This window comes from Caballeronia udeis (assembly GCF_001544555.2).
GTDB lineage: Bacteria > Pseudomonadota > Gammaproteobacteria > Burkholderiales > Burkholderiaceae > Caballeronia > Caballeronia udeis.
Genome location: NZ_FCOK02000048.1, coordinates 1 through 57,671, shown reverse-complemented (window position 1 = coordinate 57,671; position 57,671 = coordinate 1). Strand labels below are relative to the sequence as shown.

Here is a 57,671-nt window from a genome sequence, read left to right as displayed (position 1 = left end):
TGAAAAGTCCAGAAAGTCCGGAGAAACCCCCAGGCCGGCAAGAACGCCCATGTCCCCGTCGTACATGTCTTCAAGGCCCGTGGAACCCTTTTGCGCCAACAGCGCCGCAGACAAGCCGATCTGGGCGCACCAGCCTGTATCGCAATACTTAAATGTGGGCAGCGGCTTGGCTGTCTCCGTCCATTTGCGTATGGTCCCGATCGGTGTGTTGCCGCCCGTGATGCACAGTGCATGGTAGGCCCGCTCGGCGTCCAGCCCGAGTCCCTTGATGCTGCTTCCCGCTGAAGACGCTGCGACAAGCGCGGCAGGCGAAAACCACTTTGCATATCGTCTTTTTCCATCCTCAACCACGGTGGCCGACCCGGTCGGATGTATGTCCTGGCAAACCAGGGCTGCGGCGACGACGCCTGCGATCTCGTAGCCCGCCACAAAGGACGTAATGAAGTCTTTCCCCGATCCCCCGCCATGCTCGCAAAGTGCAAGGGAGGCAGCCACCGCGCCATTGGCGAAATGCCCGGACCCCAAGTAGGTGTCGTCCATGTCCAGGGCGTTTGCGATGCGTGAATTGGCATACACGGCGTTCAGGCGTGGCAACTTTCTGCCAGTGCCGATCACAGTCGCTTCGGCTGCGCCTCTCATCTCGTTGACATACTCGAGAGCGATCCTGCCGATCTCATGATTTATGCCTCCAAGCCCACAGCCGATCACGTCGAGGATCATTCTCTTGGCTTCATGCACCACGTCGGCAGGCAAGTCCTCGAAGCGTAATGACGTGGTGAAGTCGGCAAACTTGCGTGTAACGTTGCTCATGTCTCATTCCTTTTAATGTGTGGAGCGCATTCTACTTACCCCGGTTGAGCGAACCGAAGTAACCGGAGATGGTTCCGTTGCTGGATCGACGCATCGGTTCGCGATGCCGTGTAAGCTCGCCTTCGGGCGGCTCGATTTAAGATGACGTCTGTCCCCTCCTCTGCCAGCAGCTGCCCACAGTAGGGGCCGGCGATGAGATGCGTCAGTTCGATAACCTTCACTCCTCGGAACGGAGACACGCCAGCAATGTTTGTGCACATTTCAACGTTCGTCGATGTTTGCATGGCTGGAGTTTCCGTCTCATCAAGGTCAATGTCGAGTTGGCTTTTTTGTGAGTCACGGTAACTTCGGCTAACCGTCATCCGGTCGAAAATTTCGCACCCAAAAGAGGTAACCGTTGACCGCAAACGGACTTGAAAACAATATGAAAGCCCGTACAACGCAGAGCTGACCAGCGCCACTCAGCTCTGCAGGTGATTGCCTGGCGAAGAAGTGAGCATGGAAGCCGGCCCCGGTACATATCGTCCCGCGCCGATTCGAAGCGAAGCATCATCCGGAACAAAAAACAAGGGCGCAAGGTTTGATGAGGTCAACTACGACACAGCCATTGATGTCTGACAACGACATCGGCGGCTGTGCGGCGGATGACTCAGCTTTCTGGATCTACGGTTACTTTTTAGTTCGCCCCCCTTCCGAAGCATGCGCTGCCGCCATCGCCGTCCATGCAGCGAACGCGTGCCGCAGTTTCGCTTCTGAAAGATCCGGCGGCGATACGCGTCTCGACGCTCGCACCTTGATATAGCCGGCGTCAGCCGGCGCGGGCGCAGGAGGTGAGCCAGGCGCATGAAGCCAGGGGCTACCGGTGCCCCCCGCCGCCTCCGTGAAAACCGCCTCCTCTAAAGAAGCCCTCCCCTCCGTGAAAGCCGCTGCCTCCGTGAAAACCACTCCCGCCATGAAAGCCGCCGCGGATGTCGCCGTGCGGTCCGACGTGGACGTGATCCATATGTTGGAAGTGGTGAAAACGATCGACGAAGATGAACGACGCGCCGAAGCCGAACGCCACAGGTGGCCCGTAAAACCACGGGTCGTAATAGGGGTAGTACGGATACGGGGGCGGCGGGGAAACGTCACCCATCACGCAAGGCCCGATATGTTCTGCGTGGTGCCGTCGATATCCGCCGTGCCGCTGACCATGCGGCACGTGGGCGACACGGGCGATGTGGTAGTCGTGTCGTTCAGCGAATCAGCCTCACCGGGCTGCGACGCCATCGGCGTCGCGCACGCGACACAGCTGCAAAGCACCATTCCGAGTCCAATAAAGTTTCGCATGAATCCGTCCTGCTCGACGGTCCGGTACCACGACGCGGACCGCCGCGTCGTCACCGTGAAGACCCCATCGGTTCGCCTCGCAGAGCGCGTTGCCGGAGCATGTGAATTCGCATGTGAAGATGTGCACGACGACGCGGACCTGCTGAATATGAAACGCGTCGCCGGCTGACGTTATTCCGCTTGCTGGCCACCAGTTGCGGCATCCGTTTGTTACGCCGTGTTTCGTGTCAGATCAGGCAACGCTGGACGGAATACGGCCTCTCTGCCGAAGCTCGACCAGGCCATCGGCGTGGCGTCAGCGCAATCTATCGTCCGAGTGTTCAGATTTGATAAGAGGACTTGGAACACACGGCGACCATGCGGCTCGGTCATGGACCGCAGCAAATTCGTCACTGTTGCGAGGGTAAATACGTCGCTTGGGCGTTTTAACGGACGAACTCCTTCGCTAACCTTGCTGGTCAAAGGAGTTACCGCGTGCGAAGTGAATTTTTCACTGACACAGAAAAAACCGGCAAAGTCTATCGCTCGCGCTCGTTCATGAAGACCTGCCAGGCAGGGCACCGGCGAGCTCCACCATGGTGACAACGGCCGCTTGCTTCGCGATGACAGTGTCCAGCAGCATCGCATGCACCTCTGCATCTGGGTCGGCGCAGCAATCGCGGACGACGACCAAACGGTAATCCAGATCGCCGGCGTGGCGAACGGTCGACAGCACGACCCCGCTGGTGCGGACACCGGCGAGCACCAGCGTGTCGATGTCGTTGGCGCGCAGGAGCGTCTCCAGGTCGGTGCCAACGAACGGGCTGATGCGGTGCTTGACCACGATCGGTTCCCTTTCTCGTGCCGCTGCGGCCGGATGGATCGCGGCGCCTTCGCTCCCGGCCACCAGCATTCCGTTTGCCTTCAGCACGCTAAACACGGGGTTACGGGGGCTGACCTCGGGATGACCGGGCCGGAATGCGACAACGACATGGATCACGACCATGCCCGCATTTCGCGCCGTGGCAATCAGATCAGGCACGCACGCGATCGCTTCGGCCGACTGCGCAGCCGTCATGAACCTGGTGAGGACATCGACCTGTAATCCATCACCAGCAGCGCGGAGCTCCGGGGATCGATGTGCGATAGCTCAGGCATGGGCATTCTCCTTGAATGCAAGTATTACTCGTATTTCTCAAAGAAAGAATACGACCACTACTCATATTCAGTCAAGGTGCGATTCGATTCGGTTCTGAAATACCCTTCTCGCAGAGACGGGAAGCTTACCGACCGAGTGTCTGGTGGACAACCGACTGCCAGCCTTCGCTAAGGAATGCGCGAGGCGGCCGGGCCGTTCTGACGGGCGCCTCGCCCAAGGGCCCATTCGGCGTAGGCGCGGCGGGTGAGAGGGCAAAGGGGCTCGTCGCCCCGGGAGGGCGCCATGGCGCTTGTGTGGACGGGAATCGGGTTTTTCGCGGGCATTCTGCTGATGCACTGCTTTGCCGCGACACGCATCGTGGCGGATCTGGCTGCGGGCCCGGGCGCAAAGGACGCTGGCGAACCATCTGCCAGTTGCCTCATTCGGTCAGGCCCGCGAAAAGCATCGCTCGTCGCGGCGCCCGCTGTTCGAATCGCTTTGTTGCGCGCCGCCGCGACCACCGACCCCTCAGTGCATGCGCTGCGAATGATCAGCGTTCAGGCCGACGCGCTCACTGAGGGCGAACTGCTAGGCGAAAGGCGTGGCCTTGCTCTTCTCCGTCAAGAAGCGTCGGTCGCCCAAACACCTCATGACTAGCTCGCAACGGCGGTCTTAGGAGCCCCGTTTGTCGAAGCATTCACAACCGCCTGACACCCCGAGCAAGGGTCCGCGTGAGTCCGCGCTTCCCGAGCCCATGATTGTCCCGCGCGCCCGTTGGGTGCCCTCGCTCGTCTGGCTCATCCTCCTGGTCGCCGCGTCGATCTCCATCGGGCTCGCGGTTAAATCAATCTCCAACCGCGGCCCGGCGATCACCATCAGTTTCGTCAACGCGGAGGGGTTGGAGCCTGGCAAATCCAAAGTCGAATACAAGGACGTCAACATCGGCTCGGTCGAGACGATCACGCTGTCCAAAGACCGTTTGCGCGTCCTGGTCAACGTACAGCTCCGAAGGAAGCCGAGGAATTCGCAGTCGAGGGCACGCGTTTCTGGGCCGTCCGCCCGCGCATCACCGTAAGCGGCGTGTCGGACTTGGGTACCCTGCTCTCGGGCCGGATACATGCAACAACGCCGAAAAAAGCCCCCGGCACCGATGCGGTGTCGGGGACAAGCTCAGGGGAAAGTGAGCACAACTCGCATTATAGGAAATTTACACGAGCTTTGCTCATATTCAGTGCGACGTGGCCGCGACGGAGCACATTGCGCGTTGACTGCCGATTCTGCCAATCTAATCATGACACAGTCTCATCTTATCCTTCAAGGTAGCGTTCGGACGCCGCATGGAAACACGGGCAAGGCATAAGGATTCAAGAATGAAGTACGCCAACGGAGCTGTGCTCGAGGCTCTCCACCTGGCTCAATATCGCCAGATACCGTGGCATAAGCGGCCTGCAATTTTTACGTCACTGCACTCGCTTGGCCTGATCGACACCGTCCTTCAGCAGCCACCCGTTGATCCGAAATATTTCACGCCGACGCCGATCGCCGTGCTGACAGAAAAAGGAAAGTCGGAAGCCGAGCGTCTGGAAGCCTGCAAGCGAACGCAGGACTGGGAGTATGAACAGCTCGCGGATTACCTTTGCAAGGCATCGTCGTTGTCATGACGGCGCTTTCCCATGTGGAGCAAGGCCGCGCTGTCGACCTCGCGAAGGGCGTCAAGAGCGCCGTCGATGCACAAGCCGGTATTGCGCATAAACACTACGACGCCCGCGCCTCATGAACGCGACTTTCTGACGGTCCACTACTCGCTGGCTTTGCATGAGCGTGTGCGTTATCGCGGCGGCGTTGGGGTCGTTCGGGCTCCTTGAATCGCGACGCCATGCTGTGCGAAGCGTTAGAACGGCTGGCGATACTCCGCAGAGGCGCGGATAGCGTCGGTAGGCTACAGCCGGACGACGCACCGGCCCCTGCAATCCACCGACGCGAGATCTCTCGAAAAGCCAGAGCGTGCCGTTCACAAGCGGTGTGGCCCGACGAAACGCGGACCGGGATCGGAGTCGCCCGTAATTTGCGCGATTTGGACTCAACGAACGAACTGACCCAAGCTTCGGGCCACTACTTCCGATACGCGCGCCGTCCACGGGCAGACTGACAACGTCCAATTGCATTTCTCCCGGCCTGCCGAGCAGATCACGCCCTCGACGTGCCCTTCCAAATTGGAGCAATCGTGACCCGACAGAAAGGTACCCAAAGGCGTCGTTTCCTGTGGCGAAGCAACGTCGGAGCAGACCGACCTGAGGAGTCGTCGTTGAGCGTTTCCCCCACTCGGCGCACCGCGATATTTGGACTCGCCCTCGTTCTGTTGAGCGTGCCTCTTCTCGCCTTCTGGGGAGCCTATGAAAGCTTGAGCGCCGGTTTCGCCGCGCAAGCCGCCAACGAGGCGGATAAAGCTTTCGAGGAAACCCGCTACAGCGTCGCATGGGAGGAATCGGCCGAACGCAAGTACTTCCTGGACCCACGTCCGGAGGTTCTGCGCGAGCACAGCGAGGCCGGGGAAGCACTTGACGCTTCGCTGAAAAAGGCGCTGGCACTCGAACCCGGCAGTAGCGTGATGCTGCTTAGCCTGCTCGAGAAGCATAAGAAGTATCGTTCGTTCGCAAAGACGATGTTCAAGGCGGTCGATCATCATGACATCGTGAGAGCCAATAAGATCGACGAGGATTTGGCCGATCCGCTCTTCGACGAGATCGAGCAGCAGGTTTTTGCAGCAGCGGCGCAGCACCGCGACGATGCGACGATGCAAATCGACCGGCTCGTTGCCGTGCAACGAATCGTCTTGGTATCAACGCCCGTGGTTCTGGCGATCGGGGTGGGGCTAAGGGCAACTTGCGATGACGCGTAAATGCCCTGGGATGTTCGGAATGCCGGGCTATTTGGAGAAACTCGGCCGACTGCAATCGCGCGGCAAGATCGGTAAAAAAAGCGGGAAGAGACATGGTCGCCAATGAGGAAAAAATCTCACTGCGCGACGCGCCTTTAAAGGTGTGTCAAGTGGTTTTTAATCTATTTATAATTTATGTACGGGATCCTTAACTTCGGTGGATTGATTCTGCAGGACCGACTAGTTCCGGGTCAGACGCACCACTTCCGGGGATAGATCATATTACCGCTTCAATCTGAAGAAAAGTTCAAGGGCAGGTCACTTCGATCAGAATTTGAGTCGCATACCTACTCGCACCAAAACCTGATTCCCCGTACCTGAAACTCCAGAATCCAGAGGATAAGGTGCGAACGACGCAGGACCTGCATCGCTATTCGCTCGTTGATAAGCCCCAAGAACGTAAACATCTGTTCGCTTCGACAAAAAATAATCCGCCATCAACTGCAATATCTGGAATTTCGGTTTTATATTTCCAACATTTTGAACAATATCTGTATAATAATATCCAGCACTAAGCACCGTCGCGGGCGTCACATGATAGACGCCATTGATTTGATAATTATTAACATCTTCACCGTTGTTAATGAAATTCTGTGTAGAACCCTTGAATTTGACGTGACTGTAGACGAGATTCACTGTAGCAGGACCGAACGTATAACCTCCGGCGGCGGCAAAAATCTTCTGACTGGTAACGGTTTTTAGCACGGGTGCGTTTACGGGCGCATTTGTAATAGCACCGGTACTATTTGCCCCCAAGCCGTTCATGCTTGAATAAGCAACAGCCAAATTAATCGGCCCGTGCATATATGCGGCCCCGAAATTCCATGCACGGTTGGCGGCAAAACCCGTTCCTGCAGCGTCGCTACTGGGGCTGTTGCTGAAAGCGTAGAGGCCACTAAATTTCAACCCACCATAGTCAGCACTTGTATATTTTACAGTGTTGTTCAGGCGAATCGTGTGATCGGTATTGTCATTATCGAGCGGAGCGCCTATACCTGTTTCAGTGAGAATTGAAAGAGGCGCAATGAAATCGGTGAGCAAATCATATTGACGCCCAAGCGTGATTGTACCAAATCTTTCACTACTGAAACCGGCGTATGCTTGACGCCCGAACAATGCGCCGCCTTGCCCTAGCGTTCCGTTCGTGACATCAAATCCATTCTCTAAGGTAAAAATGGCACTCAATCCACCGCCTAAATCTTCCCTTCCCTTCAGACCCCAGCGACTCCCCTGCACGACGCCACTTGTGAGCGCAATATTATAATGACCTCGAACGTTGTTGATATAATTCACGCCCACATCGATAAGGCCATATAATGTTACGCTGCTTTGCGCGTAGGCGCAACTTTCCATAGCAAAAAATGATGCTATAATAGCAATAGATGTCTTCCTCACGGTCGTCTCCTTTAGATTAAAATCATTTTTGGAAGATTACATTTAAGATTAATACCTCGAAACCTCGCTTCCTGAATTACCAGTCCACGTACTGGCTTTATCCTTTTGCCAAACCGGCGGTTTTATTCTAAAAAAATACTGAAGTCACAAAGATATCGTTAAATCGGCCCGAGCCAAGCTATGGCGATAAACTTGACATCGTCGGTTAATTTCGTCGTCTTCTCTTGTTTCGTGCCTTCCGCTCGATCAAGCAGTACCTCCGCCTCTATCACCCTCAAATTGTCAAAAATCATTACATCCGTCCGCTCCAATCAGTTGTTACGAACGGCAATCAAATGACATTTCATCCTCTACGTCGGCTATTTACGTCGCTTTAGTCTGCCCAACTGGCCGTGACCTCGTCACTCCCGGCTCCTGATAATTGCAGGCTTAATTAGTTATACTGATTATAATGATCGTAACAGTTTGGCTCCTTAGGCGGCCACATCAATGGTGGCGACATTCACTCGAAACCGATCACCTTCTTCTCATTGGCAATTTTGCGTCGATAATACATTGGAGATCGCGAACCATGCGTCCCTGGAATAGTCGCCGTTGGGCGTCCAGTCCGAATCGCCGTGGCCACGTGCGTCAAGCGCTATTACCTGATAGCCGGCAACCCCCAGCACCTTTCCTGTTCCGCCCCAAGCATGTAGCGTCTGCCCGACTCTATGCAACATCAGCACTAGCGGACCGTTCGAATCTCCCCGGGTATGCGTGTTCCTGTTTTCATAAGCATCCCTGCCACAGTATGACCGTCGCCAATATTCGCCATCGGACGGTTTCCTGATTCGACAATCTCTTTACCGAACTGACGTACTTTAACGTCCAGATCGGTCAGCCGATTACGTCTCCTAGCGGCATCCAGTCAATTTAGTTTCGATCTACGGAAGAAGTATGTCGAGTTGTCTTTTCTGGTATCAAGGGTAAGTTTTTCTTACCATATCAGATAAGGAGAAGCACGCTCGCCGACGGGGAAACAGCGCAGATGTTTATCTCCCGGCGGTCGGTCAAATTTCCCCGGGTATGGTCACTTCAAATTCCCCCGCCTGACGACCGTCGACTGAGCTGACGGGAGAAGTGTTGCAGGACGTCTATCTTCGTCTCCTTCGAACAAGAAGGAGTTCACGGAGTGAACGTCTTGAAGCCGCACCTGCAAAGCACTGTATTCACCTTACTCGAGCGTAACAAGAGCCAGCGCCAGATCCAGCGGCTCACGGGCATCCACCGCAAGACGATCCGTCGCTATCAGGCGATCTTCGAGTCGGAGAAGTCTGGGTCGGTAAACTCCCCCATGATGACCACCGGCTCTGAAACGGCCGTCACGCAAACTTCCCCACCGCCGCGACCACCGGCTACCGACGGTTCCAGCAAGACCACAACGTTCAATTTCACCCGCTCCGCAAGCGAACCGCATCGCGAATGGATCGAACAGCAGGTCCGCCTGAGACGCAACGCGCAGGCGATCTATCAGGATCTGGTCGATCAGTTCGCATTCACCGCGAGCTACGAGAGCGTCAAGCGTTTCGTGCGCGCCTTGCGCCACATTGATCCCGAGCAGTTCGACCGTCTCGCGTTCGGGCGCGCAATGCGTGCACAGTGCGCTCTAGATAGACCGTGTTCCACAGCACGATTGCCGCGGTCACCAGATTCAGGCCGCTGGCTCGGTATCGTTGCTGCTCAAAGCCACGGTCGCGGATTTCGCCAAGGCGGTAAAAGAAGACAGCGCGTGCTAGCGCGTTGTGCGCTTCGCCTTTGTTGAGTCCTGCATGCACGCGTCGGCGGAGCTCCACACTTTGAAGCCAATCCAGTATGAACAGCGTGCGTTCGATGCGCCCCAGTTCTCGCAAAGCAACCGCCAAACCGTTCTGGCGCGGATAGCTGCCCAGCTTTCGTAGCATCAACGATGCCGTCACGGTTCCTTGTTTAATCGACGTGGCCAGACGCAAAATCTCGTCCCAGTGGTTGCGGATGTGCTTTTGGTTGATGGGGCCGCCGATCATCGCGGTCAGTGCCGCATAGTCAGTGGGCTTTCCAGGAACGTATAGCTTGGTGTCGCCAAGATCGCGGATGCGCGGCGCGAAACGAAAGCCGAGTAGGTGCATGAGCGCGAAGACGTGATCGGTGAATCCGTTTGTGTCGGTGTAGTGCTCCTCAATGCGCAAATCAGATTCGTGATACAGCAGACCGTCCAGGACGTAAGTCGAATCTCGCACACCGACGTTGACGAGCTTCATGCTGAACGGTGCGTACTGGTCGGAAATGTGGGTGTAAAACATCCTTCCTGGTTCATCGCCGTATTTCGGATTTATGTGTCCGGTGCTTTCAGCACGGCCACCGACTTTGAAGCGCTGACCGTCAGAGGAAGATGTACTACCGTCACCCCAGTGGCCGGCGAAAGCTTGAGAGAACTGCGCATTGACCAATTCCGCCAGCCCTTGGGAATAAGTGTCATCGCGGACATGCCATGCCTGTAGCCACGATAATCGTGCATACGTGGCGCCAGGGCAAGACTCTGCCATCTTGGTCAAGCCAAGGTTGATTCCATCGGCAAGGATGGCCGAGAGCAGTAGCGTTTTGTCCTTGACCGTCTCGCCACTTTTGAGATGCGTGAAGTGCCGGGTGAAGTCGGTCCATTCGTCGACCTCCATCAGCAGTTCGGTTATCTTCACCCGTGGCAGCATCATTGACGTCTGGTCAATTAAAGACTGCGCAGCGTCGGGAACGAGAGCATCGAGCGGTGTGATTTTTAAGCCAGATTCCGTGATGATTGCATCGGGCAGATTATTCGCGGCCGCCATTCGATTCACGATCGCCAACTGTCGTTCCAGCTGTTCTCGCCGCTCGTTCAAGTACTGGTCACAGTCGGTCGCGACAGGCAGCGGCAAGTTGCTGAGGGACTTGAGTTCGGCGTACCTCTCCGTGGGCAGCAAATATTCGTCGAAGTCCTTGAACTGCCGCGACCCTTGTACCCAAATATCGCCCGAGCGCAGAGCGTTTCGCAACTCCGACAGCGCACACAACTCGTAAAAGCGGCGATCGATACCGTCTTCCTTGAGAATCAGAGCTTTCCATCGTTTTTTGATGAAATCGGTTGGTGCATCGGATGGAACCTTGCGTACGTTGCCAGCGTTCATGTCCCGGATCAAATCGACGGCGTCGAGCACATCTTTTGCTGCCGGCGCAGCCCTCAACTTCAGCACATCGAGGAGTTCCGGGACGTAACGGCGTAGCGTCGCATAGTGTTCGCCGAGATGATGTAAGAAGTCGAATGCCTCCGGCTGCGCAAGCTGCTGTGCTTCGTCAATGCTCTTTGTGAACGCCTCCCAAGACATGACGGACTCGATTGCTGCGAACGCATCGGTGCCGCTCTGCTTAGCTGCTAACAAGGCATTGCCCACTTTCCAGTATTGTCGTACCTTGTCGTTGATCAATTTTCCTGACTGCTGAAACTGGTTTTGATGTTTCTTCTTCGCGAAATTGAAAAGCTTCCCGATAATGCGGTCGTGTAAGTCCACGATTTCGTCGATGACTGTCGCCATTCCTTCGGTCGCCAGAGCAACGAGCGTCGCGTAACGACGCTCTGTCTCGAATTTAGCAAGATCGTTTGGAGTCATCTGTGCGCCTTCGCGAGCAATCTTGAGCAAGCGGTTTTGGTGTACCAGACGATCGATGCCAACTGGCAAATCAAGCGCTTGAAAGATCTTCAGGCGCTGGATATGAAGGACCATCTGACGAGAGTTGGCCTTGCCCGGTGACAGACGCAGCCACGCAAGCCACGTCATGCGGCTCTCGGGCTTACGTTGAAGGAGTAACTGGTCGAGCTTTTTCCGGTGATCGTCCGACAGCGACTCAGTCAGCGTCCGATAAATCCGACGGGTCGCTCGTGTGATCGCTTCAGAACATACCCGTTCGATGACGTTCGCGCTCGGAAGCAAGACGGATTCTCTTCGCAAATGTTCGATCAACTCGCCAGCGAGCACGAATCCCTTGTCGGTCTGCGAGGCCAATTCAACCACCCACTGCACGGCCGACCGGTAGTGCACCCGTGTGAACGGTTCTACACGAAGGAACACCTGCAGCTCCAGAAGGTGCTCCTGACGTGTCTGCTCACGCCGACCGTATTCGGCCCAGTGCTCCGAAGAAAGAGTGAGCTGCCGCGCGACTATATCTAATAGCGGTGAAGGTGGTGATTCGCTCGCAGCCAAGATGATGCCGGGATAGCGCATATAGCAGAGTTGCACGGCAAAGCCCAATCGGTTCGCTGCGCCTCTGCGCTGGCGAATCAATGATAGGTCGGACTCGCTGAAGGTGTAGTGGCGGATCAGGTAATCGCGACCTTCTGGGAGCGAGAGAAGGCTTTCGCGTTCGGCGTCAGACAAGATTGATCGACGGGGCATCTGCGTCCTCGGCAGTAATAGAGATGGTCTGGGAACGGGTTCACACACGGATTCTCGGATTTTGGCAACTCGGTGCAATGGTGGAAAAATCGATACTATTCAGATAATCCTTCTTATCACAATGGCATAAACTGGCGATCATGAAAACGCGTCAGTTCTCGCCCCCGCCCCACGACGTTCCGCAACCCCCGGTTTTTCCGGGTGAAGCCGCACTCGCTGCACTGCGTGGCTGGTATGCGGGCCTGTCGTCCCGCGCGGCGGTGGACCGCTACCTGCCGCACGACAGAGCTCCCGGTAAGTCCGCACGGGGCATCCTTGGCCAGATCCGGCAACAGCTGATCGCGTTCGCGCGCCATCGCCAGCGCATCGACTTGGTCGATCTGTTTCAGCATCCCATCAACGAACGGCTAAAGCACGCGAGTACTGTTGCCCACGCGATCGATGTTCTGCGCTCTTTGCGGGTGCCGCAGCCTCGGGTCACCGATGGCATCGATTCATGGCTTTCACCGCGGACCGTCCGGACACTACGCGCTTACGGCATCCATACGCTAGCGGACCTGACGGTACGTGTGCCACGTCGACGCCGCTGGTGGAGCGCGATTCCGGGGCTAGGCCAGGCTGGCGCCCGGCACATCGAAACATTTTTTCAGTCCCATCCTCAACTAACTGAACGCGCACGGGCGCTGATTGCAGTGTCCTCTTCCAGAGTTGTTGTCCCCTGGGAGAGGTTGCAGTTGCCGCATGAGGTCGACGGCTCTCGCGGCGGCTTCCGGGGACCGCAGCACGCCTGCACCCTCAATGCGACGAACGACTACGAGGCAGTGCAGGCGTGGCTCGCGCTGCACGAAACGCCTGCTACCCAGCGCGCCTATCGAAAAGAGGCAGAACGTCTGATCCTGTGGGCAATCGTCGAACGCGGCCGTGCACTGTCGTCGCTCACGACGGAAGACGCGATTGCTTACCGCAGCTTCCTGCGGCGGCCAACGCCACGCGAACGGTGGATTGGACCGCCCCGGCTGCGTCACGCGCCCGATTGGCGGCCATTCGCAAGTAGCCTTTCAGCCCGGTCCACCGCGTACGCGCTATCGGTACTCGGCGCGCTTTTCCGTTGGCTGATGGAACAGCGCTACGTGCTGGCCAATCCCTTTGCCGGGTTAAAGGTGCGTGGCCATACTCGCGTCGTGTCCCTTGACGGCTCTCGCGGCTTCACCGAAGCGGAATGGTTGCTGGTGCGCGTGATCGCCGACCGACTCGAATGGTCATATGGCTGGGAAGCACCCGCCGCACAGCGGATTCGCTTTATGCTCGACTTTGCATACGCCACGGGCCTGCGCGCAAGCGAGCTGGTCGGTGCAACGCTCGGTGACATCCGTGTTGACGAAAACTATGATCACTGGCTGCATCTGATCATCAAAGGCAGCCGGCCCGGCAAAGTGGCGTTGCCTCCGCTGGCCCGCACGGCGCTTGATCGGTATCTGTTCCAGCGCCGATTGCCAGTTACGCCGGCGCGCTGGAATTCCTCGACACCGCTCGTCGTTCGTACCGAGCAGGACAGCGTGGTCGGCATTACCGGCACACGTCTGTGGATCGTCATGCGGCGCTTCTTTGAGCAGGCCGCCGATGTCATCGGTCCCGATAATCCGGCGACCTCAGAAAAGCTACGCCGCGCCAGCCCGCACTGGATGAGACATACACACGCCACACATGCGCTCGCCCGCGGTGCCGAGCTCACCACCGTACGCGACAACTTGCGCCATGCGTCGATCGCCACTACCTCGATTTATCTACAAGGAGACGATCTCAAGCGCGCCAGGCAGATGAATCAGGCGTTTGACACGCGGTAGCGGAGTCCAACCACAATTCGCCGACAGCTTAGCGTGGTTCAAACTCCGGTTTATGAAGCCGCCTCAAGATTTGCCCTTCGAGCAGTTCGACGGAGACCTCCCGCAAACGCTGTTGGAGTTACGCGTCTCTCACTTTGATAAAATAGTCATCAGATCCCATTTGACCACCCTTGAGAGCCACTAAAAGAGGTGTACGTCCGGGCCGATATAGTTCGCAGAGCGGTGCGCCTGGAGTTATATGCACCGCGACTTTGATTGCGACCGCGCCGAGCGCCCGCGTAACGCGGCCTGAGGTGTCCCCGCCCGCAATGGCAGCCCGGTCAATTTGACGGATACTGAGCAATTCGGACAGTATTTCGCCAAGGCATTCGCCAATTCGACTTTCAAGTTCTGTGGGGTCTCCTCGGCGCGTGTCGGTCCTAGCGCCTTTCGCGGAATAGATAATCGGGTCGTTACCGCGCGCGATCGCTTCTGAAGCGGCGCGCACTGTCGTAGCGATCACGTTTTCTATTTCGGGGTCGAGCATCAGCCGGTCGACATCAAGGAGTACAGGAACGAATCCCGCTGCTACGGCTACGTCGATCTGGCTCGAAGTGGTTTTTGAGCAGCTCCCTGAAACGACGACCATGCGATTGTGTTTGTGCAAACGACATTCGCTATGACGGGCGGATGTTGACACAAGCGCACCACATTCCACCAATGCTGTCTCGACACCGCTCGATCCAACGCAAAACACGGTTCGCTTATCGGCCTCATTGTTGATCCAAGATCCGACGCTTTTTAAATCATCAACGTCTGTCGTATCGAAGACATGTGCGGAGCGAACGGTGCTTCCGTGCTGCGGCCACCGCCCGGCTCCCATGTCAGCAATTGACGTCAGGGTGACGTCAATTGCTGCCTGCATCCTCAGCACCTCGGCTAGATCCGACTCATGCATAGGTGTTATCGGGTGCTGACTCATCACGGGATGGCGATCTAATTTAGGAACGAAACGAACAACTCCTGCCGACAGTTTCACAGCCAGTCGGTTTCGAAGCTGCATGACGCGAGAGGCACACAGCCGCCTCCTGTAAGCAATACCTGCTGCTCGAGCTTCACCCCTTGAGATCCATTTTCTGCGCCGATGTAGCTCTCTACACAGAGCGTCATGCCGGCTTCAAACAGGCCGTCATAGCCCGAGCTATCCCAGTCCACCTGGTGCACTATGTTCGGATACTCGTCGACCATGCCGATGCCATGGGCTACGCAGCTATACCGGTTCTTCAGATAGATTTCCGGTATCTTCCAAGCCTTTTCAGAAAACTCTCGAAACGCCATACCCGGGCGAATCAGATCCATGTTGAAATGTACTTGCGAATAGGCAGCTTCATAGAGCTTGCGCTGCTCATCAGATGGACGAGTGTGTCCCACCGTCCATGTGCGAGATATATCCGAGCAGTAGCCATTCGGACCAACCATGTCCGTGTCGAAGGCGAGCAACTCGCCACCTTGCAATACCCGAGCGGAGCATTCGTGCATCCAGGGGTTGGTCTTGTCCCCTGAAGCGAGGAGCCGCGTTTCGATCCACTCTCCGCCATGCCGGATGTTCTCGTAGTGAAGGTTTGCCCAAAGGTCCTGCTCCGTCATCCCCGGCCGAAGCTCCTGATGCATGCGTTCTATTCCTTTTTCGCAAACGTGTAGCGACTCCCCTATGAGTACAAGTTCGTCAACCGATTTGACCGAGCGGGCAATCTCCATCATTGCCTGCCCGTCCAGGAGCGTCAGGCCATTCTTAACTAAATAAGCGGCCCCGATAGGGTCGAGCCGGTCGACCGCGAGGCGGAGTTCGCCCGCAGCACTCTCGCGCATGACGTCAACAATCTCTGCGCCCCAGACGCTGGCGCGGCGCTCGGCGTCGTTCCCAGCACTGAAAAAATTCCAGGCGACAGCACTGCGCAACTCAAAGTCTAGGGTCAGCCCGTCCCATACATGGTCACAGCTATGGAATTCCCAACCAATGACGCGACCATCGGCAAATACCATGACATAGCGAGACGGATTGCGCCCGGTCCATATCTGCATATTCGACGTGTCAGTTGCATAGCGGATGTTCACCGGGTCATAGAGCAAAATCGCGGCACAGTCATTCTTCTTCAGCACTTCAAGCACACGTGCCAATCTGTACGCCCGAACATTAAACAACGTGCTTTCTGTTCTTTTCAGATTCGCGACACTGCTCACGTCAATCATATGACTGCCGGACATGCAAACCCTCCGGAGAGGTAGCGCTTCGTTGTTGTGTGGTCTTCAGTGAGGGCGTAGCGTTTGCTTCGCGCCCATGCAGAGGAATTGGACCGGCAGAAGCAGCCTCGGCAGATACCCAGGATGTGCTGCCGCTCCTGCACGTCTGGCGGTTACAGCTCAAGGACCAAGTCCGATGTAGGGCGGCTGCAGCACAGAAGGCGGAAACCCTTCTGGACTTCGCGCTCCCGGATACCCCCGTTGTGCTTCATATCGACGGTACCCTCGAGCACCTTGGTCTTGCAGGTACCGCAGACGCCTTGAGTGCAAGAGGACGCGATCACGACACCTGCCTTTTTCGCAGCCGAGAGCACTGTTTCCGACACACCCATCGTGAATGTCTTCGACGATCGGGACAGCTTGACCGTGAACGTATCTTGAGCCCTCTCGCGCTCAGGCGCAGCAGGCTCAGGCGCTACTGCTGCCGAGATGTCGAAGCTTTCTTGATGATAGCGTGCCGGGTCATGTCCACCTTCGCGAAGCAAATCCCTTACGGCACTCATGTAGCCTGCAGGACCGCAGGTGAACACCTCGCGATCCGCGTAGTCCGGAAGCCATTCCGACAGCAGTTGGATACTCAATCGGCCCGTCGCGCCGACCCAAGTTTTTTCGTTGCCGATGCCTTCGCACACGAAGAAGACTTTGAGCCGCGGAGACAGCTTCACCAGTCTTTGCAATTCCTCGCGAAAAACAATATCGGCAGGCGTTCTCGCGCTGTGCACAAACGCGATATCGCGGTCGAGCCCGAGGTCTACACTAGCCCGGGTCATCGACATCAGCGGCGTAACACCCGAGCCAGCCGATAGGTAAAGTGACTTCGGAGCAGCAGATGCCGTAGAAGTGAAAGCGCCGGACGGGCCATATGCGTGCAACTGGTTTCCCGGTTTCATATTTTCATGAAGCCAGTTCGACATGACACCCCCCGGAACCCGCTTGACTGTAATGGACACCAGGTACGGACGCGTCGGAGGCGAGGAAATCGTGTAGCAGCGCGCAACAGACTGGCCCTGTACGGTCCCCGACACCGTCATGAACTGACCCGGCTCGAAGCGCACGGGCAAACCATCTTCCGTGCGAAACTCGAACGTCCTGACGTCGTGTGTTTCTTCAACAATGCGGCAGCAGATCAGCGTCTGCTGCTCACTACTCGGCCACTGTCTCGCACCGCTTTCCCACGTGCCCGTGCTGCTGAGTCGGTCAGCAGACTCCGGCATCCGGTCGAATAATCTTTCTACAGAATTCATGATGATTGTGCTCTGACGCCGTGCGCGTTCAGTCGGGCCGCATACCAGCGCGAGAACTGGTCGACATAGACTTCAGTGAACGGTGAAAACATGCCGGGTGCGTATGCCGGGTCTTGGGTACCCTCGTGCGTGATTTCGACGAGATGCTTGTCCTGCGTGTTAGTCGCAACCCAGACTTCCGTCAAATCCGAAATCGTGTAATCCGCACCTTCTACCGCAGCCGCGTGGACGAGCCATTTGGAGCGCACCAGCGTCTTATCTGGGGCAAGCGGGATGATGTAGGTAATCACCGCGTGATCGCTCATGACATGCGTCCACGAGTTGTGCGTCCATAGGTGCGTATCCCCGAGGTCACGTCGTGTGAGATTGCCTAACAGCTTTGTGCTGGCAACCTTTGTGCTGATAGTCTGAGATTCACCCGCGCCGGCAATAACCAGCTGCTGCGTCCGGAACTGGGTGACCGCATCCTCGTCGAGCCACTCAAAGGCTTCGGCAACGAATCCTTCACGCTCCCAGCTTGCCTGGCACTTGGCGTTGCGCGCCTTGTACTCTTCAAGCGCGCGAAGAGATTCATCACTGAGGTTTTCAGGACAGAAACCAAAATCTTCGGGCAGGAACGACGCTGTCAACTCCGGATGAGTGGCTTGGCAGTGGTAGCACTCGCGGTTATTCTCCATGACGAGCTTCCAGTTGCCGTTTTCGATGATTTCTTGCTCGAAGGCAATCTTGGTGTTCTGCAAGTCGTACGGCGCGAAGCGCGGCGCCATCGTCGCTTCCAGCTTCGAGATGTCCTCCGGCGGATTCTCGTCGAGACAAACAAAAATGTGCGTTCCGACAATCCTGGTGTGCACCGGAATGAGACTGCGACAGGTCATGTCGAAATCCTTACCCATGTGCATCGTATGGCGCAGGCTGCCGTCGAGATCGTACGTCCACTGGTGGTAAGGACACACCAGCATGCCTACGGTCGACTTCCCAGCCTCCTTGAGGCGCGCCCCGCGATGACGACAGACGTTGCGATACGTCCGGACGTTCCCGTCGTCGTCCCGGACAATGATGATTGAAGCCTTGCCGATATCGACGGTCGAAACATCCCCTGGCTCGGGAACGTCGGCAGTGACTCCAACCAGAATCCAATGCTTGTGGAAAAAGACCCCGACGTCTGTCTCAAAAACGTCCTGTCGACCAAAGAGCTCACCGGGCATACCGTGCCCGGGCTGACGGCTACGGATTAACTCACCATGAGTCTTGATCTTCACTTCAGACATCGTCCTTCTCCAACGTTCAGGGGTGTCGGGATTTCGATTGTTCCCGCTATGAAACCCAGTATTGGAGTGACGAAAAAGAGCGTCAATGCGCTTTATTTTCGTTCTGGCATTACTTTAAGTTATGCAGTCCGATATGCGTAAAACGCTTGCCAGATGGGGCTTGACGAGCGTCAACCATCAACGGAGTCTTCCCGAAGCCAGTCGATCAGGCCATCTATCGCGGGCGTGATAGTACGCCCGTGAGGCACCACGACGAAGTATGAGTCGCTTACCTTAAACGAGGCGAGGGGTAGCCTCGCGAGTTCACCCGCCGTGAGCATGTCATGGACGAGCCTACCCCAGCCAAGAGCGATGCCGTGACCGAAACGGGCGGCCTGGATTGCGTCCGTATAAAGGCTGCATCGCAGAGCAAAATTCAGCCGCTGGGGTCTGAAGCCTACTGCATGGAACCACGCCTCCCACCCCATCCATCCTTCCGAGGTCGAGTCCGATTCGATGAGCGCCGCGTTGGCGAGGGCCTGCAGGGATTCGGGCGACCCTTGCGACTCTAACCATTTTGGCGAGCAGACCGGAAACACCTCTTCGTCGAACAGCAGCGTGGCCGTGCCATCGCCCCAGCGTCCGTTCCCAAACCGTACCGCGACATCAATCTCCTTGTGCCGGAGGTCCGAGGTAAACATCTGTGTGGAGAGGCGAAGTTGAAGCTGCGGCTGAGACTTTTTCAGAGACGAAAGCCTGGGCAGGAGGCGAAAATATGAAAAAGCCGAGGTTGCGGCGAGCACAAGTTCCTGCTGGACGGGACCGCTCGCAAGCCGGTCGAACACTCCGGCAATCTTTTGCATTGACTCGGCGACGACCAGATACAGCTCTTCGCCCTCATCGGTCAGTTTGATAGCGCGGTAGAGGCGCTGGAAGAGGCGACTACCAAGGGTTTCCTCCAGGAACTTGACTTGCCTGCTTACGGCGGCCTGCGTCACCCCAAGTTCGTGCGCGGCAAGAGTGAAGCTGCTGAGGCGCGCAACCGCTTCGAACTCGACAAGCGCGTTGACTGAAGGAATAAGATGCCGATAACCTCTGGTTGCTGTCGACCCTGGTTTCATATTGCCGTTCAAAGAATGTTGGATTGCTAAGATTCTATTGTTCGTTGGGCGTGTTTTCAGCAAGGTAAGTCGGCACTAGTCAGCTCCCTGCAGATACAACCAGGATTACAGTTCTGACTCGCTATTCGTGACCACGAGCACGGTGCATCCTTCCCGTGAGTGCGACCAGTGTGACGTACCTGCCGCGTACGTCACAACCTGTCGGGCGGTGATGTCGGTGCCGTCCTGGTCGGTGTAGACCCCATCCATGATCAGCAGCAGTTCGGTAGAGGTATGAGTATGCAGGAGCGACCGAGCACCCGCGTCCAGGCGCATCCAGTAACTGGTCCATAAACCAGTCTCATCGTCGACTATCGGAATAATCCAGAACCCAGGATGACGCTTACCTTGAATCATCATGGGCTGCCAGTCACGCTCATCAAGCGCGTGGATTAGCCGACCGTCAGGTGTCGAGGCGCTGTGTTGTATTTCCAGTGCCACTTTTGAACGCTCACTTTTCATAATTTATGGGCATGGCTGAGTGAGCCCCATCTCTTCCAGGGCCTGAGTTTCCCGATATGCTACGGGTCTTACTCCAAAGCTCTTTTTGAACTCCCTGTTTAAATGGGATGCGTCGGTGAAGCCACACGAGGCAGCGATATCTGCGACCGTCCGGTCAGAACTCGTCAGCAGCCACGCTGTCATTCGCATCCGAATCTGCCGATCGTAGGCTACGGGAGACTGCCCAGTTTCCGCCTGAAACAATCTCTCAAGCTGGCGAACCGATACCTCTAGTCTTCTCGCAAGGTCGGGCAAGGTCAGACGTTTGCCGATGTGCTGCTCCATTAACAGGATTGCTCTTCGAATTTTCGGATTTGATGCCGGTTTCAGTCCTAGCGGATACGGTTGCGGTGCATTGCCTTTCTGCGCGTCATCTACCAGCAATATACGAAGTGCTTTTTGAACGATGCTCGCTTCGAAATGCCGAAGCAGGATTGCCGCCGCCACGTCAATCGACGCAGATCCTCCCGAACACGTGATGCGACGCCGATCAATCACGAACAGCCGGTCAGCAACGAGGTCTGCCTCGGCCGCCTGCGGAAATCGCTCAAGAAAGTCCCAGTAGTGAAACCAGCTCACGCAAATTCGGTAGCCGTTCATGATATCGGCTCGCATCAACGCGAATACGCCCGTGCATATTCCGACGACCGTTGCGGAACTTTCGCCTGCTGAACGGATAAAACGGATTGTCGCTTCGCTCGCTGCGGGACCGGAATGCAGCAACCCGCCGACTATGACCACGTAGTCGAATGGCTCCGCCTTGTCGAAGGTCGCCCATGGTACAACCTGAATTCCGCAACTGGCCCTGACCGGCAGGATATTCTCGCCAACTACCATCCAAGAACAGCGCACCGGCCGACTCATATCCCCTCATCGCTTGCTAGCCTCAGAAGGTCCACAAATCCTGAGAAAGCCGTCAGCGTAAAGTTTGGCAAAAGCACAATTCCAAACCTTAGGGGTTTCGACGGTTCATCGTAAATTTGTAATGTATTACTAATCATATTTCTCGCTCGACCCGCTAGTTTCTTTGGTGGGTCGATTGGTTGGCCCTTACCAGATAATGGCGGGGGCAAGCACGAACCTACAAAGCCTTGCGTTCTTCGCCGGTTTCGCGCCAGCTCGCCATCATTTCCTTTACCTCGCTGATCAGCCATTCACGGAACAACTGGTATTCGGGCCGCTCAGTGGCCTTCTTGTGTGTAATGAGGTAGTGGTGCCTATCGTGAAAGACTATCGCGTCCCGCACCGGACGCACAAGTGTGCCTTGGTCAACTTGACGATGGACCAGGTGATGCCACCCAAGAAGCGTTCCTTCGCCGCCCTCAGCCGACGAAACAAGGAGCCGGTAGTCGTTACTCTCAAAGTGCTCGCCCGGCGCATACCTGTCCGAGCCGTCACCTTGCTGGAACCAGTTGCTCCATACGCGCCAATCAACGTGCTCACAAACCTGCGCGCGTCCCAACAAGGATAAATGGAGGGTGGAATGCGCAAGTAAGTCCAGCGGCTTTAACGCTTTTCCCTGAAAGTGGCTTTCAAAGAACCCAGGGCTGCAGACTGGATAAACAACATCGTGAAACAGCGGCTCCACGTCGTATTCAAGTTCGCGCGGCGGATTCTTCGTGATGATGACATCCGGCTGCATGAGCTCGTCGAGTTCCATGAAGTGCTCGGTGACCATGACGTTAAGCTTGATTTCTGGAAATTGTGCCCGGAAACGTGGCAGCCTGGAGGACAGCCAGAGGGCCGAGAACGTATGCGAAACGCATATGCTCAATGCCTGTTTATCCGAGCGCCGCACTGCTTCAGCCGCCTCGGCGATATTCATGATCGAGAGGTAGGAAGCGTTATACAAAATGCGGCCTGAGTCCGTCAGTGCAATGTGTCGTCCTGTCCGCTCGAACAACGGGACATCCAAAGCGTCCTCAAGCTCCTTGATCTGCCTGCTCACGGCCGCCTGAGTGACACACAAGACCTCCGCCGCCAGAGTAAAACTCTCGTAACGAGCCGCGGTCACGAAACATCGCAGCGCCCGCAACGACGGCATTTGTGCTAGTAACCGATCGGCAAACAGTTGTTTCTTCTGCATTGGGTTCACCTTCAACGCGGTCAGACTCTGACAGACCGCAAACCGGCGGCAGGCGGATACTTGAACTTTACACCGACACTACAGAACTCTCGCCCCGCCTATGGCGAACCACCACGGTGTCGAGGGCTTTACTAAGCGAATTACGGGCCAAATCGCCCACGATGTGGCGCAGTGAGGTTACGGTGAGTCGCCACAGCTCCTTTTTATCGCCCCTCTATGCGCCTCAGCACGTTGTCCAGGGCCTCCGAGTAGGGTGCATACGTCCCCTTGCCGGACAACTCGCCATGAAGCTGCTCGTTGATGCCACCGGGTGTCATCGAGTCCCGAACCAACGCGGAGAACGGCTTGTCACTGAACGACATTTCGTGAGCAAGCCCGACGCTGTAGCCCGCCAGATAGGCCCGCGCCGAGTCGTAGTCGATTCCTTGCGCAACCAACCAGGCAGCCTGGGTTTCGAGGACCGCGTAGAAGCTCGCCATGGTTGCCGTAACGGCAGACAGCGCATCGAACTTACTTTCGTCTGTCACTTCAACTGGCGTGCTCACGTACGCGAAAAGTCGGCGTGTCACGTCGTCCGGTGGACAGATTGCGGTGCTTCCCTTGGCTGCGGCAACAGCCGGCAGCGGTATCGCGCGGATAATCGCATGCCCTTTTCCGATCATCTTCTCCAGGTCCGATAGGGAAACGCCGGCGATAAAGCTGATGACATGATGGCGGTCTTCGAAGTCCAGTTCTCCGAGCACCTCCGCGGCAATTTGCGGTACGACAGCCAGGCAGACGATGTCGCTGGCATCGAGTACTTCCTGGTTCATGCCGCAGACCGATATGCGTCCATCAAGCGCCGCCAGCTTCGACGCAATACCCGTGTTCTGTGGCGATAGATAAATATGCTCGAAGGGCGCGTCAACGTGCAGGAGTCCAGTCACGATCGCGCGCGTTATGGTGCCAGCTCCTACGAATCCAATTCGCATAGTCTCGAAGTAATGAAGTGAACGAAGCAGACTCGGTCTGTGCCGCAAGCATAGCTAGCCGCCTCTCAATCGAGTCGCAGCCAGGTCGTTTTAAGCTCGCAGTACTGGTCATGCGCGTACACGGATTTATCCCGACCACCAAAGCCCGATTGCTTGAAGCCACCAAACGGTGTTGCCAGGTCACCCTCGCCAAAGCAGTTCACTGTAACCGTTCCGGCGCGGATTCTGGCGGCGACCTTGTGCGCGTTATTGACGTTGTCCGTCCACAGCGAAGCGGCAAGGCCGTAGCAGGTGTCGTTCGCTATCTGCACCGCCTCGTCAATGTCGTTGTACTCAATGACGCAGAGCACCGGGCCGAAGACTTCGTCCCGGGCTATGCTCATCTGGGGCGTCACGTTGTCGAAAATAGTCGGATCGATATACCAGCCTCCCGTTTCGACGAGCACGGCATTACCGCCATGCACCAGCCGCGCACCCTCCGACTTCGCCTTCTCGATGTGACCCAATACCTTCTCATAATGTTTCTGCTCAATCAACGCACCGAGCTTCATCCCGGGGTCCAGTGGCTGCCCGGTCTTCCATCCTTCCAGCACGGCTATGATCTTCCCGAGCAAAAGGTCCTTCGTGCCGGCTGGCACCAGCAAGCGCGAGCCCGCACTACAATTTTCCCCCATGTTCCAGAACGCAGCGGCAACTGCCTGCTCGGCGACAGCGTCCAGATTCGCGACGTCCGGCAGCACGACCTGCGGATTCTTTCCTCCGCACTCCAGGATGACCCGTTTGAGGTTCGTATCAGCTGAATACTTCAAAAAGCGCTTGCCGGTCTCGGTTGAACCCGTGAAGGCGATGAGGTCCACGTCGGGGTGGAGGCCGAGCGCCTGGCCTGCGGTTTCACCAAACCCGGGTACGACATTGAATACGCCCGGAGGCACTCCGGCTTCCACGGCAAGGTCGGCGATTCGCAGCGTCGCAAGGGAAGTCTGCTCAGCCGGCTTAACGATTACGCTGTTGCCAACCGACAGCGCCGGACCGATTTTCCATGCAAGCATCAATGCGGGAAAATTCCACGGAAGGACTGCGCCTACGACCCCGATGGGCTCACGAGTAATCATGCTGACCACATTGGGTCCCGACTGGGAGAGCGCGTCGTATCGCTTGTCGGTCACTTCCGCGTGCCAGCGGATGCATGCGGCAGATTCCGGGATATCGAGTCCCAGACACTCCGAGACAGGTTTGCCTGCTTCAAGCGCTTCGAGAATGGCTAGCTCGTCGGTGTTTTCTTCAATCAACTGAGCCAATCGAAGGAGTACCGACTTTCGATGTGATGGCGCTGCCTTTGACCAGACACCCGTTTCGAACGCGTCTCTCGCCGAGGCGACAGCCAGGTCAACGTCCCTCGCGTCACACTGCGCGATATCTGCAAGGACCTTTCCGTTCGAGGGGTTCAATGTCTGGAACGTTTCATTGGACACTGCGCCACAGCGCTGGCCGCCGATGAATGCACGCCCATCCAGCGAAAGGGTATCGGCCTTGTGCTTCCATTGCTCAAATGTCGTCATTTCAAATCCTCAATCAATTAAAGTTCGGCTCCCGCCACGAATTCCTTCAGCCATATCGCGGTTGAAACGGCAACGTCTGCAATCGGGCGCATGGGAAGCGGCCGGGGATGCGCCTGGCTCAAGAGCTGCCGTGTCATGTCGTTCGACATGCCTAGCGCATACTCGGCAATCACCTTTCCGGACGCCGACCCTCTGCTAAGCCCCAACCCGTTGCATCCAATCGCCTGATACAAGCCGTCCGTCGTCATGCCGAACAACGCACCGCTGTTCGCAGACAGACAGAGAGCGCCACCCCACGTATATTCGAGCGCGACATCTTCAAGCATCGGGAACCGACGGTCGAACGAGCGTTGATGCAGGGACTTCGCCTTGCGCAAATCCGCCGGCGAAACCTCCAGCCCCGGCCGGAAAACAAAGTGATTTCGAACGCAAATGCGGTCGGTGCCTAAGCGTCGAACGGTGGTCCCCATCGGGTCTGCCGGAATCAACGCCCAGGAGTTGATTCCGCCAAGGGCCTTGACCTCGACTGGCGTCATCTTTCTACTCAGCGAGGCGAAGGTGTACACGGGCAGCAAGCCGTTTGGATGTCCGCCAAACGTTGCGGCGTATGCGTTGATGCAAAGGACAACCTTCCGGGTATTGATTGTTCCGCCCGCAAAGGTAAGCACTTTTCCCGACTCCCTGTGCTCCAACCGTTGAACCGGACTGAGTTCAAATACCTCCACGTTTGACGGCATCGTGGTGGACAGTCCTCGCATTAGTGCCGCGGGCTGAACGGTGCTGCATCCCGGCGTGAAGATCGCGCCGTGGTAGAAAGCGGTGCCGGTGACCTTGCCGATAGCCGCTTCATCGAGCCACTCGAATTGCTCGTCGATGCGCCGCAAACCCTCTGCGAAGTGCTTGAGCGAATCCTTACCTCGCTTGTTCACCGCGCCATGGTATTTACCGTCGTCTCGCCAATCGCACTCAATGCCCTGCCCTTTTACAACTGACCTCACGTAGTCAATACCATGACGCTGCATCCGAACGTCGGCCTTGTCGGCGTCAACGCTTCTGGAGTAGCTCTCGCTGCTTATGTCATGCGGCAGGTCAACAAAAAAACCCGAATTACGTCCCGCGGTCGAGCGGCCGATACGATCGGCCTCCACAAGCGCCACCGTAGCGTCCGGCGCCAGTTCGGCAAGACGCCTCGCCGCGCAAAGTCCCGTGATACCCCCGCCGACCACTACAAAGTCAAAGTCCCGGCTGCCCTGGAAACGATTCAACGCGGCTGGCGGCGGCAAACTTTCCCACCAGCCGTTTACGCCATCGGCTGCTGGTAACCGGGCGAATTCGAGTTTCGAGGCCATGCAAATCAGCGTCCGTTGCGAAGCAGCGGCTGTACGAGCTTGGCGAAATCACGTCGCTCATCCTCGGTAAGGACACCCAGCGGCGCACGGGCATTACCCACCGGCGTGCCCGCCAGCTCGCATCCGTAGCGGACATACTGAATGAATTTGCCACCACGCTCGAGCAGTTCCAGAACCGGAAGCAGTTGGGTCATCAACGCACGACCGGTGGTGAAATCGCCTTTCTTGACACAGGCCTCAAGCAACTCGACGTGGACCTCAGGCAGAAAGTTTGCCGCGCCCGCGACCCAGCTCCGCGCGCCCCACACAAAGAATTCGAGGGCCTGGTCGTCCATCCCGCAGCTGAGTACCAGCTTCTTGCCAAAGTGCGTGGCGAGGTGATGCAGGTGGGAGATATCGCCGGTGCTTTCCTTCATGGCAATGAAATTCGGGCGTTCAAGCACTTCTCCCAGCACACGGTCACTGATCTCAGTTCCCGTGCGTGCGGGGAAGTTGTACAGCATGATGGGCATGTCGAGGCTGTCGTCAATCGCGAGCAGATGCTGCAACAGCTCATCTTGCGTCGGCTGGGCGTAGTACGGCGCCGCCACCAACAGGGCCGAGAGCCCTGCGCTCTTCGCTTGCTGTCCTAAGCGAAGCACCTCACGCGTCGTGGTAGCGTTAATGCCCGCCGTGAGATACGTCTTCCCGCCCGCGGCTTCGGCGACCGTATGGAAGGTCTGAACACGCTCCTCGAAGCTAAGCGCGTAGTATTCGCCCGTTGTTCCCCCAACCCCGAGGCCGGAGAGACCGCGTCCAGCCAAATCAAGCGCGTGTTGGCCCAGCAGTTCATGGTCAATTTCACCGTCCGCTTTAAACGGTGTAACCAGAGGTGCGTGTACTCCCTCGAAGCTCATGTTCATTCTCCTTGTTCAGGCAGCCGCTGCAGACGTAAGCGCTCTTCCGAGCTGCATCGGATCTCGTGGGCTGCCGTGTTGAAAATCAATTGACTGGTGTTTAGACCAAAACATCCGTGTGTGAATAAATGGGAAAGCGGCTGCACAATTCGCGGACCCGGCTCTTCACGGAGCGCTCGACGATTTCATCGCCTGTCGGCTGCTTCTCGAGCGCGGACAGGACTTCAAGAATGAGGGTGCCAATTTCATCGAACTCCGCCGTGCCGAAACCGCGCGTCGTCCCGGCCGGTGTGCCGAGCCGAATCCCCGATGTGACGGTAGGGCTCTCGGTATCGAATGGAATACCGTTCTTGTTGCACGTAATGCCAGCTCGTTCGAGAGCCTTCTCAACCTGCGTCCCGGTCAAGCCTTTTGAACGAAGGTCGACGAGAAGCAGATGGTTATCTGTGCCGCCCGTCATGAGGTTCACCCCGCCCAGCTTCAGGACTTCCCCAAGTGCGTGGGCGTTCTTCAGAACCTGGTCGATGTAGCTTGTGAATTCCGGACGCAAGGCTTCGCCGAAAGCGACCGCCTTCCCTGCGACGACGTGCATGAGCGGACCGCCCTGCAATCCCGGGAAAACAGCGGAGTTGATTTTCTTGGCGATGTCGGCGTTGTTCGTAAGAATGAAGCCGCCTCGCGGACCGCGAAGTGTCTTGTGCGTGGTGGACGTCACCACATCAGCAAAACGCACTGGATTAGCGTGTCGGCCTGCGGCGACAATACCCGCAATGTGCGCCATATCGACCATCAGCATTGCACCAACGCTATCGGCAATTTCCCGGAACTTCGCGAAATCGAGTGCGCGCGGATAGGCTGAATAACCCGCGATGATCAGCTTGGGACGATGCGCCTCTGCCAGCCGGCGAACTTCGTCATAGTCGATCCGGAACGTCTCGGGGTCTACGCCGTATTGCACGGCATTGAACCATTTCCCGGACAAAGCCGGACGCGCACCATGGGTCAGATGTCCGCCTGCATCCAGCGACATGCCGAGAATGGTGTCGCCCGGTTTCAGAAGCGCGAGCATCACGGCTCCGTTCGCCTGCGCACCGGAGTGTGGTTGCACGTTTGCGTATTCACATTCGAATATCGCCTTCACGCGGTCTATCGCCAATGCTTCAATGCGGTCGACGTGTTCGCACCCGCCGTAATAACGCTTTGACGGATAACCCTCGGCATACTTGTTAGTCAGCACGGTCCCCTGTGCTTCCATCACGGCAGCCGACACAATGTTCTCGGATGCAATCAGTTCAATCTGGGTCTGCTGGCGACGTAGTTCCAGCACGATTTCAGACGAGATAACCGGGTCACGGTCCTGCAGGGTCTCTGAGAAAAATCGAAGGTTATCGTTCACAGACATACTCCGTGATATTCCAAAGGCAAATTCCACATCAAGCATCGAACTGCGCTGCGTCACCGCAAACGTAGAAGCACGGCTGACGTTCGACACAACGCATTCGAGCCTGTCGACTGAGCGGACGCGTCATGAGATACCAAGGCCCCATGCAGCGCCCGCAAAAAACTGTTACTGCTGCAACCAGGCTGCCAGCTTGCCCGGATGCGCTTCGACGAACTTCTTAGCTGCGGTGGCGTAGTCGTTGGTGCTATTACCTTCGAGCTCAATGGCTTCCACGTCAGCAAGCGTCAACTTGAAATGCTTCATGAACACGTCAGCCCGCGGAAATTTGGTCGCAAATTGCTTGGAGCCAAACGCATGAACTTGCTCTTCGCCACCCAACGTGCCTTTCGGGTCTTTCAGATAACGCATCGACCACTTCTGAAAGAGCCAGTGCGGGCTCCATACGGTCGCGACAATCCACTGCTTCGATTGGTAAGCTCGCTGGATCGACGCAAGCATCCCTGCTTCACTGGAAGACTGCAGGTTGTAGCCTGCCAGGTTGTATTCCTTGATGGTCTTTTCGGACGCTTGCATCAGTCCACCACCCGGTTCGATGCCTTGAATTGTGCCGTTCACTTTGCTCTTGACATCTGGCTTATTGAGGTCGGTAATCGACGAGAGCTCGGACTCTGGCACATACGTTGGAACCGCCCAGCCGTTTCTGCCGCCGGTGTAAATGATGCCGACGTCATCCATGCTGTCCTTGTACTTCGCGTAGTACGTCGCGTGCGTAACCGGAAGCCAACCGCCCACCATCAGGTCCACGTCGCCGCGGGCAACACCCTGGTACTGAATGCCGATATCAGCTTGAACAAACGTGACGGGCTGCTGGAGTTTGGTCTCCATGACGTACTTCGCGACATTTGCAACGGCCAAAACGTCAGCCCAGTTGGTGATCGTAATCTTCACCGGTTCTGCCGCCGCTGCCGCGCCGCCGTAGAAGCCGACTGCACACAGCGCAGACATGGCAATTTTCACCATGCAGGATTTTAGAATATCAGTTTTCATTTGGTACTCCTCTTTATAAAAAATGGTTTATTTTTGGTTCTGTATGCGAGTTTTGATGCTTGATGCATGCGTGACGGAAGTGCGTGTCCACCACGCAAAACAAACTATGGTTGGGGCTGCACTGCTTCACGCGGCGTTTGCTTCGGCGCCCGCGTTTTACTTCTCCGCTTGACCGATTTGATCCCGAAGCTTTCTGTCAACCTGTCAAGAATGATGGCGAGCAAAACGACGCCAAGACCGCCCTCAAATCCAATGCCGATATCGAGTCGCTGAATCCCGCTGAGAACATATTCGCCCAGCCCACCCGCTCCAATCATGGAGGCGATGACGACCATCGAGAGCGCCATCATGATGGTTTGGTTGATACCTGCCATGATGGAAGGCAGCGCGTTCGGAAGTTGAATCTTCCATAGCAATTGCGAGTCGGTGCTGCCAAACGACCTGCCGGCCTCCATGAGCTCCTCCCGAACCTGCTTGATTCCAAGAGTGGTAAGGCGAACCACCGGGGGCATGGCAAATATGACCGTTGCGATCACCGCTGGTACGCGACCGAGACCGAACAGAATCACCGCTGGAATCAGGTACACGAATGCCGGCATCGTCTGCATGAAGTCCAGGAGCGAACGCAAGACAACTTCAGCCCGGCCGTTGCGCGCGCCCCAAATTCCCAAAGGAATACCTATTATCAAGCTAAAGAGTGTCGCCGCAATCACAACCGCAAGTGTAGACACCGTTTGCGCCCAAAGCCCCATGAAGTGGATTGTCATTATCGCGAGGCCGACGAAGACCGCGAACACGACTCCTCTGCGCCACAGAGCAAGTGCCACAAACGCAACTAGCATCACGACAAACGGAATCGCTGCGAGACCGTCTTGAAGGAGCTTGACGACCGCGTCCAGGGCTGCGGAGAAGCTGTCGAATCCGCCACGGAAATGCAAGAACAGGAAGTTGACCGCGCGCTCCGCCGCCTGCCCGATAAATGACGAGTTCATACTGCCCTCCGTTCCATAACCTGTTTCAGAATCGTGCGGCACGACACGACGCCGGCAAGTTTGCCTGCGCCGTCCACGATGGGTACGTCGTGTTCCTGCCTGAGAGCAATGCTCGACAGTTCGTGCAGGTCGGCGTCCATCGACACCGCGAAGATGTCGCGAAGCAGTGCGTCCCGAATCGGCGAGCTCCCGCACTTGCGCAAAGACGCCGGCGTGACGCAGCCTTGATATCGCCCCGCCTCATCGCAGACATAACCGCATTCCACACCCGCGTCGATAAGCTCATCCGCATAGCGGGCGGCGGACACGCCGGTGTCACAGTTGATGACGCCTCGCTCAACCTTTGAAAGGAGACTTGAGGCTTTCTGGAACCGCGAGACGTCAACGTTGCGGAAGAAATTTCGAACATATTCGTCGGCTGGCGACTGGATGAGTTCAGCGGGTGTACCGACCTGCACCAATCGGCCATCCTTCATGACACCAACGCGCCCGCCAATCTTGATTGCTTCCTCAATGTCATGCGAGATGAAGACGACCGTTCGTTGCTCCTCTTTCTGCAGCCGCAGAAGTTCGTTCTGCATTTCGAAGCGGATCAGTGGGTCGAGCGCCGAGAACGCTTCATCCATTAGAAGCACGGAAGGGTTCACGGCGAGCGCACGCGCAAGACCGACGCGCTGCTGCATGCCGCCTGACAACTCCGTTGGGTACAGCTTCTCATACGAGCCGAGCCCAACTCGCTCCAGTGCCCGGCGTGCAACCTCGTGACGCTCCGTCTTTTTTTGACCGGCTACTTCGAGGCCGTACGACACGTTTTCGATCACGGTGCGGTTAGGCAAGAGGGCGAATGATTGAAAAACCATTGCCATTTTTTTACGGCGCACTTCTCGCAACTTGAGTGTCGACATCGGCGCAATGTCGCGGCCCTCAAGCACGACCTTGCCCGAGGTCGGCTCAATCAGGCGATTCAGCAGTCGGACAAGCGTTGACTTGCCGGAGCCAGAAAGTCCCATGATCACAAAAATCTCTCCCGCGCGAACACCGAGACTCACGTTGTGGACAGCGACCATGTTGCCGGTCTGCTGGAAGATTTCGTTCCTTCCGAGTCCTTGCCGGAGCATTTCAGCTGCACGTTCGGGCTTGGGGCCGAAGATCTTGGAGAGATTTTGAACAGTGAGAATTTCGTCGACGGACGCGGGCGACACGACCGAAGAAGTGATACTGGAACTGACTTCGCCCGGATATACCGACTCGTCCGATGCGAATGTTAGGTTTGGGGACATTCTGTCATTCCAACTAGCAAGTTCAAAAACCTGAAGGCGCGATTTAACATGGATATGCACGGCAAGCGCACAAGGCCACTTAATCGGTTATAGGTCAGGGATGAGCATGCGGCTGTCGGACACCTGCGCCGATAGCCATTTCGCAAGCAAAGACAGATAGCCTCGAGCAGCCGAATAAAAGGCGGTTTTTCGCACGAAACGTAGAATCTTTCATTGCCGATCTTCGGTTCGTCAATGTTTCTTGCGTTGATAAGAGAGTACCCCGCCAAATAGACTAAACCAGCTACATTTTCTATACTCTTTCCCCTACCTCTGGTAATGGGTCGGCTGTGTTAGTCGACTGGTAAAATTGTGAGCTTGCCGCAGAAGTCCGCCCGGTATGGCCTTTGGGCCCGCGTTGCACACGCCATTCGTCGTGCCAACCTGCACGTGCTCACGTCCCGCAAAGGATCGAAGGTGCGGCTCGGCGCCGTAATGGAAATTAGCGACTCCAACATGGCCAATCGTTTCTATGGACAGAAACGTATGGACGATGCCGAAGCAAACCGGTTCACCGAACGCCTTGGTTTGCCGACTGGCTGGTTGGACGTACCACGTTCAATAGCGGACGTCCCTGAGTCGGTGTCGGATTTGCTTGTTTCCCCGTCGCGTCGCCATGCATCCGATCAGCAAGCGTTGCCTCCCGCGATTGAGCCAAAGGCGACCGCAGAGAAGAAGTCTGCAGGTACGAAGGCGAAAACTGCGGGGGCTAGACTCGCCTTACCCCCTGATGCGGATGGCACAGGCGGTCCAACAGGCATCGCCGCTGAGACGAATGTGGTCACGGGGCAATTGGATCAAGCGGTCCCGTCGGCTGCCGATCCGGCCATTCGGCAAACCGTTGATAACGATGTCTCGTTCTCCACCGCCCGTCAGCAGTTTGCGCCGGCCCCCGTAACGCAGATCGTCACCTCGCACCGCTCCTGCCGGACAATCCGACCGGTAGCAAACTACATGAGGCAACAGGTCAGCGGAAGTTGCAGTTTTGGTGAGTCAATGCGCCGTTTTTGCGACAACTATGATGGCCGGTGGTGAGGTGTCGAAGGCGGCGTAGCCGCCGTAGACGACGAACCACCGGCAGCGCTGATTCGGCGGGGAATAGGATGGTCGACTGCAGCTAAAGAGCAGTTCGCCAATGTCTGGAACCCACATCACCGATCGACAGGTTCATCTCTACATGACCAAGCGCAAAGACCACACACAGGAAGTTGCCGCCGCGAAAGCAGGTATGAGCGTGCGCACGGCTCGCCGCGTAACCAAAGCGACCGAGTTGCCCTCGCAGAAGCCAGTACGCGATTGGCGGACGCGGACAAATCCCTTTGCCGACGTTTGGGACACCGAAATCGTGCCGTTGTTACGCTGTTCGCCGAAACTCAAAGCCATCACCCTTCTGCGCAAGTTGCAAGAAGACCATGCTGATCGTTTCCCCGAGAGTATGCGTCGCACGCTTGAGCGTCATATCAGCCAATGGCGCGCGCTCGAAGGACCCGGCAAAGAGGTGTTCTTCCCTCAAACCTACCAGCCGGGCGTGCGAGGATTCCTGATGCAAAAGAGGCGCGACAAGGCCTCTGCCAAACGCTTCTTCAAGCACGCCAGCGTTCAGACCCGATACGGCGCAAGATCGTCACCGATCATTTGCACAGCTATCCGGCGGCAATAGCCGAGATCCCGGAACCCGCGAACGTGAAACACCTGCTGGTCAACGCGGCTACCCACCTGAATGCCGAACCTCCACCTCGCATCCAGAGCTGCGGCGGCACAGACAATACATTACACCAATATTTTTCCACATTGAATATTTTTTTCCAATTTCAACAACCATAACATGATGTGCATGAAATCGAAATTTTTGGCATGCTATTGGTTTATGGAAAGGTTTATGCGGAAAAATCTCATTGCCCACGATCCACCCGGTCTGAACAAGCCCGGTCAAGCCGTTCGCGCCCTGCGGAACAAGCTCGGGTTAACGTTGCAGGAGGTCAGCGAACGGACCGGGCTTGCCGTCTCGACCATCTCGAAACTTGAGATGGGACGGGCCTCCATGTCCTACGAAAAGCTTTCGCTTATGAGCTCCGGGTTAGGCATCAACATGTCGGAATTGCTGGGCCTTCTCGCTGACAGCGTGGAAACCGAAGCTGCCCCGTCGGTTCCGGGCAGACGTATTGTCCAGCGACTCGGTGAAGGTCTGGTCGTGCAGACCGATTCCTATGCGCAGACGTTTCTGGCAGTGGAACTGCTCAACAAACAACTGGTACCTCTGATTGCCGAGGTCCGGGCCCGTTCCGTTCAGGAGTTTATCGCCGAATTTGGCGGCCTGATCAAGCATGCCGGCGAGGAATTTACCTATGTGCTGGAGGGGGAAATCGAGTTTCACTCGGAGTTCTATGCTCCTGTGCGGCTAAAGCCCGGTGAGTCGGTCTACATCGATAGCAGCATGGGACACGCTTACATTGCAGTATCGGACGGCCCGTGTCGCGTTCTCTGTGTCTGCACAGGAGAGGCCGATCACGTCATCGGGCAGTTTCAGAAGCAGGAATGAGTCGGCCCGTATGTAGTGACCGGGTTGTGAAACCGCGCAATTGCATTCGGCCAATACACCGCACGAGTCTCGCCTACAGGCAAATTCACGAACCCAAGCGTGACCTTGCATCCGGTCATGCATGCCTTATTCTCCCAAGGGATTGTCGGCACGCGGCCAGTAGTTGAGGTTGCGAGCGCGGTACGGGATATTGACAAAATCAAATGTCTTGGCACCCGGCGTCGATACATACAGCACTACCCGGGCGATCGGTGCAAATTGCGCGTGGAAATGTTGCGTGGATTTGACCACGATGATGCGCTTGTCCGTAAGATCAATTCCGAGACCTGTAAAAGCCGTATGTGCAAAGGTTTGTTCGCGTACCGTCATCAACACGATATCGATGTTGTCGTCCGTCGATATCCTCGCCGCCAAGCCCAGCCGGCATTCCGTGCCTTCTATGTTTTGATGGTACTCGTGCTCAAGCGCGCATCATTACCGTCAAATCTAGTGGCGTATCGGAACTCACCCCGGACTCGCCGCCGATGCGAAGCGTGAGCCGCGTGCCAACACCCGCTTCCTTGCAAGCCTGGATCGCACCGATATCGTGAACACAGCCAAGCGCCACGCCGGTTATACCGCGCTCGACGAGCCGCCGCAAAGTGAACGTACTGCCGCGTATCGCCCGATCGCCTGGATTGTCAGCGACGTCGGCAAGTACAACGGGACCCCGAGCGATCGCCAGCGCGCGATCCAGCGCCGCGTCGATCGGCAATGCCACCGGACGTGCCGCTTCACGTCACGCATTTCCCATAATTCTTGACCCAACTGCGCGGCGATACGCTGAGCGTTGACCTCGTCGTTGTCCATGATCACCCAGATCCTGGCGCCCGCCTCGGCCAAGTCGCCCCATGGAAATCCATGACCGAACGACACGGACAGCGCACCTTCTTTCCCCTCCAGCGACGGCATACGCTTGACGAACCTGATCATCGGTTCGCGGGTAGTATGCCATAAGCCCACCATGCGGCAATCGTGGACCGCGGTCTTGGGATGAGCAGCCTTCCGCAGTCGCCACGGTGAGCACGTACACTTCTCGCAGGCGCTCAATACCACGGCATCGACGGGGAGCACCGCTCGCAGATCCGCCAGAATTCCCTCGCGAAAACCTTCGTATACCTACTGCACAGTACGACCCGATGACTGTGCCATGGTCGACAGGCTTTCGACCAGTTCATGACCTTGTGCGCTCGCCAGTCTGTGCAATTCTGCCAATCCCGACTCGAGCACGCCGTCCGAATTGCTGGTGTGTTGTGGGAACGAAACGGGCTGCGCTTGAACCATACGCATCATCCACCTCAATGATCTGGCGAGGCCTGCACAACGCGGATTCCACCGTACCGCGACAGCGAATGAGTGCTCCCTTCCGCTACCGGCATGCATGAGTTCGCGCATGCCGGCAAACGCGTGGACCAGACAGGCGCTCAGTTGTCCTGCTTGCGCTCGAATGTGAGATTCCGTGTGCGCTCCGTGTTTAACCGGAAGCCGGTCATCCGCCCGTCCTGCTTTGCAAAACTCAACGCGCTGAGGCCGCCCATCAGTGGGTGCGCGACTCGCGCAACCATCTCTCCCAGGCAAATCAGCTCGTTCTCGATCTGCCCGTATGGGTCGCCGCAGCGGAGCACGAAGCGTTCGCCGTCCCGTACGACAACGGCCGTGCAGTCAGCATCAGCGCTGTAGTACTGCCCGACGGCCGCCGTCGCGAAGGCTTCAACGTCGGCGGTATCTTTCGACACCCTGCGGTAGACCGCCGATTGCCCGCCGAACCTGACCGTCAGCTCTCCGCCCCGCGCCGCCTCATCCAGCCCGATCACGATGTCGCCGGTGCTAAAGCCCGGCGAGACGACCTGGCCACCGGTGCCCCTCTCCAGCGGAAGGGTCTGCGCAGAACAGCACACTGACAGCTTCAGCACCTCCTTCTCGTCAATCAGGCTGTAGATCATTCCGGTATCCGCTGACCACCAGTCGCCAAGCAGATCCTGGTAATCCGCCGCCGCGATCGTGGGCGTTCGCTCGGCCAGATGCTCGGCCAGGATAAGGTCCAGCGCCTGCTCGGCCAGTTCGACCGGATTGCATCCGCGAGCACCGTTGGCCAGGATCACGATCTCCAGTCCATGATCGGGAGCCGTGAGCAACTGACTCGACCCGCCCACTACACCTCCAGCATGATGGACGATGCGCACGCCCCGATAGGAGTGGATCATCAGACCCAGCGCGTAGCTGCCGACGCTTCCATCCGGAAAGGTTGGCAGCTCTGTCAGCGCGGCCCAGGTCGCCGGCGAGCCGAACTTGTCCCGCGTGCGAAGATGCTCGGCCCAGCGCAGCATGTCGTCGACCGTCGAAACAATCGCGCCTTCGCCACGAATCTCCTCCGACATAAACAGACCACGCCGCCAGCCGCCGTCCGGCGCTCGCGTATGCATGGTCGCGATGCCGGGCGTGATCACATAGTCGCTCTGGATCGAGGCAGTGTTGACCATGCCAAGGGGATTGAACAGTCGCTGCTTCAACTGCTCCTCAAACGACGCGCCACCCACCCGTTCGATGGCGATCGAGACCAGATGATAGCCGCCGTTGTTATAAATCATCGCCTCGCCCGGCGCGAAGTTGCGGCCCGTCTGGCGCACCTGCGTGGCCAGTGCGGTTCCCTTCGCCGGTACCGCCAGGCCGCGGGACAGGAAGCCAACATCAAGATAGCAACGCGAGCCGCCACGGTGCTGGAGGAGTTGCCGGAGCGTAGGGTCGCCGCCCGGGCCGGTGAGTTCGGCAATATAGCTGCGAATCGACGCGTCGAGATCGAGTTTGCCGTCCTCTGCCAGCAGCAGCGCCAGCAGACCGGTGAAGTGCTTGCTGGTCGAGCCGATCCGCAAGCGGGTGGTCGGCGTATTCGCCACGGCGTGCTCCACGCTCGCGAGCCCGAAGCCCTGCCGGTACAGCACCTTGCCATGCTGAGCAATGCCAACCGTCAGGCCGGGCGCATCGCTGCGGTTGAATGGCAAAAACATTGCGTCGAGTGCGCTGACCAGTTCTGGACCCACCATTGTTCGTCTCCACAGTGTTTGGCGCCGGACGGGCGCGCAGTAGAAAGCAGTATATTGCCAAAATTATCCAATAAAGAAAATCTTTCACAATGGGATAATTTCAGATAATTCTGTTGCCGTGAGGCGTTTCGCTATGTTGCACGGAACGACACGAACGACTGAAAGCTCGATGAAGACGTTGAATCCGGCAGTGGCCCGAGTGTTGAAACGCCTACATCATCAAGTCATTGCGTGCGCAGGTACGTGCCCTGTCCGACGAGCCTTCGACAGATCAAAGACCTGATAGCGGAGATGCGGCGTCTCTGTTAGACGGTAACCATCGACAACAGAGGCGCCAATCTCATCGCGCTCGAAGCGACGAACTCGGCCCACTGTGCCCGGATCCTTGTGGCCGGCACTGAGGTTATGTACATGGTCGCCAAAGCAAAGATGAAGTGCGCTCGCGGAACCGATCAACCCGCCGCGGATCAATTCCACGATCTCACAATATAAGCAGTACTTCGCATATCGATGTTGTTCACCCCCGATCCAGATCGCGACAAAGCCCACATTACCAGGATGGAAAGATTAAAAAATATCGTCGAGCGCACTAATACGAACACTCATCTCAGGACTTGCCATTGCTCTTTTGCTCAGAACCAGGCGTCGCACTGGCGCGACTGCAGGTTGCATATATGTTGCCGATGGACCGTCTTCCAATAAGTCGAGGCCATCGGCGACATGCTCCCGATACCCGTTCAGAACGGCACGTCGACCTGCATGCCAATCGTCAGCGGCTGGATGAACAAGATCTGGCTAGGGCCGCCGAGCTGGACGAAAGAATTGCTGGCGCTTTGCATACCACGCCGGTTGAACAGGTTATGAACAAACAGGGATACGTTCGCTTTGCGAAGGTCGATGCCGGCACGAAGATCTGTCGCTACATATGCCGGCAGCTCGAAGTTCGGCGTGGACTGGCTATTGGGAAAACCTGAAGTGCGTCGTCCGACATAGCTCTCGGTTGCCCCCAAGTACGCGCGATATGAGCCGACGTTGAAGAGATAGTCGAGGTTGGCTGCGACCGAGAGCGCAGGCGTATTCGGCAAGCGGTCGCCAGACCTTGCCCCAATGCCAGTCACGTCCTGCGTCAGCCGGGCATCGGTATAAGCGAGGCCCATGCCCAGGTGCCACTGCGGGGTCGGGACCAGGGAGCCAAAGAACTCCAGGCCCTTCGACCGTGCCTTGGCGCCGTTGGTTATCAAATTAAGACCATCGACCACGTTAAAGAGTTGAATGTCCTTCCACTCGATGTCGAACGCGGAAAGGGATATCGACGCGCGTTTTTCCAGGAAATCAGCCTTGTAGCCCAACTCATAGCTGGTCAGCGTGTCGGGTTGGAATGTTGCCGACGACATTTTCCCGGTAGTGACATCAAGCACGCTCGGTTGTGGGCCACCCGGGCGATAGCCGCTGGCGACGCGTCCGTACACGCTGCTGTTCTGGGTCAGCAGATAGTCGAGCGTGAAGAGATACGTCTTGCTTGTATCGGCGGACTGGGCGGACTTGCTGGTCGCTCCTCCTGAAAACGGACCCGACACGTTCTCGGTAAATGTCTGATCGTTGTGGGCAATCCGCAAACCGGCTGTTGCCGATAACCGGGAGGTAAAGTGATAGGTCAGGTCGCCGTAGCCCGCGTATTCCCGGTAGGTCGACGGAAGCTGTGCCGAGACCAGATTGAGAAACGCCTCGGGTCCCGTGACGTTGAGAATCTGATCGTTCGTGCTACGTTCGTCCGTAAAAAAAAGTCCCGCGATCCATTCGAGCTTGCGATTGGCCGGAGAAGTCAGGCGCAATTCCTGCGTAAACTTGTCGGTTGAAAGAGCAAACTGCTCAATGCCCGACGTAAACATCGGCGCACCAACCACGGAGTTCGCCAAGGGAACAAAGGTTGACGTACCGTCGGACAGATTAGAGTTGCGTACGGTCTGATAGGCAGAGATGGAATTCAGACGCGCCCAGCCGAAATCGTACTCAATGTTCGCGGAGTACAGTTCGATCAGTTGGGAGTACGGTTCGTTGGCCTGCCGGCTCTGCGTAAGGTCGCCAAATATGGGTTGCCGCGTTGTGAAATTGTAATCGACCAGGCTCGAGCCATCGCTCTTGATCTGCTGCGTGGTCGCGGTCAGGCGTATCGTCAGGTCTCTGGTTGGCGTCACCGTCAGCGATGCCCGGCCGCCCCGCGTGGTGGTGCCGTCCACCCCTTTCTCCGGATCGCTGCCAATGCGATTGACGTATCCGGCGTCCTGCTGGTTGAACGCGCTTACCCGAAACGCAGCGACATCCTGCTTGATCGGCACGTTCACGACTGCGTCTTCGGTATGGTTGAACCCGCCATGCTCGGTGCCGGAGAACATGACACCAGCGCGGCCGCTAAGGCCTCCCTCAGTGTCCGGCTCGTTGGTCACGTACTTCAGCAGGCCTCCCATTGCTCCAGCGCCGTACAGCGTGCCCTGCGGTCCCCGCAGCAACTCGACGTGGTTCAGGTCCAGCAGGGCCATGTCCAAGGCATGTGATGCACCGCCACCATAGTTTGTGCTGGAGCCAAACGGCACCTCATCCACGTACACTCCGACCGTCGGTCCGATGTCACTGCCGGTTGTCACTCCTCGCATGCTGATATTGTTACCAGCACCATTGCCCCCCGAAACCAGTGATACACCCGGCTGCTCTTTCAGGTAATCGCGCACCGACTGATCGCCCTTACGTTGCAGTTCCTGCGCGCTCAACGCATTCACCTGCATCGGCACTTCACGCGCCGGCTCCCTGCGCCGGTTCGCCGTGATCTCGACAGTATTCAGCGTAGTGGTGTCGGATGCCACCTTGCTCTTGCGGGCCGTTTTCGGCTTGTCCGGTTCCGCCGCACCCGGGGCGCTTGCCGCGACCGGCGCTGCATCAGGCGCAGTGTTCGAGGGCGCCGTTTGCGCATGCGCGCATAGTACCGTTAGCCCAATCGCGGGCCCGACGATCAGCGATGCATAGCGCCCGCCCACCGGACGAACGATATCGTCGCCGTTGTGATGCCTTCCCCGACGGGGCCTGTTCCGATTGTTATTTGCGCCCACTGTGGGGTCTCCTTCTTGCGTTCCGGGATCCAGCGGTTAGCCGGCTGAGTGAGGTGGCCCGGCAGAATCTCGCTGCCCTTGACACCGGTGCCACAGACGCAAAGTAGCAAAAATTATCCATAAAAGAAACTTTTTCAAAAATACGGTGTATTTTTGTCACCATGGATAACCCGCAAAGACATAGCGCCTCGGATTGAAGGTCGAGCGCATCGCCAGGGCACAACTCGGTTTTGGGCGGTCAAATCAAGCGCACCCGATCGGACGACGATGTTTCAAACAGTTATTGATCGTCTACGAGGACGCAACGTCAGCCGCACGCTGTTCCTCGCAGGTTGCGACCCGGACTTGGATGGTCGGTGCACGAGGCTGAACGGTGGTGGAAAGTCTCTCTGCATGGCGGCTGAATCGGGCACCGCGCCAATCGCGACACGATGAGTTCCGGAACAGGATCATTGCGGATCTGAAACGCCCAAAACTTGGCTTTGCGCTCTTCGCGCAGCACCTGTACGTTAACGTCAGCGATGCGGGTGGCAAATGAAATTTCAACCGGAGGAGGTCGATTTCCGATGGAAACCTTTGTCACGCAAAAGCGAAATCGATGGCGCGACCGAGCACGGCGAACGGCGAAATTCCGCGGCCCTGTTTGACGAAAACCGGGGAGTCCTTAACATGATGGTCGTTCTAGCGGCGCAAGGCCTGTAGTCACGCGACGAACTCGCGCGAATTTTCAACATTTGCGCTCTTTGAACGACTGCTTCAATCGTTGCAAGGAAGTCGTCGAGTCCCGACGCGTTTCGCCCTCAACGCAACGCCGGTCATATCTGCGCAGCAAGGACATCGCCACTCATCGGCAAGCTCAGGTCATGTTTCCGTTCCATCGCGCAAGCCATGCGCCATGGCTGCCAGCCCACCCAATCCCGCTACCGGCATGCATGAGTTCGCGCATGCCGGCAAACGCGTGGACCAGACAGGCGCTCAGTTGTCCTGCTTGCGCTCGAATGTGAGATTCCGTGTGCGCCCTGAGTTGAGCCGGAAACCAGTCATCCGCCCGTCCTGCTTTGCAAAAATCAACGCGCTGAAACCACCCATCAGTGGGCGCACGGAGTACGCAACCATCTCTCCCAGGCAAATCAGCTCGTTCTCGATCTGCCCGTATGGGTCGCCGCAGCGGAGCACGAAGCGTTCGCCGTCCCGTACGACAACGGCCGTGCAGTCAGCATCAGCGCTGTAGTACTGCCCGACGGCCGCCGTCGCGAAGGCTTCAACGTCGGCGGTATCTTTCGACACCCTGCGGTAGACCGCCGATTGCCCGCCGAACCTGACCGTCAGCTCGCCACCCCGCGCCGCCTCATCCAGCCCGATCACGATGTCACCGATGGTCATGCATGGCGAGACGACCTGGCCACCGGTGCCCCTCTCCAGCGGAAGGGTCTGCGCAGAACAGCACACTGACAGCTTCAGCACCTCCTTCTCGTCAATCAGGCTGTAGATCATTCCGGTATCCGCTGACCACCAGTCGCCAAGCAGATCCTGGTAATCCGCCGCCGCGATCGTGGGCGTTCGCTCGGCCAGATGCTCGGCCAGGATAAGGTCCAGCGCCTGCTCGGCCAGTTCGACCGGATTGCATCCGCGAGCACCGTTGGCCAGGATCACGATCTCCAGTCCATGATCGGGAGCCGTGAGCAACTGACTCGACCCGCCCACTACACCTCCAGCATGATGGACGATGCGCACGCCCCGATAGGAGTGGATCATCAGACCCAGCGCGTAGCTGCCGACGCTTCCATCCGGAAAGGTTGGCAGCTCTGTCAGCGCGGCCCAGGTCGCCGGCGAGCCGAACTTGTCCCGCGTGCGAAGATGCTCGGCCCAGCGCAGCATGTCGTCGACCGTCGAAACAATCGCGCCTTCGCCACGAATCTCCTCCGACATAAACAGACCACGCCGCCAGCCGCCGTCCGGCGCTCGCGTATGCATGGTCGCGATGCCGGGCGTGATCACATAGTCGCTCTGGATCGAGGCAGTGTTGACCATGCCAAGGGGATTGAACAGTCGCTGCTTCAACTGCTCCTCAAACGACGCGCCACCCACCCGTTCGATGGCGATCGAGACCAGATGATAGCCGCCGTTGTTATAAATCATCGCCTCGCCCGGCGCGAAGTTGCGGCCCGTCTGGCGCACCTGCGTGGCCAGTGCGGTTCCCTTCGCCGGTACCGCCAGGCCGCGGGACAGGAAGCCAACATCAAGATAGCAACGCGAGCCGCCACGGTGCTGGAGGAGTTGCCGGAGCGTAGGGTCGCCGCCCGGGCCGGTGAGTTCGGCAATATAGCTGCGAATCGACGCGTCGAGATCGAGTTTGCCGTCCTCTGCCAGCAGCAGCGCCAGCAGACCGGTGAAGTGCTTGCTGGTCGAGCCGATCCGCAAGCGGGTGGTCGGCGTATTCGCCACGGCGTGCTCCACGCTCGCGAGCCCGAAGCCCTGCCGGTACAGCACCTTGCCATGCTGAGCAATGCCAACCGTCAGGCCGGGCGCATCGCTGCGGTTGAATGGCAAAAACATTGCGTCGAGTGCGCTGACCAGTTCTGGACCCACCATTGTTCGTCTCCACAGTGTTTGGCGCCGGACGGGCGCGCAGTAGAAAGCAGTATATTGCCAAAATTATCCAATAAAGAAAATCTTTCACAATGGGATAATTTAATTATCAGGGGCCACCGAAGACACACACGGCAAGGCGAGCGCGAGAGCGTGATCACGTAGCCATACGCATCGCGCTCCTTCGCGGCGCTGCGTGCTTACTGGCGCTGGAAATCGGGTGGCCGGTCAATTCCTCTTCGGCCGTCGGCGGCAACTGATAGATCGATTCGTCGGCAAGTATGTTCTGCACGAACTGCGTCTGCGGATCGGCAAGTCGAGTAGCGATAGCCGCGAAACGCTCTCGCGCAAACCCTTGCAGCGTGCCGTTCGCGGACGAAATCGATATGCAGGCGTTGCAGCAGACAGTGCTTCTATTCGCTCAGATCCAGTGTCAGCGTACTGGTGAACGGCATCGAGCCTGGCAAAGAACGTGACCTTGCTGTCGTACGCCGCCAGCAGCGGCACCATTTTGCGCGGCGCCATCTGCAAGTCGGATGGCGACTCGGGAGCACGCAGGGTTCAAAGGCCAGCCGCACACGATCCAGCCTCGCGCCGGCGGCATCGAGCCATCACGGAATTGTCGAATGTGGACGCTGAAGGATTTTTCAGCTAGGGCATCGATTTCCACCAGATGATGCTCGAAAACCGCAACGAAAGCGGGGCGGTGTGTTCGCATCGGATCTGCTCGAAAGGCGGCAGATGGTAGATGGCAGGGTGTTCGCCAGTCCTGAAACGGCGGGTTGCTGTGGTCGAACATTTTGACCTGCCCGTCGGCCAACTGTCGTAGCAGAGCGGGCACGCTATCACAGCAATCAAATAGAGAAATAGAACATTATTTTCTATATTGTAAATATTTTTCCTTTTTGGCATTATGATGGAAAATTAATCACCGTGCCCTTATCGGCCGGGCTAACAACCCGCATTCATCCGGATGCTCCACAGGAAGTCGGCATGCCATCTACTTCGCATTCCAGCCGCAGTATCGGCCCCATGCGCCTCTGTGGGTACGGCGCGGGGGGCTTCGCCAACTCGCTCGCCGTGGTCCCCGCCTCCATGCTGCTGCTGTATTTCCTCACAGAATTCGTCCGCCTCGAGCCTTGGGTGGCGGGACTCGTACTGGCGCTGCCCAAGCTATGGGACGTGTTGGTCGACATGCCGATCGGACGCTATTCGGACCAGTTGGCATTGCGCGCGCACGGTCGTCTGCGCGTCGGGATGTGGAGTGCGCTGGCGCTCGTCGTGCTTCTCCCCATGACGTTCTTTCATCCAGCGCTTACCTCGAAACCGCTGCTTGCCGCGTTCTACGTGGTGATCCAAGTCCTGCAGGCCACCGCCTTTACCGTATTCGGTGTCACTTATTTCGCGCTCGCCGGCGATCTGGCCGCCGATGCCGTCCAGCGCAACAAACTGCTCACGTTCTCGACGCTCGGCGCAAGCCTCGCGACGATTGGTTTGGTCGTTTGCATGCCGTTCATGATCCGGGTTGGCGGTAGCGGTGAGCACGGCTACCGCAACATGGCCGTGATGGTCGCGCTGGCTATGGCGCTCATGTTCGTCTGCTTTTACGGGGCCGTTCGCAACGCTCCCGCACAGCCCGCTGCATTGTCAGAAGCCCGCGCGGAAATGTCGCTGCGTCAAGGCATTGCCGCGATCGCGCGCAATTGGGCCTTCCTTGCAATCGTCGTCGTGGTGATCATGCTCGGCACAGCCGGAGGCTGTCTGAATGCACTGCTTACCTACGAAAACCGATATCTGCTTGGACGCTCTGCCGAGGACCTGTTCCTGCTCATAGGGCCGATACTGATCGGCGGCTTCGCCGGCCTTCCGCTTGCCGTTCCCGTACTACGTCGCTTAGATAGCAGTAAAACGCTGCGCATCGGTCTTCTCGGTCTCGCAGCAACCTTTGTCTTTTACTGGTCCGGACTTGTCTATGTGTCGATACCCGTGATCGTCATCTGCGGCGCAGTATTCGGCATCTTCAACACGATCGTCGGCATAGCCCTGCAGGCCGCCGCGCTCGACACCGCGAAGTCGTTTCAGGGCGGCCCCTCTCTCGGGCTTTACCTGGGCATGTTCCTGACAGCGCAAAAACTCGGAAGCTCGCTCGGAGGCGTGGTCTCGGGCGGCCTCCTGTCGATCATCGGCTATCAGGCAGATGCACCAGTCAGCCCCGCGTTACATCAAAGTATCGCCTTGTCCGGCCTGATCGGCCCTCTGGTCCCCCTGCTCATTGCCTGTCTCGGCACACATATATATGGAGTCTATGCTCCGCCTCCACTGACGACCGATGACCCCGCTGGCCCTCGCGCGGACACTATCTGAGCTATGCCGGCAGTGCCCGAAACAGCTGTCCCAGGATTGGCCCGCCGCACGCCGTCACGACCGCGGCCGAAGACCGTCAAATACATCAGTTGTCTACACCTCCCCCGCACCACTAGACACCATGTCACACGAAATCCAACGCCTTGAAACCAGCTCGCGCATGAGTCAGGTCGTAATCGCCAATGGCTCAGTGCATCTCGCTGGCCAAGTTCCCGACATCGCCGACGCGTCGATCACCGAGCAGACCATCAACATCCTGAATCGCATCGACACGCTGCTCGCCACAGCGAGCGTGGACAAAACGCGACTCGTCTCCGCCAACATCTGGTTGACCGATCCCAAGCACTTCGCCGAATTCAACGCAGTCTGGGACGCATGGATATCCGATGGCCATGCGCCTACACGCGCATGCGTCCAGTCGCTGCTGATGAAGCCGGGCTGTGACGTCGAAATTGCCGTAACGGCATTGGCGCGCGACGGGTCAATCATAAGGAACTCCCGATGAAGTTCGATACCATCGTGCTCGGCGCCGGTATCGTCGGCGTGTCGGTCGCCGCACACCTGCAAAAACGCGGCCGCTCGGTCGCGCTCGTGGATCTCAGGCAGCCGGGTTATGAGACGTCGTTCGGCAACGCGGGGCTGATCCAGCGCGAAGGCGTCTATCCCTACGCGTTTCCGCGTGGGTTACGGACGCTCTTGCGCTACGCCCGTAACCAGTCGCCCGACATTCGATACCACCCGAACGTGATGTTTAAGCTCGCGCCTTTTCTGTGGAAGTACTGGCGCAATTCGCGCCCAAGGACGCATGCGGCCATCGCCCGCACCTACGCAACGCTGATCGAACATTGCGTAACCGAGCACCGGGCGCTTGCACAGGAGGCCGGCGCGAGTGAGTTGCTGCGTCCAATCGGCTGGATGAAGGTTTTTAGAAGCGCAGCGCAACAGGACCAGGAAACGCATCTCGCTGAGCGATGGCTTCGTGAATTCGGCATTGAATTTGATGCGCTCAACGCCGCGCGCTTGCGCCAGACCGAACCGGATCTGGATTCTTCGCTACTGGGCGGCCTCCGATATGTCGCACCAGATTCGGTAAGCGATCCGAACGCGCTGGTGACCGCCTATGCAAGGTATTTCGAAAAACTAGGCGGCCGCTTTTTCTTGGGCGACGGCACTACTCTCAAGGACAAGTGGAAGGTGTACACGCATGAGGGGCAGATCGAAGGCACGTCGGTGGTTCTGGCGATGGGACCGTGGTCCGACCAGGTGACCTCACGGCTGGGTTACCGCTTTCCGCTGGCCGTCAAACGCGGCTATCACATGCACTACGAGGCCAAGCCGGACGCGCGTCTGAACCATCCGGTGCTCGACGTCGAGCACGGCTATGTGATCGCTCCGATGGCTCGCGGCATCAGGTTGACTACAGGGGCCGAACTCGCGCATCGCGATGCGCCCCGAACGCCAACGCAACTCGATGCTGTCGAACCGATTGCGCGCACGCTGTTCCCGCTTGGGGCGCGTATCGACAGTGAGCCGTGGATGGGAGGACGTCCCTGCACACCCGATATGATGCCGGTCATCGGCCCCGCAAGCCGTCACAGAGATCTCTGGTTCGCATTCGGTCACGCCCATCACGGATTTACGCTGGGCGCCGTCACCGGTCGCCTCGTTGCCGAGATGATGACGGGAGAATCGTTATTGATCGATCCCTATCCGTTTCGCGCCAGCCGGTTCAAGGCTTGAACATATCCGTCGCTTGCGAAGCTATCCAATCTCGGTATGCCGGTGTCCGTGAAAGTCTGAAAAGTAGCGAACGCCGGGGCGCTTTGCTCATAATTTTCTTTATTCAATAACGCCGTCAATTATGCCAAACACGAGATCCCACCATCTCGTCCAGGGTAGCTTGGACGGACTCATTCAATCCTTCGCCCAATCATAGATGCGCACGAGCCCTAAAACATGATGTTTTTGTATCGATGCACGATCTATTATTTAGGAATACATTTCAATATATGAGATATTGAGGAATGACGTAATAGCCGGATTAACGGGCATGTCACCGCTCGCTCATTGCTGAAACGCAACGCCGTCCGACACGGCTATTTCCATATCGGGCCACCCTAGAAGACTGTTACCGACAGTCGGGCGATTGTCGCTAAAGAATCTGGCGGATCCCGGTGTCGGACGCCTTCTGGATCACGTCAAGCAACTGATGGCGTTTGACGGCCACATCAAAGTCTGGGCTGACGGACTTTCCTTCGCGAATGCCTTCAGCCATCCGCATGTACAGTCGCGCAACGTTGAAAGGAAGCCCTGCCGGGACTGCGGGCGGAACCCAGCGATAGCGCTCCGGTATCGAGAGATCCGCCATGGGTTTACCCCCTCGCGAGCCGCGCACAGTGAACTCGGAGACCTGTATGTAAGTCTCTTGACGAGGGTCTGCCGGCACGATAGCGAGGTCGCCCTCGGTGCCGTGGATCTCGAACAGGAACCCCGTCCCTTTAACGAAGCCACCTTTGAGATGGACTGATGCGATCGCGCCACTATGGAGGACGCCGCTGAGGAGCACCTGGTTGGGAGAGTTCATCTGGATCGTCTCGCCTGTCTCAGCGATCTTAATTTGTTGGCGCTGATTGGCCACGACGCTGGACAGCTCCTTGAACTCCCCAAGGCAGAAGCACAGCGCGTCGATTGAGTGCCCCCCGACGCTGGTCAATAAAGTATTGCCATTCGAACGGTCCGCCATATATGCCCAGTCAAGCGTGAATTCGGTGCCCCACGTTGGCGTCGTTACGATCATCGTGCATGAAAGCACCTTGCCAATGTACCCCTCGGCAACCAGGTCTTTGACGCGATTGAACTCGCGGGCTCCGCGGGCTTGTAGTCCCACCATATGATGGACGCCGTTACATACGGCCAAATCACGCATCTCTTGAGCCTGCTCTGTGTTGGCCCCGAGCGGCCACTCGCAGTAGAGATGCTTGCCGGCATTCAAAGCAGCCATCCCCAACTGATGGTGAAAAGGTACCCGCACACAAATCGAGACCAGGTCTACGTCGGGATGCTGGACCATCTTGTAGGGGTCGGCAAAAGCGTGCGGAATCCCGAAATGCTTTGCCGTTTCGTCTGCGGTTTCTTGGCGGCTCGTGCTGACCGCTGTGATCTCGAACTCAGGAAGCGCGCTCAAGCCCGGGATGTGGGCGTCGCGCCCCCAGCCGTTGCGTACATTTGCTCCAATGATGCCAACACGGATTCTTTCTGTCGCCATGGTGACTTTTCCTCAAGCGTGCTCTCTACTCTCAAATGGACCCGGTCTTTGAGGCAACGATCGGGCGATTTTAAGGTGCGTCGCCCCCACGATCAGGGCAACCGGGCCGCTGCCTCGCGTAACTTCGATACCTCAGCTTGATGCGATGGCATGTACCGTTCCCGCGTGGTCGTGAATCGGCCATGGCCGCGGATAAATACCCTTAAATGGCGGCTCCATGCACCACGAGAAATCTAGAGTCTTGGTACACCTGCGTCAAGAAGGCACAATGTAGGGACGTAGTCACCATCTGGGAACCATGACGATGCCAAAATTCGAGCCGATCATACTCGACGAGGATTGCGCACCCCGCCGCGTGCTGGAGCTTTTCAGTGTCAAGTGGACGACGATGGTGCTCCACTCGCTGCACTTCAACGGCGGCAGGTGCCGAACCAGCGCCTTGGCGCGGAGCCTACCGGGGTGCTCGAAGAAGATGCTCACGCAGACGCTACGCGAGATGGAGCGAGACGGGCTGATCCATCGGAAGGTCTATCCGGTTGTCCCACCGATGGTCGAATACTCCCTGACGCCCATGGGCCGGCTCTTCATCGAGCCGATCGAGATGCTATATGCGTGGGGGGCCAAGAACGACGACGCGTTGTCGAAGCTCAGGAGGAGGCGGAAGAAGCACACGGCTTCGAAAGCCAAAGCAAGGGAGGCTCAATAATCCTCGGTCACGACCGGCCGATCAAGAACGGCGTGAATACATCCGACCGGCGGAAACGGGCTACGGCGACTGCGATCAGGACCAGGGGCGAATCCGCCAGCCAGAAGATGCGGAATAAGTTCTCGAAACGATGTGACCTGCCAAACGAAGGGGCCGAAGTAGTAGCCTCCTAGCCGGCCCAAAGCGTGATCAGGCGACGAACTACTGTCAACCGGCGGACATTTGGTCAAGTGGCCAAATTGGCCGCCTTAGAAATTTGTAAGATAGCGCCGAAAGGTTAATGTCGAGCGACCCCGGGGCGTTGCAGTAAACAGTGGTCGACGCAATAGGATCGAAAGCGGCTCGGAAATGCTGCGATGACTTTACAACCACGAGCCTCTTTGCGTGAATTTCTATCCCAAGCTCAGTGAAACAGTCCGGCGAGAATACCTGCTGCCTGATTGAATTGACGATAATTACAATTGATCCTGTCTTAAGAGCGACTGCGAGCCCAAGCGGATCGCGCACCTTGCCGCCAAGCCCACGCTGAGTAGCATTGTCGCGCACAGCCAATACCGTCGCTTCGATGTCTACGGGCATGCCAGAAAGAGGACCAGTTTTTCCGCCTATCCGGATTTGCAGCGTTGAGCCCACGCCAGCATCTGCGGCAAGTATGGCAGCTTGGGGATCCCAAATCATACCTACTGCTGCGTCTTCGACCTTCCTCTTTAACATTTCTCGAAGAATGAACGTACTGTCACAAGCAGCACCTCCGCCGGGATTATCGGAACTGTCGGCCAATATCACCGGACCATCAGGCGTCGCAAGTCGACCACAGACGTCCAGCGCGTCCGACACATCGTATCGAGTTACCGTTGCCCTCTCACGCAATTCGAACAACTCCGCTGCCAAACTACTCGCGAGTATCTGCGTGCGATCCTCCTTCGAGTCGTCGCTAACAACGATTATCGAAGCGCATGTATGTTCGGTATCAGACCAAGGGAAACCGTGCATTGCCGAAATAGACAAGATTCCATTCTTGCCTTCCAGCATTGATAACCTCTTAACAAAACCGGACATTGGCTGCTCAGTTGTTCCAAACAACCCCAACATCGGAAGCGACTGAAAATGACATGTCGGCATCACACCGCCAGCAATGACATCAAGCATTATTCCATACAGTTCTTTTGCACGCGCAGGATAGTCGATGTGAGGATATTCCTTACACGCTACAAGAATCGCTCCGCTCGCAATCATTGCATCGGAAACGTTACCATGTAGGTCAAGCAGTGCTCCGATCGGCACCGACGGCCCAACGATTTGACGTACCCGGGCAAGAAGATCGCCCTCGCAATCGTGGTAGCCTTCCGCAACCATCGCGCCATGCAAAACGAGAAGTACGCCATCAATTTCACCTGATGCACGCAGCCCATCTAATAATTCCTCACGCAAACTTTCATAACCCGCACGCGAGGTTGGACCAGAGGGCTGCGTCCAGGCAGCCAACCCACACAATAACGTGTCACCACGTTGTTTCGCTATATCAAGAATGTCGCTATACGCGGGAAAGTGAGCTACTTGATTGCCATCCAGTTCATCGCCTAGACGATAAAAAACAGCCTGTTCAAAATTTCTCCGTCCGGTGGGAACAGGCGAGAACGTGTTTGTTTCATGGGCCAACATTCCAAGGAACAGCTTTACTGGCTTTCTCGTTGTCATACCGTTACCTACTAGTGTGGTTTTTGGTTAAGTTGAAGGTGCGTCGCTCGTCCAAAAGAAAACCTGAAGCCGTCCTGCCCCCGGTCATATTTCAGATATCTGCGCAGGAACGGCATGCTCACGTTCATAGGGAATCCCTCGCCGCAACAAATGGCCCGCATTTGCAAGTGCGTATGAACTGTTTCAAGTTAAGACTACAAAACGCGACTCTACTTTGTCATCGGCTTGAACGATGTAAAACCCGGCGTTGCAATTGAGATACGACTCAAGCATTCCGTAACGAGCGGGGCCACCGGCTGTTACTCGATCAATCCATTCCGTCATACCGTAGTCGAATAAATTTGCAAACGGAGGCTCGGTTCCCTCTACCTGACGGCTTACAACCGGTGATAAGTGCACGTGCTTCCTTAACAGCTTGCGCATGAGCCGCTTGGCCACGTGCCTGTCGCGTCTGTTTTGCAAAAGCACATCAGTCATAGGTCCAGCCGGTGCACCGCAAGCCAAAGTCAGTGCTTCGACCGTTAATCGTGACGACCACTTTATCAAGGTGCCATTCGCTGCCCGATCCAACACGGTGTAGAGCGGATGCGCCGGGAGCCGCCCAGCCCAAACTTCACCGACCAAAACTACGCCGTCTCTTATATAAGCTCCATGCCGCGTGCGGCGAGCACTTCCTCGAACATGCGTAGGCCGAGCAGTAAACGGTAGTACAGCTCCACAAATAGCTGATCGCAGCGAGCGGGAAGCCGTAGCCCACCTAAGACAGCGGGCTGCAGGTGAAAGATGTGGTTTGCTGGGTCGCTCGTTTCATGCCTGACATTTCGCCGCGTCCACGCCAAGCCGACCGCGAGTTGACGGTATTCCAGCGCGCGCCCGATTTGTCTACACCGGGTTCGGCAGCAGACGTTGCGCGGAATAACGGTACTCATCCGCCGCGCACGGCGAGGTTCCATAGCCGCGCCAGTGCTGCGGCTTCGCCATCACCTGTGACAGCCCCAAATACATTCAGGGCTTTCGCCTTTTGCCCCGCAAGATAGTAGACGATGCCAAGATGCAACCTCGCTTCATTGACATCTGCAAGACCACCTTTCGCAAGACCCGTCTCCATCAAACCTATGCCTTGCAGATAGCGTCCCGAAAGAGCTTCATCGAAGCCAGCTTCGATGAGCGCGGGTCCGTTTCCCGCAGTGGCGGTGGGCAGCGGCCGCGCGGCCGTCTTGGTGGCCAGGCTCTTGAGCCGCTGCACGCGCCCGGCGTCCGCGCCTTTGCCCAACACGCCAGAATCGACCCCCTGCGTAACAACGCTCGAAGCTTCTGCTCCATGCCCCGCAAGAATCGCGAGTTGTGCCATCTGCATATAGTCGTCGGCACTATTCAGACTGCCTGTTGCCCGCCTGAGGCGATAGACATCCAGTTCGAACCGACCCGAATACTTCGGATCCGCCTGCAGACGGTCAAGGAGTTCGCCCCAATAGACAGGCGTCGGATAGTATTCGACGAGCTGCTCCAGCACAGCGATGTAGCCGTGGTTGTTTTCCTGCTTCTGATAACAACTCCCCAGCAGTTTCAGATCGTCCACGACAGGCGCACTCCCGGCGCGACCCTCTGCGTTCATTGCAGGTTGGAGGGCCTTTTCGACCGCGTCACAATTGTTCGCCATGTAGTAAGACTGGGCGAGCAATGTCCTCATATGCGGGTCGCCCGTCCCCACGCCCTGATAGCGCTGGCCCCATTGCGCGGCCTGCGCGTAATTGCCCTGCTGATAAGCCAGACTGGCCAGTGCTGCCATCATTTTCTGCTGCTCCGCGACCGGCTGACGGCCACTCTGGATCAGAAATCCGTATTCGCGCGCCGCCACGGCAAGCTCGCCGGCCGCAACAGCAGCGGCGCCTCCCATCTGCGCGATGACATCGTTTTCGTACGGCGTCTTGCCCGGCACGGCCTCTGCTTGGGCTACGCTCGCCAGCGCATCCTTGTAGCGATGATCCTGGTACAGCATGCGTGCAGCCTGCAGCGGCTTTGCCACTTCCGGCCGAAGCGTCTCGGCCGACACCACCGGTTCGCTAACCAGAACCGTGATCCCACCGATCGCGAGAAGCAGCGTGCCCAGCAACGCGAATGACATGCTTCCAGATACAAATTTACGACTCATTTTCCACCCGTCTCAGGCATTTCTACTGCATGAATTGCTCGTTGCCGACGAGCGCGATTTTGGTGGCCCCAAGGCGTTGCGCCGCCGCCATCACGGCTGCAACACTGCGGTACGGCACCAGCCGGTTGGGTCTGAGGTGAAGCTCCGGCTGATCCGCCTCGGCCGCCACATCCTTCAGGTGCTGATCAAGCACCGCCAAGTCCGCCACGGGTGCACCATTCCAGCTGATGGTGCCGTCGAAGTCCACGTCGATCTCCACGACTGTCGGCACCTTTACGACCGGGGGCGGCGTCCCCACAGGCAAGTTCATTTTTACTGCATGTGTCTGAATCGGAATCGTGATGATCAGCATGATGAGCAGCACCAGCATGACATCGATCAACGGCGTGGTGTTGATCTCGACCATTACTTCGGGATCCTGATCGCCATTCGTCGAAATATTCATTCCCATTTCTGCCTCCTCACCCGCCGCGCGCAGCCGGATTAGTAATAAAGTCCACCTTCACAATGCCTGCGCGCTCGCACGCCACCACGACCTTACCGACAAATTCGTAACGCGCATTTTCATCACCCCGGATGTGAATCTCCGGCTGTGGTTGCTGCACGGCAGCCTGCTTCAGCCGCGCGACTAGCGTCGGCATGTCAATGTGGTGCTCCGACCAGAACACGTCACCATCCCGATTAACCGCGAGCACGATGTTTTGTGGCGTCGTCTGCAATGGTTGCACCGTCTGCGTCGGCAACTTGACGTTCACGCTGTGCGTGACTACCGGAATAGTGAGCAGAAAGATGATGAGCAAAACCAGCATCACGTCCACCAGCGGCGTGGTGTTAATTGACGACATCACCTCGTCGTGCTCTTCGCTGCCTTGCCCTGCACTCATCGCCATGACCTGCTCCGTTTACGAAGTCGCTGCTTTCACGGACCGGTGCATGGCCGCGTCCGCAGACTTAGAGTGCGAAGAAACATTCGTGGCAGTGGCCGCACCGCTCAACAATACCGTATGCAGTTGCGCACCGAAGCCTCGCACACGCTCCATTACTGCCTTGTTACGGCGCACGAGGAAGTTATAGCCGAGCACCGCCGGCACAGCAACCGCAAGGCCGATCGCCGTCATGATGAGCGCCTCGCCCACAGGGCCCGCCACCTTGTCGATAGACGCTTGCCCCGCAATGCCAATTGCAGTCAGCGCGTGATAGATACCCCAGACAGTACCAAACAGACCCACAAATGGCGCCGTCGAGCCGACCGTCGCGAGAAAGGCGAGACCATCCTGCAAGCGGTTGGATACGACAGTGGTTGCTCGCTCGATCGACACGCCGATCCAGGTGTTGAGATCGACCTTTTCAAGCAGCACCCCTTCGTGATGACGACTGGCTTCGATCCCGCTACCTGCGATGTAACGAAACGGGCTGCCTTCGTCGAGTTGCTGTACCCCCGCTTCGAGCGACTCTGCATCCCACACCTTCTCATCCGCTGAGCGAGCACGACGATTTGCGCGGAATTGTTCGAAAAACTTGGTCACCATGATGTACCAACTGCCCATCGACATGATCACCAGAATGACGAGCGTGCTCCGCGCGACGATGTCACCGCCCTTCCACAGCGCATCGAGCCCGTACGGGTTCGAGACCGCCTCGGTCGCAGCCACCGCTGGCGGCGGAACGGCCAGGTCGGCCACCGCGACTGTCGCCGGTGCAGCGAGCGCAGTTGCCGCCGGGGCAGCGGTCGTATTGCCGCCAGATTGCGCATATGCCAGCCCTGCTCCGGTAAACAACGCAACCGGGGTAAAGGCAAAAATGGTGCTTGCCGCAATAGCGGCCAAACGCGGGATCTTCATGTCATAACTCCAGGGTCATCATTCCAATTCATAAACATGGCAAGCAGCGCCCGCCTGCATTACTTGGCACGACCTTCAGTTCAGGTTGAACGAGAACGGCACCTGCACACGGACGTCCTCGCCTTGCGCGACGCAGTTAAACTGTTTGACCGCATTCACAGCGGCCCGGTCGAGGACTGGATCAGCGGACTTCACGACCTGTACGTTCTCCATATTGCCGTGCGCGTCCACAACGAATTCCACCAACACCTCCCCTGTAATGTTGTCGCGCAGAGCTTCGCGCGGGTAATGCATCGACTGCCTGACCTGCTGCGAATTCGGACACACCACGCCGACTTCCGTATGCACCGTATGCGCAGGTGGTGCCGCAACGGCAGGCGCAGGCATGGGTGTGCTCTGCTGCGGAACCGGCGAACGCTGCACCACAACTGACTGCTGCGGCTGCACCGGAACCACCACTTCAGGAGGAGGAATGAACGGCGGCGGAGGTGCGAATTTCGGCGGTGGCGGCAATGCAATGGCCGGCTTGGGCGGCGGCAGTGGTTTCGCTTCTTCGATGATCCTCGTTTCGATAGGCTTTCGAATCACCTCGACCACTTTGGAGGCGAGACCATTCAACAAGATATAGACGATCAGAACGTGTAGTAGTGCGACGAATCCGATACCGATGAATCGATTTGCAGAATGCTGCTGCTGACCTGCGAATTTCATTTGTGTCTCCTGCAAGCACCCGCGCGTGTCGACGCTACCGAAGCGCTATTTCCTATGCCTGTCTCGCTCACCGATCTGCTCCCTCTGCGTTCACCGGCCAGATGCGGCAACCCTTCGAAAGCACCAGAGAAAGCTTGACTACTCGCTTGCCGAACCTTCACGCTGCAGCCAGAGCTGCGACGGCATGGACAATACATTACACCAACAATTTTCTTAATTGAATATTTTTTTCTAATTTAAATAATTTTCATCGTAATGTGGATGTAGCGATTTTTTTGGCATACTGTTTACCTATGAGGAAAAATCTCGCTACCCACGATCCACCCGGTCTGAACAAGCCCGGTCAAGCCGTTCGCGCCCTGCGGAACAAGCTCGGGCTGACGTTGCAGGAAGTCAGCGAACGGACCGGGCTTGCCGTCTCGACCATCTCGAAACTTGAGATGGGACGGGCCTCCATGTCCTACGAAAAGCTTTCGCTTATGAGCGTCGGGTTAGGCATCAACATGTCGGAATTGCTGGGCCTTCTCGCTGACAGCACGGAAACCGAAGCTGCTCCGTCGGTTCCGGGTCCGGGCAGACGTGTTGTCCAGCGACTCGGTGAGGGTCTGGTCGTGCAGACCGATTCCTATCCGCAAACGTTTCTGGCAGTGGAACTGCTCAACAAACAACTGGTACCTTTGATTACCGAGGTCCGTGCCCGCTCCGTTCAGGAGTTCGTCGCCGAATTTGGCGGCCTGATCAAGCATGCCGGCGAGGAATTTACCTATGTGCTGGAGGGGGAAATCGAGTTTCACTCGGAGTTCTATGCTCCAGTGCGGCTAAAGTCCGGTGAGTCGGTCTACATCGATAGCAGCATGGGACACGCTTACATTGCAGTATCGGACGGCCCGTGTCGCGTTCTCTGTGTCTGCACAGGAGAGGCGGATCACGTCATCGGGCAGTTTCAGAAGCAGGAATGAGTCGGCCCACATGCAGTCGTGCAACGAAGCCAAAGTAGCAGCGTCAATCCGACCTATTTCGTGCTGAGCAGATAGCACGGGGTCACGCGTGTGCGGCCTATTTAATGCGGTCTGATCGCTTCGGAATGACAATCCCGCATGCGGTCGATTGCCGAGTTTGGCGCGCTATGGCAAGGCAGTGCGGCCCCCCCCCCGAGCTGCTGGCCTTGGCCTAGCTGGGGTCGAGAGGAGGAATTGTCAGGTTATCGGGTCGGCCACGTAAGATGGTGCGATGGGCAAACCGAAATCCCTTGATCACTGTCACCGTTTTCCAACTGAAGTCATCAGTTGCTCCGTACGCTGGTATTGGTATGACTTTTATATGGACGCCTCCCTTTTTGCGAAGGTTTTTCGTGTGCATGACTTGATGGGGCGGTTGCTGCTTTATATCCGGCCTGTTGCAGCCAATCATTCGGCTGCGGGCCGATGAAATCCGCTGACCCCCACCTCATTTCCGTGTCGAGCTGAAGGCTCTTCGTCATACCCAGGTTTAGGGAGCCCCGGTCCGACCTATCTTGTCATTGCACGCGATTGCCAACGCAACCTGTCGAGGTGCCTCCTGTGAGAACAGCTCCTTTGTAACGCAAATTTTTTAAAGAGGTTTCGAGCTTACGTACTCTCTGCCGTACTGCCTGTCGTGGGCGAGAAGTGCCCAGATGGTTCTAGCGATCTTGTTCGCTAGCGCCACGATTACCACGTTGA

At 57.3% G+C, this 57,671-nt stretch carries 42 protein-coding genes and 7 pseudogenes (1 of these 49 running past the window's edge); 14 read left to right on the top strand and 35 right to left on the bottom strand.

Translation table 11 applies throughout. The annotated features are described in order from the left end of the window. Positions 1-810, bottom strand: the 5' portion of a protein-coding gene (locus AWB69_RS28415; protein WP_062090166.1) for an MmgE/PrpD family protein. Its footprint begins 666 nt before the window's first position; 810 of the gene's 1,476 nt are visible here — the first part of the coding sequence; its start codon is at positions 808-810; the stop codon falls past the left edge of the window. Between the two features lie 35 nt (positions 811-845). Further along, complete coding sequence (locus tag AWB69_RS50575) at positions 846-1,070, bottom strand: CoA transferase (protein WP_156528999.1); 225 nt, start codon at positions 1,068-1,070, stop codon at positions 846-848. A gap of 602 nt (positions 1,071-1,672) precedes the next feature. Here AWB69_RS50575 and AWB69_RS48025 point away from each other — a divergent pair. After that, complete coding sequence (locus AWB69_RS48025) at positions 1,673-2,308, top strand: hypothetical protein (RefSeq protein ID WP_156528995.1); 636 nt, start codon at positions 1,673-1,675, stop codon at positions 2,306-2,308. A gap of 366 nt (positions 2,309-2,674) precedes the next feature. Here AWB69_RS48025 and AWB69_RS28395 read toward each other — a convergent pair whose 3' ends face one another. After that, positions 2,675-3,196 (bottom strand): cysteine hydrolase family protein, encoded by a 522-nt coding sequence (locus tag AWB69_RS28395; RefSeq protein ID WP_231937267.1) that lies wholly within the window; start codon positions 3,194-3,196, stop codon positions 2,675-2,677. 814 nt (positions 3,197-4,010) lie between these two features. Here AWB69_RS28395 and AWB69_RS49675 point away from each other — a divergent pair. The 3 genes and pseudogenes from AWB69_RS49675 to AWB69_RS28375 all read left to right on the top strand — a co-directional run. Further along, positions 4,011-4,366: pseudogene (locus AWB69_RS49675) on the top strand (MlaD family protein); the annotation flags it as partial. A 260-nt stretch (positions 4,367-4,626) separates the two neighbouring features. Beyond that, a complete protein-coding gene (locus AWB69_RS28380; protein WP_062090160.1) occupies positions 4,627-4,917 on the top strand; it encodes a hypothetical protein in 291 nt (96 codons plus the stop codon). 644 nt (positions 4,918-5,561) lie between these two features. After that, positions 5,562-6,155: a hypothetical protein gene (locus AWB69_RS28375; RefSeq protein ID WP_062090159.1), complete on the top strand. Its 594-nt coding sequence runs from the start codon at positions 5,562-5,564 to the stop codon at positions 6,153-6,155. 306 nt (positions 6,156-6,461) lie between these two features. Here the strand turns inward: AWB69_RS28375 and AWB69_RS28370 are convergent, their stop codons facing one another. Together AWB69_RS28370 and AWB69_RS28360 are read right to left on the bottom strand one after the other, a co-directional pair. After that, positions 6,462-7,589 carry a porin gene (locus tag AWB69_RS28370; RefSeq protein WP_062090158.1) on the bottom strand — a complete coding sequence of 376 codons (1,128 nt, stop codon included), beginning with the start codon at positions 7,587-7,589 and terminating at the stop codon, positions 6,462-6,464. Between the two features lie 1,622 nt (positions 7,590-9,211). Beyond that, positions 9,212-12,028 (bottom strand): annotated as a pseudogene (locus tag AWB69_RS28360) (Tn3 family transposase); the annotation flags it as partial. Between the two features lie 140 nt (positions 12,029-12,168). On the opposite strand from AWB69_RS28360, the gene AWB69_RS28355 reads away from it, so the two are divergent. After that, on the top strand, positions 12,169-13,872 hold the full coding sequence (locus AWB69_RS28355; RefSeq protein WP_062090156.1) for a phage integrase family protein: 1,704 nt from the start codon (positions 12,169-12,171) through the stop codon (positions 13,870-13,872). A gap of 118 nt (positions 13,873-13,990) precedes the next feature. On the opposite strand, the gene AWB69_RS28350 is transcribed toward AWB69_RS28355, so the two are convergent. The 16 genes and pseudogenes from AWB69_RS28350 to AWB69_RS28275 all read right to left on the bottom strand — a co-directional run bounded on the left by AWB69_RS28350 (position 13,991) and on the right by AWB69_RS28275 (position 31,886). Continuing rightward, positions 13,991-14,914 carry a four-carbon acid sugar kinase family protein gene (locus tag AWB69_RS28350; protein WP_075644007.1) on the bottom strand — a complete coding sequence of 308 codons (924 nt, stop codon included), beginning with the start codon at positions 14,912-14,914 and terminating at the stop codon, positions 13,991-13,993. Beyond that, a complete protein-coding gene (locus AWB69_RS28345) occupies positions 14,887-16,116 on the bottom strand; it encodes a M24 family metallopeptidase (protein WP_062090154.1) in 1,230 nt (409 codons plus the stop codon). The genes AWB69_RS28350 and AWB69_RS28345 overlap by 28 nt, the downstream gene beginning before the upstream one ends. Positions 16,117-16,265: 149 nt before the next feature. Continuing rightward, positions 16,266-17,396 carry a hybrid-cluster NAD(P)-dependent oxidoreductase gene (locus AWB69_RS28340; RefSeq protein ID WP_062090153.1) on the bottom strand — a complete coding sequence of 377 codons (1,131 nt, stop codon included), beginning with the start codon at positions 17,394-17,396 and terminating at the stop codon, positions 16,266-16,268. Further along, entirely contained in the window at positions 17,393-18,664 is a 1,272-nt protein-coding gene (locus AWB69_RS28335; RefSeq protein ID WP_062090152.1) for an aromatic ring-hydroxylating oxygenase subunit alpha, read from the bottom strand. The genes AWB69_RS28340 and AWB69_RS28335 overlap by 4 nt, the downstream gene beginning before the upstream one ends. Positions 18,665-18,834: 170 nt before the next feature. Further along, positions 18,835-19,764, bottom strand: coding sequence for a LysR substrate-binding domain-containing protein (locus AWB69_RS28330; RefSeq protein WP_062090151.1), 930 nt, complete (start codon positions 19,762-19,764; stop codon positions 18,835-18,837). 105 nt (positions 19,765-19,869) lie between these two features. Next, positions 19,870-20,244 carry a cupin domain-containing protein gene (locus tag AWB69_RS28325; RefSeq protein WP_197500347.1) on the bottom strand — a complete coding sequence of 125 codons (375 nt, stop codon included), beginning with the start codon at positions 20,242-20,244 and terminating at the stop codon, positions 19,870-19,872. A 24-nt stretch (positions 20,245-20,268) separates the two neighbouring features. After that, positions 20,269-21,305 (bottom strand): annotated as a pseudogene (locus tag AWB69_RS28320) (GlxA family transcriptional regulator). Between the two features lie 80 nt (positions 21,306-21,385). Beyond that, a complete protein-coding gene (locus tag AWB69_RS28315) occupies positions 21,386-22,390 on the bottom strand; it encodes a LysR substrate-binding domain-containing protein (protein ID WP_062090149.1) in 1,005 nt (334 codons plus the stop codon). Positions 22,391-22,593: 203 nt separating this feature from the next. After that, positions 22,594-23,361: a pyrroline-5-carboxylate reductase gene (locus AWB69_RS28310; RefSeq protein ID WP_062090148.1), complete on the bottom strand. Its 768-nt coding sequence runs from the start codon at positions 23,359-23,361 to the stop codon at positions 22,594-22,596. A 65-nt stretch (positions 23,362-23,426) separates the two neighbouring features. Then, positions 23,427-24,920, bottom strand: a complete 1,494-nt coding sequence (locus tag AWB69_RS28305) for an aldehyde dehydrogenase (protein ID WP_062090147.1) — start codon at positions 24,918-24,920, stop codon at positions 23,427-23,429. Between the two features lie 17 nt (positions 24,921-24,937). Then, positions 24,938-26,269, bottom strand: coding sequence for an NAD(P)/FAD-dependent oxidoreductase (locus AWB69_RS28300; protein ID WP_062090146.1), 1,332 nt, complete (start codon positions 26,267-26,269; stop codon positions 24,938-24,940). Between the two features lie 5 nt (positions 26,270-26,274). Next, positions 26,275-27,165 (bottom strand): dihydrodipicolinate synthase family protein, encoded by an 891-nt coding sequence (locus AWB69_RS28295; protein WP_062090145.1) that lies wholly within the window; start codon positions 27,163-27,165, stop codon positions 26,275-26,277. Between the two features lie 100 nt (positions 27,166-27,265). Further along, positions 27,266-28,561: a serine hydroxymethyltransferase gene (glyA, locus tag AWB69_RS28290; protein ID WP_062090178.1), complete on the bottom strand. Its 1,296-nt coding sequence runs from the start codon at positions 28,559-28,561 to the stop codon at positions 27,266-27,268. Positions 28,562-28,732: 171 nt separating this feature from the next. Next, positions 28,733-29,614 carry a glycine betaine ABC transporter substrate-binding protein gene (locus AWB69_RS28285; RefSeq protein ID WP_062090144.1) on the bottom strand — a complete coding sequence of 294 codons (882 nt, stop codon included), beginning with the start codon at positions 29,612-29,614 and terminating at the stop codon, positions 28,733-28,735. A gap of 104 nt (positions 29,615-29,718) precedes the next feature. Continuing rightward, positions 29,719-30,606: an ABC transporter permease gene (locus tag AWB69_RS28280; protein WP_062090143.1), complete on the bottom strand. Its 888-nt coding sequence runs from the start codon at positions 30,604-30,606 to the stop codon at positions 29,719-29,721. Further along, positions 30,603-31,886: a quaternary amine ABC transporter ATP-binding protein gene (locus AWB69_RS28275; protein WP_062090142.1), complete on the bottom strand. Its 1,284-nt coding sequence runs from the start codon at positions 31,884-31,886 to the stop codon at positions 30,603-30,605. Before AWB69_RS28275 ends, AWB69_RS28280 begins: the two co-directional genes overlap by 4 nt. Before the next feature lie 474 nt (positions 31,887-32,360). Here AWB69_RS28275 and AWB69_RS49665 point away from each other — a divergent pair, with 474 nt between their 5' ends. From AWB69_RS49665 to AWB69_RS28260, 3 genes and pseudogenes are all read left to right on the top strand, one after another. Next, positions 32,361-32,960, top strand: coding sequence for a hypothetical protein (locus tag AWB69_RS49665; RefSeq protein ID WP_231937266.1), 600 nt, complete (start codon positions 32,361-32,363; stop codon positions 32,958-32,960). 100 nt (positions 32,961-33,060) lie between these two features. Next, positions 33,061-33,462 (top strand): annotated as a pseudogene (locus tag AWB69_RS28265) (IS21 family transposase); the annotation flags it as partial. 342 nt (positions 33,463-33,804) lie between these two features. Further along, positions 33,805-34,464, top strand: a complete 660-nt coding sequence (locus tag AWB69_RS28260) for a helix-turn-helix domain-containing protein (protein WP_062090140.1) — start codon at positions 33,805-33,807, stop codon at positions 34,462-34,464. Positions 34,465-34,590: 126 nt separating this feature from the next. Here the strand turns inward: AWB69_RS28260 and AWB69_RS50430 are convergent, their stop codons facing one another. The 4 genes and pseudogenes from AWB69_RS50430 to AWB69_RS28245 form a co-directional block, all read right to left on the bottom strand. Next, positions 34,591-34,905 (bottom strand): MlrC C-terminal domain-containing protein, encoded by a 315-nt coding sequence (locus tag AWB69_RS50430; protein ID WP_082913631.1) that lies wholly within the window; start codon positions 34,903-34,905, stop codon positions 34,591-34,593. A gap of 19 nt (positions 34,906-34,924) precedes the next feature. Next, positions 34,925-35,224, bottom strand: a complete 300-nt coding sequence (locus AWB69_RS50425) for an MlrC C-terminal domain-containing protein (protein ID WP_082913630.1) — start codon at positions 35,222-35,224, stop codon at positions 34,925-34,927. A 26-nt stretch (positions 35,225-35,250) separates the two neighbouring features. Then, positions 35,251-35,559, bottom strand: a pseudogene (locus AWB69_RS50880) (M81 family metallopeptidase); the annotation flags it as partial. 368 nt (positions 35,560-35,927) lie between these two features. Then, entirely contained in the window at positions 35,928-37,544 is a 1,617-nt protein-coding gene (locus tag AWB69_RS28245) for a serine hydrolase domain-containing protein (RefSeq protein WP_062090137.1), read from the bottom strand. A 309-nt stretch (positions 37,545-37,853) separates the two neighbouring features. Between AWB69_RS28245 and AWB69_RS50875 the strand changes: the two are divergent. After that, a pseudogene (locus tag AWB69_RS50875) lies at positions 37,854-38,036 on the top strand (IS6 family transposase); the annotation flags it as partial. A gap of 245 nt (positions 38,037-38,281) precedes the next feature. Here the strand turns inward: AWB69_RS50875 and AWB69_RS28240 are convergent. Both AWB69_RS28240 and AWB69_RS28235 read right to left on the bottom strand, forming a co-directional pair. Continuing rightward, positions 38,282-40,645 (bottom strand): TonB-dependent receptor, encoded by a 2,364-nt coding sequence (locus AWB69_RS28240; protein WP_231937265.1) that lies wholly within the window; start codon positions 40,643-40,645, stop codon positions 38,282-38,284. Positions 40,646-41,620: 975 nt separating this feature from the next. Beyond that, positions 41,621-43,237, bottom strand: coding sequence for a serine hydrolase domain-containing protein (locus tag AWB69_RS28235; RefSeq protein WP_062090136.1), 1,617 nt, complete (start codon positions 43,235-43,237; stop codon positions 41,621-41,623). A gap of 990 nt (positions 43,238-44,227) precedes the next feature. Here AWB69_RS28235 and AWB69_RS28230 point away from each other — a divergent pair. The 3 genes from AWB69_RS28230 to AWB69_RS28220 all read left to right on the top strand — a co-directional run bounded on the left by AWB69_RS28230 (position 44,228) and on the right by AWB69_RS28220 (position 47,338). Beyond that, complete coding sequence (locus AWB69_RS28230; protein WP_062090135.1) at positions 44,228-45,598, top strand: MFS transporter; 1,371 nt, start codon at positions 44,228-44,230, stop codon at positions 45,596-45,598. A gap of 121 nt (positions 45,599-45,719) precedes the next feature. Beyond that, the gene (locus AWB69_RS28225) at positions 45,720-46,103 is read left to right on the top strand and encodes a RidA family protein (RefSeq protein WP_062090134.1); all 384 of its coding nucleotides are present in this window, start codon (positions 45,720-45,722) and stop codon (positions 46,101-46,103) included. Continuing rightward, positions 46,100-47,338: an NAD(P)/FAD-dependent oxidoreductase gene (locus AWB69_RS28220; protein WP_062090133.1), complete on the top strand. Its 1,239-nt coding sequence runs from the start codon at positions 46,100-46,102 to the stop codon at positions 47,336-47,338. The genes AWB69_RS28225 and AWB69_RS28220 overlap by 4 nt, the downstream gene beginning before the upstream one ends. A 412-nt stretch (positions 47,339-47,750) precedes the next feature. Here AWB69_RS28220 and AWB69_RS28215 read toward each other — a convergent pair whose 3' ends face one another. Further along, positions 47,751-48,863, bottom strand: a complete 1,113-nt coding sequence (locus AWB69_RS28215; protein WP_062090132.1) for a Gfo/Idh/MocA family protein — start codon at positions 48,861-48,863, stop codon at positions 47,751-47,753. Positions 48,864-49,167: 304 nt separating this feature from the next. On the opposite strand from AWB69_RS28215, the gene AWB69_RS28210 reads away from it, so the two are divergent. Beyond that, positions 49,168-49,569 carry a winged helix-turn-helix transcriptional regulator gene (locus AWB69_RS28210; protein WP_197500345.1) on the top strand — a complete coding sequence of 134 codons (402 nt, stop codon included), beginning with the start codon at positions 49,168-49,170 and terminating at the stop codon, positions 49,567-49,569. A gap of 207 nt (positions 49,570-49,776) precedes the next feature. Here the strand turns inward: AWB69_RS28210 and AWB69_RS28205 are convergent, their stop codons facing one another. The 6 genes from AWB69_RS28205 to AWB69_RS28170 all read right to left on the bottom strand — a co-directional run bounded on the left by AWB69_RS28205 (position 49,777) and on the right by AWB69_RS28170 (position 55,971). Continuing rightward, complete coding sequence (locus AWB69_RS28205) at positions 49,777-51,267, bottom strand: M81 family metallopeptidase (protein WP_063977935.1); 1,491 nt, start codon at positions 51,265-51,267, stop codon at positions 49,777-49,779. 925 nt (positions 51,268-52,192) lie between these two features. After that, the gene (locus AWB69_RS28190; RefSeq protein WP_063977934.1) at positions 52,193-53,419 is read right to left on the bottom strand and encodes a tetratricopeptide repeat protein; all 1,227 of its coding nucleotides are present in this window, start codon (positions 53,417-53,419) and stop codon (positions 52,193-52,195) included. A gap of 22 nt (positions 53,420-53,441) precedes the next feature. Next, complete coding sequence (locus AWB69_RS28185; RefSeq protein WP_062090127.1) at positions 53,442-53,870, bottom strand: ExbD/TolR family protein; 429 nt, start codon at positions 53,868-53,870, stop codon at positions 53,442-53,444. A 10-nt stretch (positions 53,871-53,880) separates the two neighbouring features. After that, entirely contained in the window at positions 53,881-54,309 is a 429-nt protein-coding gene (locus AWB69_RS28180) for an ExbD/TolR family protein (RefSeq protein WP_062090126.1), read from the bottom strand. 12 nt (positions 54,310-54,321) lie between these two features. Then, positions 54,322-55,260, bottom strand: a complete 939-nt coding sequence (locus AWB69_RS28175) for a MotA/TolQ/ExbB proton channel family protein (RefSeq protein ID WP_062090125.1) — start codon at positions 55,258-55,260, stop codon at positions 54,322-54,324. Between the two features lie 75 nt (positions 55,261-55,335). Continuing rightward, entirely contained in the window at positions 55,336-55,971 is a 636-nt protein-coding gene (locus AWB69_RS28170; protein ID WP_062090124.1) for an energy transducer TonB, read from the bottom strand. A 257-nt stretch (positions 55,972-56,228) separates the two neighbouring features. Between AWB69_RS28170 and AWB69_RS28165 the strand changes: the two genes are divergently transcribed. Continuing rightward, positions 56,229-56,930: a helix-turn-helix domain-containing protein gene (locus AWB69_RS28165; protein WP_197500344.1), complete on the top strand. Its 702-nt coding sequence runs from the start codon at positions 56,229-56,231 to the stop codon at positions 56,928-56,930. Between the two features lie 631 nt (positions 56,931-57,561). Here the strand turns inward: AWB69_RS28165 and AWB69_RS48015 are convergent. Next, positions 57,562-57,671: pseudogene (locus AWB69_RS48015) on the bottom strand (IS110 family transposase); the annotation flags it as partial.

What these genes read in the sequence shown, in the direction of transcription:
- AWB69_RS28180 (WP_062090126.1), bottom strand. Translation starts at nt 54,309, where the DNA reads ATGGCGATGAGTGCAGGGCAAGGCAGCGAAGAGCACGACGAGGTGATG.
- AWB69_RS28395 (WP_231937267.1), bottom strand. Translation starts at nt 3,196, where the DNA reads ATGACGGCTGCGCAGTCGGCCGAAGCGATCGCGTGCGTGCCTGATCTG.
- AWB69_RS28355 (WP_062090156.1), top strand. Translation starts at nt 12,169, where the DNA reads ATGAAAACGCGTCAGTTCTCGCCCCCGCCCCACGACGTTCCGCAACCC.
- AWB69_RS49665 (WP_231937266.1), top strand. Translation starts at nt 32,361, where the DNA reads ATGGAAATTAGCGACTCCAACATGGCCAATCGTTTCTATGGACAGAAA.
- AWB69_RS28300 (WP_062090146.1), bottom strand. Translation starts at nt 26,269, where the DNA reads ATGGCCTCGAAACTCGAATTCGCCCGGTTACCAGCAGCCGATGGCGTA.
- AWB69_RS28175 (WP_062090125.1), bottom strand. Translation starts at nt 55,260, where the DNA reads ATGAAGATCCCGCGTTTGGCCGCTATTGCGGCAAGCACCATTTTTGCC.
- AWB69_RS28245 (WP_062090137.1), bottom strand. Translation starts at nt 37,544, where the DNA reads ATGGTGGGTCCAGAACTGGTCAGCGCACTCGACGCAATGTTTTTGCCA.
- AWB69_RS28190 (WP_063977934.1), bottom strand. Translation starts at nt 53,419, where the DNA reads ATGAGTCGTAAATTTGTATCTGGAAGCATGTCATTCGCGTTGCTGGGC.
- AWB69_RS28230 (WP_062090135.1), top strand. Translation starts at nt 44,228, where the DNA reads ATGCCATCTACTTCGCATTCCAGCCGCAGTATCGGCCCCATGCGCCTC.
- AWB69_RS28350 (WP_075644007.1), bottom strand. Translation starts at nt 14,914, where the DNA reads ATGCAGCTTCGAAACCGACTGGCTGTGAAACTGTCGGCAGGAGTTGTT.
- AWB69_RS50575 (WP_156528999.1), bottom strand. Translation starts at nt 1,070, where the DNA reads ATGTGCACAAACATTGCTGGCGTGTCTCCGTTCCGAGGAGTGAAGGTT.
- AWB69_RS28220 (WP_062090133.1), top strand. Translation starts at nt 46,100, where the DNA reads ATGAAGTTCGATACCATCGTGCTCGGCGCCGGTATCGTCGGCGTGTCG.
- AWB69_RS28310 (WP_062090148.1), bottom strand. Translation starts at nt 23,361, where the DNA reads ATGCGAATTGGATTCGTAGGAGCTGGCACCATAACGCGCGCGATCGTG.
- AWB69_RS28305 (WP_062090147.1), bottom strand. Translation starts at nt 24,920, where the DNA reads ATGACGACATTTGAGCAATGGAAGCACAAGGCCGATACCCTTTCGCTG.
- AWB69_RS28380 (WP_062090160.1), top strand. Translation starts at nt 4,627, where the DNA reads ATGAAGTACGCCAACGGAGCTGTGCTCGAGGCTCTCCACCTGGCTCAA.
- AWB69_RS28315 (WP_062090149.1), bottom strand. Translation starts at nt 22,390, where the DNA reads ATGCAGAAGAAACAACTGTTTGCCGATCGGTTACTAGCACAAATGCCG.
- AWB69_RS28295 (WP_062090145.1), bottom strand. Translation starts at nt 27,165, where the DNA reads ATGAGCTTCGAGGGAGTACACGCACCTCTGGTTACACCGTTTAAAGCG.
- AWB69_RS28340 (WP_062090153.1), bottom strand. Translation starts at nt 17,396, where the DNA reads ATGAATTCTGTAGAAAGATTATTCGACCGGATGCCGGAGTCTGCTGAC.
- AWB69_RS28215 (WP_062090132.1), bottom strand. Translation starts at nt 48,863, where the DNA reads ATGGCGACAGAAAGAATCCGTGTTGGCATCATTGGAGCAAATGTACGC.
- AWB69_RS28185 (WP_062090127.1), bottom strand. Translation starts at nt 53,870, where the DNA reads ATGGGAATGAATATTTCGACGAATGGCGATCAGGATCCCGAAGTAATG.
- AWB69_RS28275 (WP_062090142.1), bottom strand. Translation starts at nt 31,886, where the DNA reads ATGTCCCCAAACCTAACATTCGCATCGGACGAGTCGGTATATCCGGGC.
- AWB69_RS28170 (WP_062090124.1), bottom strand. Translation starts at nt 55,971, where the DNA reads ATGAAATTCGCAGGTCAGCAGCAGCATTCTGCAAATCGATTCATCGGT.
- AWB69_RS28205 (WP_063977935.1), bottom strand. Translation starts at nt 51,267, where the DNA reads ATGACAACGAGAAAGCCAGTAAAGCTGTTCCTTGGAATGTTGGCCCAT.
- AWB69_RS28335 (WP_062090152.1), bottom strand. Translation starts at nt 18,664, where the DNA reads ATGTCTGAAGTGAAGATCAAGACTCATGGTGAGTTAATCCGTAGCCGT.
- AWB69_RS28210 (WP_197500345.1), top strand. Translation starts at nt 49,168, where the DNA reads ATGCCAAAATTCGAGCCGATCATACTCGACGAGGATTGCGCACCCCGC.
- AWB69_RS28225 (WP_062090134.1), top strand. Translation starts at nt 45,720, where the DNA reads ATGTCACACGAAATCCAACGCCTTGAAACCAGCTCGCGCATGAGTCAG.
- AWB69_RS28280 (WP_062090143.1), bottom strand. Translation starts at nt 30,606, where the DNA reads ATGAACTCGTCATTTATCGGGCAGGCGGCGGAGCGCGCGGTCAACTTC.
- AWB69_RS28330 (WP_062090151.1), bottom strand. Translation starts at nt 19,764, where the DNA reads ATGAAACCAGGGTCGACAGCAACCAGAGGTTATCGGCATCTTATTCCT.
- AWB69_RS28345 (WP_062090154.1), bottom strand. Translation starts at nt 16,116, where the DNA reads ATGTCCGGCAGTCATATGATTGACGTGAGCAGTGTCGCGAATCTGAAA.
- AWB69_RS28235 (WP_062090136.1), bottom strand. Translation starts at nt 43,237, where the DNA reads ATGGTGGGTCCAGAACTGGTCAGCGCACTCGACGCAATGTTTTTGCCA.
- AWB69_RS28285 (WP_062090144.1), bottom strand. Translation starts at nt 29,614, where the DNA reads ATGAAAACTGATATTCTAAAATCCTGCATGGTGAAAATTGCCATGTCT.
- AWB69_RS28260 (WP_062090140.1), top strand. Translation starts at nt 33,805, where the DNA reads ATGCGGAAAAATCTCATTGCCCACGATCCACCCGGTCTGAACAAGCCC.